Origin of the sequence: Streptomyces sp. NPDC058880 (genome assembly GCF_042742535.1) — a bacterium.
Taxonomy (GTDB): domain Bacteria; phylum Actinomycetota; class Actinomycetes; order Streptomycetales; family Streptomycetaceae; genus Streptomyces.
The window spans coordinates 1-57,671 of sequence record NZ_JBHYMC010000035.1 but is presented as its reverse complement, the minus strand read 5'-3'; the positions used below and the strand labels follow the sequence as shown (position 1 = coordinate 57,671).

The window sequence follows — 57,671 nt, the reverse complement described above, 5'->3', positions numbered from 1 at the left end:
GCCGTGTCTTGAACCGGTCGGTCCTGCGTTCCACACGTCCCTCACTCTCTCCCCAGGTCCAGCAAGCGGCAGACGCTGCCGTGCCACCACCGGGGACGGCCGGCCGGGTGACGGCCGGCCGGGAGAGCGGGGACCGGACGTCAGCCGACCGGCTCCGGCTCCGGCTCCGCCACCGGCACCGGGGCCGGCTCCTCGGCGCCTTCGTGCTTGCCGTACCAGGCCACCGCCACCGCGCCGGTCACGGCCATGACGAAACCGACCACCGCCAGCCAGGCCAGGCCCGGGCGCGAGGCGTCACCGAGCCAGAGCACGCCGATCGCCCCGGGCAGGACCGTCTCGCCCACGACGAGGGCGGCGGTGGCTCCGTTCACCGAGCCGATCTGCAGCGCGACGGTGTGCAGGTACATGCCGCCGACGCCGGCCAGCAGGATGGCGTAGAGGGCCGGGTCGGTGAGGAGGGTGCCGAGGTCGAACGGGTCGACGCCGTCGAGGATGCGGACGCCGACGCCGAGCGCGCCGAATCCCAGCCCCGACAGCAGGCCCGCCAGGATCGCGGCCCCGCCGCCCAACAGGCGGACGGCCACCGTGCCGCCCACCATCAGCAGTGCGGTGATCCCCAGCAGCCACCAGTGCGTGGACATGGGCGCGTGGTGGCCGCCCTCGTGGCCGGCCGCCGTCGCCAGCAGCACCAGCGCGGTGCACACGACACCGATGGAGGCCCATTCCCGGCGGGTCAGCCGGATGCCGAGCATCTTCACGCTCAGGACGGCCGTGATGACCAGGTTGGCACTGATCACGGTCTGGGAGAGGAAGAGCGGAAGGAGGCGGGCGGCCAGGGCACCGAGCCCGAAGCCGACGAAGTCCAGGATGGTTCCGACGATGAACTCCCAGGTCATCGCCGCCTTCGCGGTGGACGAGAGATTCGGGCCGCCGTGGGCGGTCACCCCGGCGGCGGCCGGGGACGTCCGGGCGGCACGGCGCGATCCGATGGCTTGCAGCACGGATCCCGTGCCGTAGCAGATGGATGCCGCGACAGCGGTCAGCAAGCCTATGAGCACCGATGGCTCCGTTCACGTCTGGCAGGTTTTGCGGTACCTCTGCCAGACGTGGGAACGGGCCCGGAAGTTGCCTGTGGAGCTCAGCTCATCGAAGCGAGCACGTCGGGGACCTCGTCCACCGAGTCGACGAGCGCGATCCGCGACTCCATCGCCCGGCCCCGGGCCAGCGCCGTCAGCAGGGGCCAGGCCGGCAGATGCTCGGTCCAGTGGCTGCGGCCGACCAGGACCATCGGTGCCGGCTCGCCACGGGATCCGTAGTAGTTCGGCGTCGCGTCGTCGAATATCTCCTGGACGGTGCCGGCCGCGCCGGGCAGGAACACCACGCCCGCCGTGGACCGGGCCAGCAGCCCGTCCTCCCGGGTGGCGTTCGCGAAGTACTTGGCGATGTGCGCCGCGAAGGCGTTCGGCGGCTCGTGTCCGTAGAACCAGGTGGGGATGCCCACCGAGTCGCCGCCGCCGGGCCAGCGCTCCCGTACGGAGAAGGCCGCGCGCGCCCAGTCGGACACCGACGGCTCGAAGGACGGAGCCTTGGCCAGCAGTTCCAGGGACTCCGCGAGGGCCTCGTCCGGGGCCGGTGCCAGGTAGGCGCCCAGGTTGGCGGCCTCCATCGCGCCGGGGCCGCCGCCCGTGGCCACGGTCAGCCCGGACCGGGTCAGGGTCCGGCCGAGTTCCGCGGCGTCGCGGTAGTCCGCACTGCCCCGGGACATGGCGTGGCCGCCCATCACACCCACCACACGGGCGGCGGCGAGGTGTTCGTCGAGGGCGTCGGAGACCGCGTCGTCGTGGACGGAGCGCAGCATCGAGGAGAAGACGTCACGGTCGGCCGCGGTCTCCTGGAACCATGCGTACGTCGTGGCGTCCGGGGTCGCCTCGTAGCCGTCCGGCAGCCCCTCGAAGAGCTCCTCCGGCGTGTAGAGCAGGCTCCGGTACGGGTTGAAGGGCAGGTCGGGAACGGGCGGGAAGACCAGGGCGCCGTCCGCGCGCACCTTGGCCGAGGCATCGGGCTCCATCGCGCAGCCCAGGAAGACGGCCGCCGAGGTGTCGGCGGCCAGCAGGGCGAACGTCCGGTCCAGCAGGCTGACCGACTGGATCCGGTAGCCGCTGAGCGAGCCGCCTGCCACGACCTGGTCGAATTCGGCGAGCGTCTCGATCTCGATGTCTGCGTTGACCATTCGGCCCACCCTAAGGGCTGGATCCCTCAGCGGGTCAGCGCCAGCGACGTCAGCTGCGCCACACCCCAGGTGAGCGGTACGCACACGGCCACCAGCGCGGCGGCCCGCAGCCCCGCCGCGGTACGCAGGACCCGTGCGGGGGCTGCCGGATCGGGCATCGCCCCGCGTCCGGCGGACTCGGTCCGGCGGCTTTCCACGGCGGATGTGAGAAGGGTCGCTGCGGCGCACAGCGCCACCAAGGCGGCGGCCGGCCAGGCCAGCGGACCGAGCGGCACGTGGAGTCCGCCCCGGTCCCGCAGGGCGAGGGCCGTCAGGGCCCCGGCGGCCACGGAGCACAGCACGCCCAGCGGCGGCCCGATGCGGGAGGCCTGTCGTTGCAGGGACCGTCCGGCCAGCAGCCGGAGCGCGCCCGGGCGGACGGCCTGCACCAGGCTTCCGCAGGCGTAGGCCAGACCGGGTCCCGCGAGGGCGAGCCCGGCGGCGGTCAGCGTCCAGCCCGCGAGGACCCCGCCGCCGTTCCGGCCGGCGTAGGCCTCGGTGGCGAGCCCGCAGGCGGTGAGCGCGATGCCCCAGGGCAGGGCGGTCTGCGGAGCCAGCTGCCGGTGCGGACGCAGCGCGAGGACGGTGGCGGCCGACGCGGTCAGCGGGACGAGGGCCAGCAGCGTCAGGGCGGACGCGACGGGCAGCGGCTGCTCGGCGTGCAGGAGCAGGGCGCCGGAGCCGTCGAACGGCAGGCCGGAGAGGTCCCCGCGCAGGTGCAGGAAGAGGGCCAGGGCCAGGGCGCTGCCCAGGGCGCAGGCGACGGCCGTGGAGATCGCGGCGGTCAGGGCCAGGCGTACGGGTCCCAGTCCGGCGGCGTCCAGTCCCTCGCGGGGCCGGGTGGCCGGGTCGGCCCGGGCGACGGCGACGGCGAAGTGAACCGTCGCGGCCAGCGGGACCAGCGCCCACAGCAGGCGGGGGAACGATCCGGCGGGCCGGGCCATGGCTCCGGCGAGTACGTAGAGCAGCAGGAACCCGGTCCCGGCCGAGGCGGTGGCGACGAGCAGCCGCCGCAGCTGGACGAGGGGCCGGGAGCCGCGGGCTAGGCGGAGAGCGAGCACGCTGCCTGGCCCTCCGGAGTGTCGGGGAGCGGGGACGCGGAGGTGTCCACCGTGAGGTGGCCGTCGACCAGGGGCAGGCGGCGGTCCGCGACGGCCGCCGTGGCCTCGTCGCCGGTGGCCAGCAGCACGGTGATCCCGTGGGAGCGGGCCGCGGTGGTGAGCGCCCGCAGGAGCAGGGCCCGGTCGGCCCGGTGCAGCGGGGCCGTGGGCTCGTCCGCGTAGATCACCGAGGGCACGTGGACCAGGGCCCGGGCCAGGGCGACCCGCTGGCACTCGGCCCGGGTCAGGGCCGCCGGACGCTTGCGAGCGAGGGCACCGATGTCGAGCCGGTCGAGCCAGGCGCAGGCGGCGTGCTTGGCGCTGCGGTGGGAGGCCCCGGCGAGCAGCAGCGGCAGGGCGGCGTTCTCCCAGATCTTCAGCTCGGGCAACAGCCCCGGTTCGGGACCGAGCCAGCCGAAGCGGTCGCGCCGCAGGCGCTCGCGGGACAGCTCTCCCAGGGTGTGCACGGGGACGCTGTTGAACCAGACCTCGCCCTCGGAGGGGAGCAGCTGCCCGGACAGGCAGCGCAGCAGCGTGGTCTTGCCGCTGCCGCGGGGTCCGGTCAGGGCCACGATCTCGCCCTGGCGGACTCCGAGGGAGACACTGACGAGAGCGGGCGCACCGTCGTGCGCGTAGTGAAGGGACCGAGCCCAGAGCACGTCGTTGTCCGGCGGGGCATTCTCCGGTGGGGCCACCATGGCGTACACCTCCGTCCGAGGGAACGAAACGGAGCCCTTCCGGTCACTGGCGCCGCAATGAGATGTAAAGAGATGAACCGCTTGAATGCTGACAGCACGCGGCCCGGACCCCCGCGTTCTCACTCGAACGGAGGATCCGGGCCGGGTGTTCGGACGGTCGCGCCCCGGGCTGGCCGACGGTCGTGCCCGAGGGCTGTCTAGGGACCGGTCAGAGCTTGGTCCAGGCCTCGGTGAGCACCGAGCGCAGGATGCCCTCGATCTCGTCGAAGGTGCCCTGGTCCGCCGTCAGCGGCGGCGCCAGCTGGATGACCGGGTCGCCGCGGTCGTCGGCCCGGCAGTACAGGCCGTTCTCGAAGAGCGCCTTGGAGAGGAAGCCGTAGAGCACGCGCTCGGTCTCCTCGTCCGTGAAGGACTCCTTCGTGACCTTGTCCTTGACGAGCTCGATGCCGTAGAAGTAGCCGTTGCCGCGGACGTCGCCGACGATCGGCAGGTCGTGCAGCTTCTGCAGCGTCTGCAGGAAGGCGCTCTCGTTGTCCAGCACGTGCTGGTTGAGGCCTTCCTTGTCGAAGATGTCGAGGTTGGCGAGGGCCACGGCGGAGGACACCGGGTGTCCGCCGAAGGTGTAGCCGTGCAGGAAGGTGTTCTCGCCCTTGTAGAACGGCTCGGCGATGCGGTCCGAGACGATGCAGGCGCCGATCGGGGAGTAGCCCGAGGTCATGCCCTTGGCGCAGGTGATCATGTCCGGCACGTAGCCGAACTTGTCGCAGGCGAACATCGTGCCGAGGCGGCCGAAGGCGCAGATCGTCTCGTCGGAGACGAGGAGCACGTCGTACTCGTCGCAGATCTCGCGGACCCGCTGGAAGTAGCCGGGCGGCGGCGGGAAGCAGCCGCCGGCGTTCTGGACCGGCTCCAGGAAGACGGCGGCGACGGTGTCGGCGCCCTCGAAGAGGATCTGCTGCTCGATCTGGTCGGCGCACCAGCGGCCGAAGGCCTCGGGGTCGTCGCCGTAGATCGGGGCGCGGTAGATGTTGGTGTTGGGCACCTTGTGCGCGCCGGGCACCAGCGGCTCGAACGGAGCCTTGAGGGCCGGCAGACCCGTGATCGACAGGGCGCCCTGCGGGGTGCCGTGGTAAGCGACCGCGCGCGAGATGACCTTGTACTTGGTGGGCTTGCCCTGCAGCTTGTAGAACTGCTTGGCGAGCTTCCAGGCGGTCTCGACGGCCTCGCCGCCGCCGGTGGTGAAGAAGACCTTGTTCAGGTCGCCCGGGGCGTAGTTGGCCAGGCGCTCGGCGAGCTCGACGGCCATGGGGTGGGCGTAGGACCACACGGGGAAGAAGGCCAGTTCCTGCGCCTGCTTGTAGGCGACCTCGGCCAGTTCCTTGCGGCCGTGACCGGCGTTGACCACGAACAGGCCGGCGAGACCGTCGAGGTAGCGCTTGCCCTTGTCGTCGAAGATGTAGGTGCCCTCACCACGGACGATGGTCGGGACGGGGGAGTTCTCGTAGGACGACATGCGGGTGAAGTGCATCCACAAGTGGTCGTACGCGGTCTTGGACAGGTCCTGGGTCACGGTTATCGGGTTCCCCACATGTAGGTCTGCTTCTTCAGCTTCAGGTAAACGAAGCTTTCGGTAGACCGCACGCCGGGGAGCGTGCGGATCTTCTTGTTGATCGTTTCCAGCAGGTGGTCGTCGTCCTCGCAGACGATCTCCACCATCAGGTCGAACGAGCCGGCGGTCATCACCACGTACTCGCACTCGGCCATCGCGGTCAGCGCGTCGGCCACCGGGTCGAGGTCGCCCTCGACGTTGATGCCGACCATCGCCTGGCGCCGCAGGCCCACGGTGAGCGGGTCGGTGACGGCGACGATCTGCATGACGCCCTGGTCGAGCAGCTTCTGCACGCGCTGGCGTACGGCCGCCTCGGAGAGGCCGACGGCCTTGCCGATCGATGCATAGGGACGGCGACCGTCCTCCTGCAGTTGCTCGATGATCGCCAGGGACACAGCATCGACCGAAGGGGACGGTTGTCTGTTCCTGGAATCTGCGCTTCGACTGACCACGACCTCACTGTGCACGAGGGTCGTCTGTTCCGCAAGACGGAATCGATGAAATTCGTTGTCTGCCGACTCTGATCTCACTGATTTCGTAGGTGGTGGCGTCCGGGTCTGTCGAAAGCCTCCGCCAAGGGGCTAGGCTTTGGTAAACGTCTCAATCGTTGGACATGTGATCAGGAGTGTGGCTGTAGTGACCACCGAACTGCGTCGTCTGCGCAACTACATCGGCGGGGAGTTCAAGGACGCCGCCGACGGGCGGACCACCGAGGTGGTCAACCCGGCCACCGGCGAGGTGTACGCCACCGCCCCGCTCTCGGGCCAGGCCGATGTCGACGCCGCCATGGCCGCGGCCGCGGCCGCGTTTCCCGGCTGGCGCGACACGACCCCCGCCGAGCGCCAGAAGGCCCTGCTGAAGATCGCGGACGCCTTCGAGGCGCGCGCCGACGAGCTGGTCGCCGCCGAGTCGGAGAACACCGGCAAGCCGCTGGGCCTCACGGCCAGCGAGGAGCTGCCGCCGATGGTGGACCAGATCCGCTTCTTCGCGGGTGCGGCCCGTCTGCTGGAGGGTCGCTCGGCCGGCGAGTACATGGACGGGATGACCTCGATCATCCGCCGCGAGCCGGTCGGCGTCTGTGCCCAGGTCGCGCCGTGGAACTACCCGATGATGATGGCCGTGTGGAAGTTCGCCCCGGCCATCGCGGCGGGCAACACGGTCGTGCTCAAGCCGTCCGACACCACTCCGGCCTCCACCGTCCTGATGGCGGAGATCATCGACTCGGTCCTGCCCAAGGGCGTCTTCAACGTCATCTGCGGCGACCGTGAGACCGGTCGGGCCATGGTCGAGCACGCGACCCCGGCGATGGCCTCCATCACCGGATCGGTGCGCGCCGGCATGCAGGTCGCCGAGAGCGCCTCCAAGGACGTCAAGCGCGTCCACCTGGAGCTCGGCGGCAAGGCGCCGGTCGTCGTCTTCGAGGACGCCGACATCCCCAAGGCCGTCGAGGACATCGCGGTCGCCGGTTACTTCAACGCCGGCCAGGACTGCACCGCGGCCACCCGCGTGCTCGTGCACGAGTCGATCCACGACGAGTTCGTGGCCGCGCTGGCCAAGGCCGCCGCTGACACGAAGACCGGCGCGCCGGACGACGAGGACGTGCTGTACGGCCCGCTGAACAACCCGAACCAGCTCCAGCAGGTCGCGGGCTTCATCGAGCGGCTCCCGGCCCACGCCAAGGTCGAGGCGGGCGGCCACCAGGTCGGCGAGAAGGGCTACTTCTACGCCCCGACCGTGGTCTCCGGCCTCAAGCAGGACGACGAGATCATCCAGAACGAGGTCTTCGGCCCCGTCATCACCGTCCAGTCCTTCACGGACGAGTCCCAGGCCCTGGAGTACGCGAACGGCGTCGAGTTCGCCCTCGCCTCCTCCGTGTGGACCAAGGACCACGGCCGCGCGATGCGGATGTCCAAGAACCTCGACTTCGGCTGCGTGTGGATCAACACCCACATTCCGCTGGTCGCCGAGATGCCGCACGGCGGTTTCAAGAAGTCCGGATACGGCAAGGACCTGTCCGCCTACGGCTTCGAGGACTACACCCGCATCAAGCACGTGATGACCTCGCTCGACGGCTGATCGGCAGCATCGATCACAGCAGGGCGTCGAAGGGGCGGGCAGTAGACAACATGTCTATTGCCCGCCCCTTCGGCGTTCGCTGAGGCTGTGCCCATGCCTCGACTCGCCTTCTCCCGCCGTGCCGCGCTCTCCGGAATCGGTGCCGCGGGCCTGTCGGCCGCCCTCGCCGGATGCGGTGTTCCCCCCGCCTACGTGCCCGAGGGAGGGCGCGTGGGCCCCGACCGCTCGGAGAGCGACCGCAGCGTCGCCTTCTCCAACTGGCCGCTCTACATCGACACCGACGAGGAGGACGGGGAGCGCCGCCCCACGCTGGAGGCCTTCTCGGAGCGGACCGGCATCGAGGTCCGCTACACCGAGGAGATCAACGACAACGACGAGTACTTCGGCAAGGTCAGCCCGGCCCTGATGAACCGCCAGGAGACCGGCCGCGACCTGGTCGTGGTCAGCGACTGGATGGCCGCCCGCTTCGTCCGTCTGGGCTGGGCCCAGAAGATGGACCGTTCGGCGCAGCCCAACGTCGTCGGCCACCTCGACCCGCAGCTGCGTTCCCCCGCCTTCGACGAGGGCCGGCTGCACACCGTGCCCTGGCAGTCGGGGATCACCGGCATCGCCTACAACCGCCGTGCTCTGGGGCGGGAGATCAGATCCGTCCAGGACCTGTGGCGCCCCGACCTGGCGGGCAGGGTCACGCTCTTCTCCGGGCTCGACGAATCCTTCGCCCTGCTGATGCAGGGCAACGGGGCCGACATCACGCGCTGGACCGAATCCGACTTCCACCGGGTGTGCGACCACGTGGAGGCTCTGGTGAGGAAGAAGCACATCCGCCGCTTCACCGGCAACGACTACACCTCCGACCTCAGCAAGGGAGACGTCCTGGCCTGCCAGGCGTACTCGGGCGATGCCATCCAACTCCAGGCCGACAACCCGGACATCGCATTCGTCGTCCCCGAGGAGGGCGGTGAGCTCTGGGCTGAGAGCCTCCTCGTGCCCAACCTCGCCCGACACAAGGCCAATGCCGAGGCGCTGGTCGACCACTACTACGACCCGGAGGTGGCCGCGCAGCTCGCCGCTTCCGTCAACTACGTCTGCCCCGTGCCGGCGGCCCGGGACGTCCTGGCCGCTTCCGGCGACCGGGAGACCGCCGAACTCGCCGAGAACCCGCTGATCTTCCCCGACGACGACCTGCGGGCGCGGCTCGCCGTCGCCCGGGACATCTCCTCGGCCGAGCGCCGTTCCCTCGCCCGGCGGTGGAACGCGATCGTCGGACTCTGAGCCGCGGTCGTCACGGTCCTGTCACTGATTGAACGGGTTCAACGCATGGGCTGAACGTGTTCAAAAATGGGCGTAGGCTTCCTTCCATGAGCGAGAAAAGCGCCCTTGAGCGGCGGATCCGTGCCTGGCTGATCCTCTTCGTCGTCTGCCTCGTCCTCAGCGGGATCACGGCCTTCCCCTTGGTCAGCGAAGTCCGCTGGGGCAACGCACTGGTCGACAACTCCTGGCTGCGACGGGTGGGCGAGGGGCTGGACCGGGCCGATGCCGACTACCCCTTCCTGCTGTACGGGAACGACTGGCTCGCCTTCGCCCATCTCGTCATCGCGGTCTTCTTCTACGGCGTGTACCGAGACCCCGTCCGCAACATCTGGATCGTCGAGGCCGGCATGATCGCCTGCGCCGGAGTGATTCCGCTCGCCCTGATCTGCGGGCCCATCCGGGGCATCCCCTTCTGGTGGAGCGTCATTGACATGTCGTTCGGCGTCTTCGGGGTGATCCCCCTCCTGGTCCTGCGCCGCATGATCAAGCGCCTGGAGGCCACAGCTACGTCGTGAAGGCCGCCACGGCGACGGTCTTGCCCCGGGCCACCGTGTCGTCCGCCAGGACGATCGCCGGCCCAGGGCTCCCGTGGCGGCACGAACGGCACGGTGACGGCCGGCGGGGCCGGCACGGTCAGGCCCGGGTCCACGACCCGCACGGGGCGCTGCGCAGCCGCCGGGCCCACCGGCCCGGCGCGGCCCTCACCGGCCGAACCGGGCCCGCACGGCCGTCAGCGCGTCCACCCGGTTCGTAGTGATCGCATCGACCCCCGCGGCAATCAGCCGCTTCATCGTCCGCTTGGTATCGGCGGTCCAGGCCGACACCAGCAGGCCGTCCCGGTGCAGGGCGTCGGCCAGCTCCCGGTTCACCAGCCCGAAGCGGTAGTTGAGCCAGCGCGGGGCCACCGCGTCGATCAGGACCCGGCGGGGCGGCGACAGCGTGGTCCAGGTCAGCGCGATCTCCGCGCCCGGGTCGGCGGCGCGGAGCGCCAGCATCGAGTCCGGTCCCGCGCAGTAGAACGTACGCTCGCGGGCGCCGCACTCCCGGACCAGACCCACGACGGTGCGGACCGCCTCCGGCGTGGCGCCGGGGAGGTCGAGCATCAGCCGGCCCGCCCCGGTGTCCTCCAGTGCGTCGCGCAGCATCGGAACGGCGCCCTCCGTCATGTCCGCCAGCTGCGCCGCGGAGATCTCGTCGAGGCGCACGTCGTGGTTCCACAACCGCCGGAGCGACTCGTCGTGGAGCAGGACCGGCACCCCGTCACGGGTCAGCCGTACGTCGACCTCGACCGCGTCCGCCCCGCGGGCGAAGGCGGAGCGGATCGAAGGCAGGGTGTTCTCACGGACACGGTAGGGATCGCCGCGGTGGCCGACGGCAGTCAGGGTGCGCATGGCCCCATTCTCGTGGGGACTTCAGCGCGCGAGCCATCGCGTCGTGTACGTGTCGATCTCCGCGTCGAGCTTCGCCTTGCCCTCCGCATCGAGGAAGGAGGCCTCGACGGCGTTCTTCGCGAGCTGCGCGAGCCCGCGCTCGTCGAGGTCGAGGAGCCGGGCGGCCACCGCGTACTCGTTGTTGAGGTCGGAGCCGAACATCGGCGGGTCGTCGCTGTTGATGGTGACGAGCACACCCGCCGCGACCATCTCCTTGACCGGGTGCCGGTCGAGGTCGGTCACCGCGCGGGTGGCGATGTTCGAGGTCGGGCAGACCTCCAGCGCGATCCGGTGCTCGGCCAGGTACGCGAGCAATTCCGGGTCCTTGACGGAACTCGTGCCGTGGCCGATGCGCTCGGCACCCAGCTCGCGGATGGCGTCCCAGACGGTCTCCGGGCCGGTGGTCTCGCCCGCGTGCGGCACGCTGTGCAGGCCGGCCGCCCGGGCCGCGTCGAAGTACGGCTTGAACTGCGGGCGCGGGACGCCGATCTCGGGGCCGCCCAGGCCGAAGGAGACGAGCCCCTCGGGGCGCAGGTCGACGGCGAGCCGGGCGGTCTCGGCGGCGGCCTCCAGGCCGGCCTCGCCGGGGATGTCGAAGCACCAGCGCAGGATCACACCGAGTTCCTTCTCGGCGGCCTTGCGGGCGTCCTCGATGGCCTCCATGAAGGCCTTCTCCTCGATGCCGCGGCGGGTGGAGGAGTACGGGGTGATGGTCAGCTCGGCGTAGCGGATGTTCTGCCGTGCCATGTCGCGGGCGACCTCGAAGGTCAGCAGCCGGACGTCTTCCGGGGTGCGCACGAGGTCGACGACCGACAGGTAGACCTCGATGAAGTGGGCGAAGTCCGTGAAGGTGAAGTAGTCGGCGAGGGCCTCCGGGTCCGTGGGCACCTTGGAGTCGGGGTGCCGGGAGGCGAGTTCGGCCACGATGCGCGGGGAGGCGGAGCCGACATGGTGGACGTGCAGTTCGGCCTTGGGCAGCCCCGCGATGAAGGGGTGCAGGTCGGTCATGGGGGGTGCCTCCGGAGGGCGGGGTGCGGGCAGGTCGCCCTCATCGTAGGCACGGCCGTGACTGTCCGTGGCAGCGCTTAGCATGGCTGTACGAGAGAGGGGGGCTCCGTATGAACGACAGCAGTCCCGAGCCGCGGGATCCTTGGGCGCCGCCGGAGCGGCCGGCGGTGGACCTGGGCACGTCGAAGGCCGGCCACGGCGCGCCGGGCGCGTCCGGCCCGCAGCCCGTGCCGGACCGGCCGACGCCCGGCGGGCATCCCGGCGAGCGGACGGCCGCTGCCGCGCCGGGCAACGCGGCGCCCCCGACCCCGCCGGCGGGCGGGCCGCCCCCGGCCGCCTACGGCTATCCGGTCGCCCCGCCCGGCTACGGATACCCCGGCGACGCGGGCTATCCCGGGTACCCCGCCGCCCAGCAGGGATACCCGTACTCCGCCCATCAGACGGGATACCCGTACCCCGGCGCGTACCCGCCCTACGGGCACCGGCCCAGCAACGGCTTCGGCGTCACCGCGCTGGTCCTGGGGATCCTCGCGGTCGTCGGCTGCGTCACCAGCTTTCTGGCGGTGGCGCTCGGGATCGGGGCCGTCGTCTTCGGCGCCCTGGGCAAGGGCAAGGCCAACCGGGGCGAGGCCGACAACGGCGGGGTGGCGCTGGCCGGCATCATCTTGGGCGCGATCGGCATAGTCCTGGGCCTGCTGATGCTGTTCGCCCTGTTCGCCCCGGCCTTCGACGACGAGTGGGGCGACAGCCCGAAACGCGAGACCCCCTCATCGGATTCGCGGCTTCGCGAACGGGTCTGAGGCCGGGGCCGGTCGGCGGCCCGTCCGGCTGCATCCGCGTCAGACCTCGGCGGCCATCAGCAGCGTCGGCACCATGGCCGTGCCCTCGGCGGTTCCGCGCGCCAGCGGGACCCAGATCAGCCCGACCATCCGGGGGCAGTCGCACTCCAGGTCCGCGTCGATGCCGAGGACCGGATCGCCGGGTGCGACCTCCACGCGGAAGCAGGAGGTCCAGCCGGAGGGGTAGGGGGCTGCGTAGGCGAACCGCACCGCCAGGGCGCGCAGCCCCACCTCCTCGGCGACCTCCCGGCGCACCGCGTCCTCGGGCTCCTCGCCCTCCTCCAGACCGCCGCCCGGCAGCGTCCAGTACTCGGCCCCGTCATGGCGCCCCCCGGGCCCCAGGGCGTGCTCGCGCACCATGAGCACGCAGCCGTCCCGGACGATCACGGCGGCGACCCGGCGACGCTCCGTCACGCGCTGCCTTCGCGCAGCTGCTTCCGGGCCTCCATCAGGGCGAAGCCCAGCAGGTTCAGCCCGCGCCAGCGGGCCGGGTCCAGAGCGCGCTCGTCGTCGGCCGCCAGCCCGATGCCCCAGATCCGGTCCACGGGGCTCGCCTCCACCAGCACGCGGTCCCCGGTGCCCAGCAGGTAGCCGCGCAGGGCCGGGTCGGAGCCGAACTTGTGGACGCTGCCCTCCACGACCAGGGCGAACCGCTCCCGCTCCCATACGGCGTCGTCGAAGCCGCGCACGAGGCGACCGACCTTCTTCGCCTCGGCCGGGCTCTTGGCCCGCACCGCGGCGCGCTCGGACTCGGGGTCCGCGAACAGCCGGGCCTTGCCGGCCATCATCCAGTGCTCGGCCGTCGCATAACGGACGTCACCGACAGTGAAGGCAGACGGCCACCACTGACTCAGACAGCTCGGACCGAGCGTGCCGTCGGGCCGCGGCCGGTGCCCCCAGAACGGCAGGTACTTCACCCTCTCACCACGGCTGACCTGCTTGATCAGGTCGTCGATCATCTCCATGCACGCGAGTCTGGCACCCGCCACTGACACTTCGTACGGGATTTCCGGCGTGCCTGGACACATGGTCGACCGATTCCGTCGCGTAATCAAATGGCAACAACGGAATCACTTGGCCGAGGGCATCACCTCTGCCAGGATCGGCACTCAATTCGAGCTCTAGCTCGAACTGTAGCTACGGAGAGCGTGAGAGCGTGATGGGCAACCGCTTCCAGGTCAAGGACCGCTTCGCAGACGGCGCGCAGTACATCGACGGACGGCTCCGGGCCGGAACCTCCGGACGGTCACACACCGTCGTCGACCCGGCCACCGGCGAGGAGGTCCTGACCTACGAGCTGGCGAGTACCGCGGACGTCGACGAGGCCGTCGCCGCGGCCCAGCGCGCCTTCCCGGCCTGGGCCGGTGCCACCCCCGGCGAGCGGTCGGACGCCCTGCACCGGCTGGCGACCGTACTGGCCGGACAGGCCGAGGACTTCGCCCGCGCGGAGTCGCTCCAGTGCGGCAAACCGATCAAGCTGTCGACCGAGTTCGACGTCCCCGGGACCATCGACAACACCGCCTTCTTCGCGGGCGCCGCCCGGCACCTCCAGGGGCAGGCCGCCGCCGAGTACTCGGGCGACCACACCTCGTACGTACGCCGCGAGGCCATCGGCGTCATCGGCTCCATCGCCCCCTGGAACTATCCGCTCCAGATGGCTGCCTGGAAGATCCTGCCAGCGATCGCGGCGGGCAACACCATCGTGCTCAAGCCCGCCGAGCTCACCCCGCTGACCTCCCTGATGTTCGCCCAGGCGGCCAAGGAGGCGGGCCTGCCCGACGGCGTGATCAACATCGTGACCGGCGCCGGCCGTGACGCGGGGGAGCACCTGGTGGGCCACCCCGATGTCGTGATGACCTCGTTCACCGGCTCCACCGCCGTCGGCAAGCGGGTCGCGCAGATCGCCACCGCCACCGTGAAGCGCCTGCACCTGGAGCTCGGCGGCAAGGCCCCCTTCCTGGTCTTCGACGACGCCGACCTGGAGGCCGCCGCGCACGGCGCCGTCGCCGCCTCCCTGATCAACACCGGCCAGGACTGCACGGCGGCGACCCGCGCCTACGTGCAGCGCCCCCTGCACGACGCCTTCGTCGCGCGGGTCGCCGAGCTGATGGAAACCGTCCGCCTCGGTGACCCCTTCGCACCCGGTACCGACCTCGGCCCGCTGGTCTCGCACGCCCAGCGCGACCGCGTCGCCGGCTTCGTCGAGCGCGCCCGCGGCTACGCCACCGTCGTCACCGGGGGCGAGATCCCCGGTGGCGAGCTCGCCGACGGCGCGTACTACCGGCCCACCCTCATCATCGGGGCCGCCCAGGACAGCGAGGTGGTGCAGTCGGAGATCTTCGGCCCCGTCCTCGTGGTCCTGCCCTTCGACAGCGACGACGAGGGCATCGCGCTCGCCAACGACACCCCGTACGGACTCGCCGCCTCCGCCTGGAGCCGCGACCTCTACCGGGCCGGCCGTGCCACCCGCGAGATCAAGGCGGGCTGCGTGTGGGTCAACGACCACATTCCGATCATCAGCGAGATGCCCCACGGGGGCTACAAGGCCAGCGGCTTCGGAAAGGACATGTCCGCCTACTCCTTCGAGGAGTACACGCAGGTCAAGCACGTGATGTACGACAACACCGCGGTGGCCGCGAAGGACTGGCACCGCACGATCTTCGGGGACCGACAGCCGACCACCGCCTGACCAGCGGTACACCTCCCGAAAGGCCTCAGCGCATGGAGCAGTTCGAACCCGACCGCCTCTCCGAGGCGCAGCTCGCCGCGATGCGGCGCAGCCTCACCAGTGGGCGCGGCGCCCTCACCCGCCGCTCGCTGCTGCGCGCATCCGGAGTCGGAGCGCTCACCCTCGGCGGCCTGGCCACCCTCGCCGGGTGCGGCATCCCGCCCGCCAAGCGGGAGGGGGACGCAGCCCTGGCGTCCGACGACCACTCGGACCGGGAAAAGGAGATCAACTTCTCCAACTGGACCGAGTACATGGACACCAGTGAGGACGAGAAGTCCCGCCCCACACTGGAGGAGTTCACCAAGCGGACCGGGATCAAGGTCAAGTACACCGAGGACATCAACGACAACGTCGAGTTCTTCGGCAAGATCAAACCTCAGCTCGCGGCCGGCCAGGACACCGGCCGCGACCTGATCGTCGTCACCGACTGGCTCGCCGCGCGCATCATCCGCCTCGGCTGGGCCCAGAAGCTCGACCCCTCGCACCTGCCGCATGCCTACGCCAACCTGTCCCCGCAGTTCCGCAGCCCCGACTGGGACCCGGGGCGCGCGTACAGCTACCCCTGGACCGGCATATCCACCGTCATCGCCTACAACGAGAAGGCGACCGGCGGCAAGAAGGTGGACTCCGTCACCCAGATGCTCGACGACCCCTCCCTCAAGGGTCGCGTCGGCTTCCTGACGGAGATGCGCGACAGCGTCGGCATGACCATGCTCGACCAGGGCAAGAATCCCTCCTCCTTCACGGACGCGGACTTCGACGAGGCGGTGGGCCGGCTCCAGAAGGGCGTCGACAAGAAGCAGATCCGGCGCTTCACGGGCAACGACTACACCTCCGACCTCGACAAGGGCGACCTCGCGGCCTGCCTCGCCTGGGCGGGCGACGTCATCCAGCTCCAGGCCGGCAACCCGGACATCAAGTTCGCGATCCCCGCCGCCGGCTACATCACCTCCAGCGACAACCTGCTGGTCCCCGTCAGGGCCCGGCACAAGGCCAACGCGGAGCGTCTGATCGACCACTACTACGAGCTTCCGGTCGCCGCGCAGCTCGCCGCGTACATCAGCTACGTCTGCCCCGTCGAGGGCGTGGGCGAGGAGCTCGCCAAGATCGATCCCGAGCTCGCAGAGAACACCCTGATCGTCCCGGACAAGGCGATGACCGCCAAGTCCCATGCCTTCCGCTCCCTCACCAGCGAGGAAGAGACGGCCTACGAGGAGAAGTTCGCCAAGCTCATCGGCGCCTAGCGGCTGCCCGCCGCGCCCGCGAGCCGCGGCCCGCCCCGCCTTCTCCTCCTGACCTCTTCGCCCACCCAACCCCGGGACCTCTCCATGACTGACACGACCGAAGGCGGCGACGTCCGCCTCTCCGGGATCAGCAAGCACTACGGCACCTTCACCGCCGTGCACCCGCTGGACCTCACCGTTCCCCAGGGCTCCTTCTTCGCCCTGCTCGGCGCCTCCGGCTGCGGCAAGACCACCACCCTGCGCATGGTCGCGGGCCTGGAGGAGCCCTCCACGGGCACGGTCCACCTCGGCGACCGCGAGGTCACCCACCTGCCGCCCTACAAGCGCCCGGTCAACACGGTCTTCCAGAGCTACGCGCTCTTCCCGCACCTGAGCATCTTCGAGAACGTCGCCTTCGGCCTGCGCCGCCGCGGCATCACGTCCGTCAAGAAGCAGGTCGAGGAGATGCTGGAGCTGGTCCAGCTCGGCCAGTTCGCCCAGCGCAAGCCCCACCAGCTCTCCGGCGGCCAGCAGCAGCGCGTCGCCGTTGCCCGCGCCCTGATCAACCACCCCCAGGTGCTGCTCCTCGACGAGCCCCTGGGCGCCCTCGACCTCAAGCTGCGCCGCCAGATGCAGCTGGAGCTCAAGCGGATCCAGACCGAGGTCGGCATCACCTTCGTGCACGTCACGCACGACCAGGAGGAGGCCATGACCATGGCCGACACGGTCGCGGTCATGAACGGCGGCCGCGTCGAGCAGCTCGGCGCCCCCGCCGACCTCTACGAGAACCCGCGGACCACCTTCGTCGCCAACTTCCTGGGCACCTCCAACCTCATCGAGGCCGCCGTGGAGTCCGCCGGGTCCGATGTCGTCGTCTCGGCCTCCGGCACCACCCTGCGGCTGCCCGCCGCCCGATGCTCGACCACGCCCAGCGCCGGCGGGAAGCTGCTGGTCGGGGTGCGCCCGGAGAAGGTGTCCCTGGTCCCGGCCGAGGAGGAGAACGCCGTCGCGCCGGGCCGGAACAAGATCACCGGCCGGATAGCCGCCTCCTCCTTCATCGGGGTCTCCACGCAGTTCGTCGTCGACAGCCCCGTCTGCCCCGAGCTCGAGGTCTACGTCCAAAACGTCGAGCGCGACAGCCGCCTGGTGCCGGGCGCCGAGGTGGTCCTGCACTGGAACCCGGAGCACACCTTCGGACTCGACGCGGCCCAGTCCATGCTCGCGGGGACGATGGGCGACGCGGGCATCGAGACCGTCGAGGAGAGCGCGTGACCGCCACCGCCGCGCCGCCCCAGGCGCCCGCCCCCGCCGGACCCCCGGTCCACAAGCCGGCCGTGCGCAAGCGGCTGGTCCCGTACTGGCTGCTGCTGCCCGGCATCCTGTGGCTGCTGGTTTTCTTCGTGCTGCCGATGATCTACCAGGCCTCCACCTCGGTGCAGACCGGCTCCCTCGAAGAGGGCTTCGAGGTCACCTGGCACTTCCGGACGTACTGGGACGCCTTCACCGAGTACCTGCCGCAGTTCCTGCGCTCCCTGCTCTACGCGGGCACCGCCACCGCTCTGTGCCTGCTGCTCGGGTACCCGCTGGCCTACTTGATCGCCTTCAAGGCGGGCCGCTGGCGCAACCTGCTGCTGGTCCTGGTCATCGCCCCGTTCTTCACCAGCTTCCTGATCCGCACACTGGCCTGGAAGACGATCCTCGCCGACGGCGGTCCGGTGGTCGCGGGCCTCAACGCGGTCGGCTTCCTCGACGTCACCAGCTGGCTCGGCATGACCGAGGGGGAGCGGGTGCTGGCCACGCCGCTCGCGGTCGTCTGCGGCCTGACCTACAACTTCCTCCCCTTCATGATCCTGCCGCTGTACTCCTCGCTGGAGCGCATCGACACCCGCCTCCACGAGGCGGCCGGGGACCTGTACGCCCGCCCCGTCACGGTCTTCCGGAAGGTGACCTTCCCGCTCTCCATGCCCGGCGTGGTCTCCGGGACCCTGCTCACCTTCATCCCGGCGAGCGGCGACTACGTGAACGCCGAGCTGCTCGGCTCCACAGACACCCGGATGATCGGCAGCGTCATCCAGTCGCAGTACCTGCGGATCCTCGACTACCCGACGGCGGCCGCGCTGTCCTTCATTCTCATGGCGACCGTGCTGATCATGGTCACCATCTACATCCGCCGAGCGGGGACGGAGGACCTGGTCTGATGCGCACACCCCTCGCCTGGCTGCGGCGCAATCTGGTCGTGATCGCCGGACTCGGCACGCTCGCGTACATGATCCTGCCGAACGTCGTGGTCACCGTCTTCTCCTTCAACAACCCCTCCGGGCGTTTCAACTACGCCTGGCAGGAGTTCTCGCTCGACGCGTGGAAGGACCCCTGCGGCGTCGCCGACATGTGCGGCTCCCTCGGGCTCTCACTGCAGATCGCCCTGTGGTCCACGCTCGTGGCGACCGCCCTGGGCACGGCCATGGCCTTCGCGCTCGTGCGCTACCGGTTCCGGGCGCGCGGCGCGGTCAACTCGCTGATCTTCCTGCCCATGGCGATGCCGGAGATCGTGATGGCGGCCTCGCTGCTCGCGCTGTTCCTCAACATGGGCATCCAGCTGGGCTTCTGGACGATCCTGATCGCCCACATCATGTTCTGTCTCAGCTTCGTCGTCGCCGCCGTCAAGGCCCGCGTCCTGTCCATGGACCCGCGGCTGGAGGAGGCCGCCCGGGACCTCTACGCGGGGCCGGTGCAGACCTTCCTGCGGGTGACCCTGCCCATCGCGGCACCGGGCATCGCGGCGGGCGCGCTGCTCTCCTTCGCGCTCTCCTTCGACGACTTCATCATCACCAACTTCAACTCGGGCAACACCGTCACCTTCCCCATGTTCGTGTGGGGATCGGCGCAGCGCGGTACCCCCGTGCAGATCAACGTCATCGGCACGGCGATGTTCGTCATCGCGGTGTTGGTGGTCCTCGTCGGCCAGACGGTCGGCAACCGCCGCAAGAAGGCACAACCGAAGTAATTCGGAAGAGCATGTCATCAGTTCCGTAGGGAGTTGGAAGCCATGGCCCCAGTCGCCATGCGTAGTGTTGCGAAATCCCTTTCCGAAGCGAAGCCGGTCTCGTACTGGCTGGACGACCCCGGCAAGCCCGCCCCGCAGCCGGCGCTCACCTCCGACGAGCGCTGCGACCTGCTGGTCATCGGCGGCGGCTACAGCGGACTGTGGACCGCGCTGCTCGCCAAGGAGCGCGACCCCGAGCGGGACGTCGTACTGATCGAGAGCAAGGAGGCGGGCTGGGCCGCCTCCGGCCGCAACGGCGGCTTCTGCGCCGCCTCCCTCACCCATGGCCTGGGCAACGGCATCGCCCGCTGGCCCGGCGAGCTGGCGAAGCTGGAGGAGCTGGGCGCGCGCAACCTCGACGCCATCGAGGAGGCGGTCGCCCGCTACGGCATCGCATGCGACTTCGAGCGGACCGGCGAGATCGACGTCGCCACCGAGCCGCACCAGGTCGAGGAGCTGCGCGAACTGCACGAGGAGGCGCTCCGGCTGGGCCTGGCGGGCGGCTCCGAATGGCTCGACCGGGACGCCGTGCGCGCCGAGGTGGACTCCCCGACCTTCCTCGCCGGCCTCTGGGACCGCGACGGCGTCGCCATGCTCAACCCGGCGAAGCTGGCCTGGGGCCTCAAGCAGGCGTGCCTGGACCTCGGGGTGCGGGTCTACGAGAACACGCGCGGCCTGAAGCTCGCCGCGGCCGGGCGCGGGATGACCGTGCAGACCCCCTACGGCACGATCCTCGCCCGCCGGGTCGCCCTGGGGACCAACATCTTCCCGTCGCTGGTCCGCCGGATCCGCCCCTTCACCGTCCCGGTCTACGACTACGCCCTGATGAGCGAGCCGCTGGACGAGGCCCAGCTGGCCTCCGTCGGCTGGAAGAACCGCCAGGGCCTGGGTGACAGCGCCAACCAGTTCCACTACTTCCGGATCACCAAGGACAACCGGATCCTGTGGGGCGGCTACGACGCGATCTACCCGTACCGCGGCAAGCTCGACTCCGAGTACGACCACCGCCCGGAGACCTACCTCCGGCTGGCGGAGCACTTCTTCACCGCCTTCCCCCAACTGGAGGGGCTCAAGTTCAGCCACGCCTGGGGCGGTGCGATCGACACCTGCTCGCGCTTCTCCGCCTTCTTCGGGACGGCGCACTCCGGCAAGGTGGCGTACGCGGCCGGCTACACCGGCCTCGGGGTGGGCGCCACCCGCTTCGGGGCGGAGGTCATGCTCGACCTGCTCGACGGGCTCTCCACCGAGCGCACCCGGCTGGAGATGGTCCGGTCCAAGCCGATGCCGTTCCCGCCCGAACCGTTCGCCTGGACCGGCATCGCGCTCACCAAGTGGTCGCTGGCCCGGGCGGACGCCCGCGGCGGGCACCGGAACCTGTGGCTGAAGGCGATGGACAAGCTCGGCCTCGGTTTCGACAGCTGAGCCGCCCCGGTCGGAGCGCCCGGAGCGCACCGCCGCCGGCCGTGTGACCCGGTTCACCACCACGGGGTGGGGAAACCCGCGTCATCGCCGGCCCCGGCCCCGCTCTCTGTGGGTGAGGACACCTCACCCACACGGAACGGAGGCCGGGCGATGACGACCCCGGGGGAGAAGGCAGCGGTGGCATGGCTGGCGTCGGCGGCGCCGGATCCCGACGCCAGCCGAAGGGCATGGGAGCGCAACCCCCTCGGGGTCGCACTGCTGCCCGCGGGACGGCTCTGGGACGTACTGATCCTGCCGGGGGAGCTGGGGCGGGCCACCCTCGGCGTACTCGATCCGGCGGCCGGACGGCCCGGCCCGGTGCTCGCCGACTTCGGCGCATCGCGGCTGGGCTTCTTCGTGCCCCCGGGCACCGCCTCCCACTGGATCGGTACGGGCGTACGGGGAGTCGGGCACGGGGCGTGGATCGTGGTCCCCCACCCGGGCCGGGCGACCGGGGGAGTGCGCTGGGCGGTGCCCCCGGACGGCCGGGGGACCCTCACGGACCCGGTCCTGCTGGAGCTCGCCATGCACGAGGCGGCCGCACGCGGGAGGGAGAAAGCCCGGAACCGTTGACAACGGGATTGGTCTGGACCAGGTTGGGTGCCGCTGTTCCCGTTCGCAGCAGCCTGGCTCCATCCCCCCATGTTCTGGAGGCAGTTGTGCGCAGAGCCTGGTCCTTCCTCACGGCCGCCGCCCTCGCGGCGGCCGGTTTCCTCGCCGCGGGCCCGCCGGCCGCGGCCTCGGACGCCGACCTCGTCCGCAACGGCGGCTTCGAAGCCGGACTCGACGGCTGGAACTGCTCGGCCGGCAGCGGCACGGCCGTCAGCACCCCCGTCCACGGCGGCACCTCCGCCCTCCGGGCCACCCCGACGGGGCAGGACAACGCCCGCTGCTCCCAGACCGTCACCGTCAAGCCGGACTCCACGTACACGCTCGGCGCCTGGCTGCAGGGCGCGTACGTCTACCTCGGCGCGACCGGGACCGGCACCACCGACGTATCGACCTGGACGCAGAGCCCCGGCGCCTGGAAGCAGCTGACGGCCACCTTCCGCACCGGCCCGTCCACCACCTCGGTGACCGTCCACACCCACGGCTGGTACGGCCAGCCCGCCCATGTCACCGACGACGTCACCCTGGTCGGACCCGATCCCGGAGGCCCCGGCCAGCCCCTGCCACCGGCCGCCCCCACCGGCCTGACCGCCTCGGCGACCTCGGCGACCTCGGTCCGGCTGTCCTGGGCGGCGGTGGCCGGCGCCACCTCGTACACCGTCCACCGGGACGGTGCCGCGCCCCTCCCGGCAGCCGCCGCCACGGCGGCGGTGACCGGCCTCGCCGCCTCCACCACCTACACCTTCCGGGTCCGCGCGGTGAACGCGTCGGGGGAGTCCCCGCTCAGCGCGCCCGTCTCCGTGACGACGGGCAGCGGCGGAGGCGGGGGCGGCGAGCTCCCCGAGCACGCGCTCGTCGGCTACCTGCACACGAGCTTCGCCAACGGCGCCGGCCATGTCCGCATGGCCGACGTGCCCTCCTCCTGGGACGTCATCAACCTCGCCTTCGGAGAACCGACCTCGGTGACCTCCGGCGACATCCGCTTCCGCCTCTGCCCGGTCGCGGAATGCCCGAACGTCGAATCCCCGGAGGAGTTCAAGGCGGCGGTCAGGGCCAAGCAAGCCGCGGGCAAGAAGGTGCTGATCTCCATCGGCGGGCAGGACGGCCAGGTCCAGCTCCCGACCGTCGCCGCCCGCGACACCTTCGTCTCCTCCGTCGGCAAGATCATCGACGAGTACGGGCTCGACGGGCTGGACATCGACTTCGAGGGCCACTCCCTCTCCCTGGCCTCCGGCGACACGGACTTCCGCAACCCCACCACCCCGGGGATCGTCCACCTGATCTCCGCCGTCAAGGCCCTGAAGGCCCGCTACGGCCCCGGCTTCGTCCTCACCATGGCCCCGGAGACCTTCTTCGTTCAGCTCGGCTACCAGTTCTACGGCTCGGGCCCCTGGGGCGGCCAGGACCCGCGCGCCGGCGCCTACCTGCCGGTCATCCACGCCCTGCGCGACGACCTCACCCTGCTCCACGTCCAGGACTACAACTCCGGCCCGATCATGGGCCTCGACAACCAGTACCACTCCATGGGCGGCGCGGACTTCCACATCGCCATGACCGACATGCTGCTCACCGGCTTCCCGGTCGCCGGCGACGCCTCCCGCTTCTTCCCCGCCCTGCGCCCCGACCAGGTCGCCATCGGACTGCCCGCCACCACCCACGCGGGCAACGGCCACACCCCGCCGGCCGAGGTGGCCAAGGCGCTGAACTGCCTGACCAAGAAGACCGACTGCGGGACCTACCCGACCCACGGCACCTGGCCCGGCCTGCGCGGCCTGATGACCTGGTCGGTCAACTGGGACCGCTTCGGGGGCTGGGAGTTCAGCCGGAACTTCGACGCGTACTACGGCAGGACCGGCTGACCGCCAGCAGCAACGGCGTGCAGAGCAGCAGGCTGGCCGCGACGTCCAGCGGCCAGTGGAACCCCCGCAGCACCAGCCCGGTGGCCGTCGCCCCCGTCAGCACGAGGGCGGCGGCCGCCGGCCACCGCCGACGCGTGTACGGCCGCAGGAGCAGGGCCGCGCCCGCGTACGCCACGAAGGCCGTCGCGGTGTGCCCGGAGGGGAAGTAGCCGGCGGCCCACGGCTCCAGGGGCCCGGGTCGGGCGGTCCACTCCTTCAGCGGGACGACGAGCGCCGGCACCAGGGCCATCGCCGCCACCGCGGCCGCGGCGCCGCGGCGGTTCCCGCGCCGGGCGGCGTACCCGGCGGCGAGGAGCAGTACCGGCAGCGCGACCGGAATGTTCCCCAGGTCGGAGAGTGCTTCGGTGACCGGATCGGGGACGGTGCGCACGAGCGCGCCGCTGAGGCGGGCGTCCCAGGACAGCAGGGGGCCCCGCACCAGGACCTGCCAGGTGACCAGGGCGAGGAGGAGCGCGCAGAGCGCGGAGGCGGCGAGTACGCCGAGAAGGGTGGCCGGCCGTCCCGGAACAGGGGGGATGGTTCCGGGACGGCCGCCCGGACCGGGTTGCCGCACGCCCCGGGGGGTTTGGGGCGGTCGGCCGTCCGATCGGCGAGGAGTGTGCGCGAACGCATGCCCGGTACGGCGCTGGGGAAGCCCGGTACCGGAATCGCCCCCGGTCTCCCGGGAGCGGGCTGTCTCACTCATCTGCAGAAACCGTACGGCAGTGGAAGGGGGACCGACAGCGGGAACGCGCTCCCGCCATCGGCCCCCCACAGCTTCTTCACAGCGTCCGCCCGTTACCGTCGGTATTCGGGCGTGCGCCGCGCTCGTACGTTCCCCACGTTCGAGTGGGGCGGTCCGCAGGCCGCGTCTCGACCGTGGCTCAGATGTCCGTGCCGATGGCCGCGAACGCGGCCTCGATCAGGTCCAGGCCCTCGTTCAGCAGGTCCTCGCCGATGACGAGCGGCGGGAGGAAGCGGAGCACGTTGCCGTAGGTGCCGCAGGTGAGGACGAGCAGGCCCTCGGCGTGGCAGGCCTTGGCGAGCGCGCCGGCCGCCTCCGGGAACGGGGTCTTGGAGACCGGGTCCTTGACCAGCTCGATGGCGATCATGGCGCCGCGGCCGCGGATGTCGCCGATGATCTCGTACTTCTCCTGCATGGCCGACAGGCGGGCCTTCATGACAGACTCGATCTTCTTCGCCTTGGCGTTGAGGTCGAGCTCCTTCATGGTTTCGATGGAGCCGAGCGCACCGGCGCATGCCACCGGGTTGCCGCCGTAGGTGCCGCCCAGGCCGCCCGCGTGGGCGGCGTCCATGATCTCGGCGCGGCCGGTCACGGCGGCGAGCGGCAGGCCGCCCGCGATGCCCTTGGCGGTGGTGATCAGGTCCGGGACGATGCCCTCGTCCTCGCACGCGAACCACTGACCGGTGCGGCAGAAGCCGGACTGGATCTCGTCGGCGACGAAGACGATGCCGTTCTCGTTGGCGAACTTCACGATCGCCGGCAGGAAGCCCTTGGCCGGCTCGATGAAGCCGCCCTCGCCGAGGACCGGCTCGATGATGATCGCGGCGACGTTCTCGGCGCCGATCTGCTTGGTGATCTGGTCGATCGCCTGGGCGGCGGCCTCGGGGCCGCAGTTCTCGGCACCGGTGGGCCAGCGGTAGCCGTAGGCGACCGGGACGCGGTAGACCTCGGGGGCGAACGGGCCGAAACCGTGCTTGTACGGCATGTTCTTCGCGGTCAGCGCCATGGTGAGGTTCGTCCGGCCGTGGTAGCCGTGGTCGAAGACGACGACGGCCTGGCGCTTGGTGTACGAACGGGCGATCTTGACGGCGTTCTCGACGGCCTCGGCGCCGGAGTTGAACAGGGCCGACTTCTTGGCGTGGTCGCCCGGGGTCAGCTCGGCGAGGGCCTCGCAGACCTCGACGTAGCCTTCGTAGGGCGTGACCATGAAGCAGGTGTGGGTGAAGTCGGCGAGCTGCGCGGAGGCGCGGCGCACGACGGCCTCGGCGGACGCGCCGACCGAGGTCACGGCGATGCCGGAGCCGAAGTCGATCAGCTGGTTGCCGTCGACGTCCTGGATGATGCCGCCACCCGCGCGGGCCGTGAAGACGGGCAGCACGGAGCCCACGCCGCCGGCCACCGTCTGCAGGCGGCGGGCCTGCAGCTCCTGCGACTTGGGGCCGGGGATCGCGGTGACGATCTTGCGCTCCTGCGGGACAGCGGTCATAGAGGGCTCCTGGGGGTGTTTTCGGACGCACTTGTGTCTTTGTCCGCAGGCTAGGCCCGGGGGCGGGGGTCCTGCATGCTCCGTTCGGTAGTGATCTCGGCGTGTCCTTGTCCGCGACGGACATAGAGCTCGGTGGCCCCCTCGCCCGGCCGGCCCGCGCGAGGGGACCCGGCCCGTACACCGGGCCGGCGGCTCTTGACCTCGGCCGGTTCCGTACGTCACCTGGCTGATCGTCCCACCCTCGGCAGCCTTCATGCCTGTCGCGGTTTCGACTGCGTGTCATGACCACCGGTGCGAAGACGACCTGGGTCCACCCGCGGGGCGCCGACGGCCACTACATTGAGCGACGCAGCAGCGCAGGGACGGTCAGGGGGCAGGGGTTTCATGGACACCGACGGCACGCACGGGACGCGCCCGAACCGCACCGGCCACATCCCGAGACCGGCCGCTCCGCCGAAGCCTTTGCACGCACCGACGGCCGGGCCGACCCTGGGGGAGTGGCTGCGGGTAGTCCGCACTTCGGACGGGCCGGGTGTATGGACGTACGGGCACGTGGCGCGTGCTGCCGAGGAACCCGAGGTCACCCCCACCCGCCAGCTGGTCAGCGGAGCCCTGATCTCTCTGTTGGCCGGCCTGCTGCTGTGGTCGCTGCTGTGGAACGGCTACCTGGGCAGGTTCTGGCTCTGGCCGCTCTACATGTTCACGCCCGACTCCTGGGCCAATAACTTCCTGTCCGTGGTGGCCTCGTACAGCTGGTACGCCATCGTCGCGATCATCCTGATCGTCGGATTCGGGCGGCTCGGCAGATGGCCGGAGCTGCTGCGCAGGTTGCTTCGCAGCCGGGCTGCACAGCCCCTGCACTCCGCCGACCCCGCCCCCCGGCCCGGCGGGGAGGACGATCCCGTGCGATGGCCGCAGCTGCGGGCCGCCGGGCTGGCGGAGGCGGCCGACCGGCTTGAGGGGGAGGCCGGGGGCGGGCGGATGAACGACGTGGACTACGCCCGCATCCGCCGGGCCTGGGACTCCGTGCGGGTCGATCCTTCCCGCATGCGGGCCTTCGCCGACTCCGTCCGCGACAAGGGCGCCGGGGCCTGCGTGCACCCCTCCGGCGACCGGGACCTGCCCGTGCGGGCCGCCCGGCACGACCTGCTGGCCCGGCAGGTGTTGCTCGGCACCGTGGAGGACGGGGTCCGCAACCCGTACGCCCGCCGCGGCACCTCCCTGGCGCTCGACCCGGACGTGCTCGGCACCTCCCTGCTCGCCGTCGGCCCGTCCGGCACCGGCAAGACCCGGCACCTGGTGCGGCCCGTCGTGGAGTCCCTCGCGCTCCAGGCGCTGGCCGGCCAGGCCGCCGTCGTCGCCGTCGGCGCGGCCGGCGCCCAGCTCGGGCCCGACGACGCCTACGACGTCGTCGTCCGGGTCGGCGACCCCGCCTCGGTGTACGACCTCGACCTCTACGGCGGCGCCACCGATCCCGACGAGGCCGCCACCCTGCTCGCCGAGGCGTTCGTCGGGGACGTCCCCGGGATCGACGTACGCCGGGCCGCGACCGCCCTCGCCCAGCTGCTCGGGCCGTTCCGCGCGGCGTACGACCGCTTCCCGACGGTGCCCGAACTGCGCGAGCTGCTCGACCAGGTCCCGGCTGCCTTCGACGCGCTGCGCCGCGAGCTCGCCGCCGACGGCGCGGCCCGGCACACCATGCTGCGCGAGCTCGACGCCCGCGCCCGCCAGCACGGGGCGCACGGGGACCCCGGTCCGGCCCTCGCCGACCGGGTGGCGCTGCTGGACCGGCCCGCCTTCGCCGGCTTCTTCGACACCACGGGCCACGGCCGGCCGTTCTCGCTGCGCGCCCTGGAACACCCGATCCGGGTCCGCGTGGATCTGCCCGAACGCGGGCATGCCGACGCCTCCCGGATGCTGGCCAGGCTGCTGCTCGCCCAGTTCAACGCCGCCGCGGCCGCCCGCGCCGACCGCTCCCTCTTCGCGTTCCTCGCCTTCGACGACGCCTCGCACACGTTGACCGCCGAGACCGTGCGCGGCGTGCAGCGGCTGCGCTCGGCGCACGCGGGCGTCCTGCTCACCCTGCGCTCGCTGGACGACGTACCGGAGCCGCTGCGCACCCCCCTGCTCGGGGCGGTCGGCTGCCGGATGGCCTTCTCCGGGGTCACCACCTGGGACGGCAAGCGCTTCGCCGAGGCCTGGGGCACCGAGTGGGTGGAGACGCGCGACGTCACCCACCGCACGGTCTTCGCCGACCAGCCGCTGACCCGGGCCATCCACGCCTTCCGCAAGCTCGTCACCGGCAAGGCGGTCACCACGGACGCGGTGACCGTGCGGCAGGTGGAACGGGAGCGGTGGTCGGCCTCGGACCTGGCGCACGCCGTGCCACCGGGACACGCGGTGCTCTCGCTCACCTCCGTACAGGGGGAGCGGGCGGCCCCGCTGCTGGTCCGGCTGTCCGGAACGGCCTGACCCGCGCCCCGACCCGTACGAGGTGGCAGAATCGAGGGGAGTCGTTCGTACGACACGGCGAAAAGGCGTCGACGGCTCCCGCGTTCCCGCCGTCCCCTCCCGCTAAGGCTCCTGGTAACCGATGCCGCTGACCCTCGCCTCCCTCGTCCAGCACTCGGCGCTCAAGCTCGGCGTCCGGGCGGGGGAGAACCGCCTGGACACCCCCGTGCGCTGGGCCCACGTCAGCGAACTCGCCGATCCCGTCCCCTATATGGAGGGCGGCGAACTGCTCCTGATCACGGCGATGAAGCTGGACGCCGACGACCCGCACGAGATGCGGGCCTACGTGCGCCGCCTCGCCGCGGCCGGAGTGGTCGGCATCGGCTTCGCGATCGGCGTCAACTACGAGGCGGTCCCCCAGGCGCTGGTCGAAGCGGCGCGGGCCGAGGACATGCCGCTGCTGGAGGTGCCGCGCCGGACGCCGTTCCTCGCCATCAGCAAGGCCGTCTCCGCGGCGCTCGCGGCCGACCAGTACCGGGCGGTGACCGCCGGTTTCGAGGCGCAGCGCGAACTGACCCGCGCCGCGCTCTCCGTCGACGGCCCCGCCGAACTGCTCGCGAAGCTCGCCGCGCACGTGCACGGCTGGGCGGCCCTCTACGACGCCTCCGGAGCGGTCGTGGCGGCCGCCCCCGACTGGGCGGCGCGCCGCGCCGCCCGGCTGACCCCGGACGTGGAGCGGCTGCGGGAACGCCCCGCACCCGCGAGCGCCGTGGTGGGAGGCTCCGAGGACCGCGTCGAGCTCCAGTCCCTGGGCACCGGCCGGCGGGCCCGGGGCGCGCTCGCCGTCGGCACGGGGGCCCCGCTGGGCACGGCCGAGAGGTACGCCGTCCACTCCGCGGTCGCGCTGCTGACGCTCACCACCGAGCGCTCACGCTCGCTGCACGACGCCGAGTCCCGGCTGGGGGCGGCGGTGCTGCGGATGCTGCTGGCCGACGAGCCGGACCACGCCCGGGCGGTGGCGGGCGACCTGTACGGGTCGCTGCTGGACGCGCCGTTCCGGCTGGTCGTGGCCGAGCCCGCGCTGGGGGGCACGGCGCGGCCGGAGGGCCTGGCGCTGCTGGCCGACGCGGTGGAGTCCGCCGCCGCCCGCACCGGGGAGGCGCTGCTGGTGGTACCGGAGCCCGGGCGGCTGGTGGTCCTCGCCGCCGACGCCGGCGCGGCCGTACGGGCGTGCACCGTCCACGCGGAGGCCCTGGAGGCCCGGCGCGGCCGCGACGCGGCCGGACCGGAGCCGGACGAACTGGTGGTCGGGCTTTCCGCACCCGCCGGGCCGGGCAGCGTCGCGGCCGCCCTGAAGCAGGCCGACCAGGCCCTCGCGGTGGCCCGTCGGCGCGGCCGCCCGCTGGTGGAGCACGAGGACATGGCGACGGGCTCGGTCCTGCCGCTACTGGCCGACGACGCCGTGCGGGCCTTCGCGGACGGCACCCTGCGTGCGCTGCGGGAGCACGACGCGACGGGCCGCGGGGACCTGGTGGCCTCCCTGCAGGCCTGGCTTTCCCGCCACGGCCAGTGGGACGCGGCCGCGGCCGACCTCGGCGTGCACCGGCACACCCTGCGCTACCGGATGAAGCGGGTCGAGGAGATCCTCGGCCGTTCCCTGGAGGACCCGGACGTCCGCATGGAACTGTGGCTCGCCCTCAAGGCCACCTCCACCCCGAGCTAAGGACCCGCACGGAGCCCGGCCGGGTGCGACAGTGACAAACCGGCGCGACCCCGGCGACCGGTACTACACGCCGGACAAACGCCGAATCCCCCGCGGAGTCCTACGGTGGAGGGGTCAGGACCCACCGCACACTTCCGAAGGGCCGGGATTCGCATGACTTCCACCCACGCCTTCTGGCTCGCCGGCCGCCAGGCCACCGGCGAGGACAGCTTCGACGTCCACTCCCCGTGGGACGGTCGACTGGTCGCCGCCGTCAGCGTGCCCACCGACGAGCAGGTCGAGGAGGCCGTGGCCGCGGCGTACGCCGTGACGGCGGAGTTCTCCGCAACCCCCGCCCACGTACGGGCCGCCGCCCTGGACCACGTCTCCAAGCGGCTCATCGAGCGCACCGAGGAGATCGCCCAGCTGATCTCCGCCGAGAACGGCAAGCCCGTCAAGTGGGCCCGCGGCGAGGTCGGCCGTGCGGTGTCCGTGTTCCGTTTCGCCGCGGAGGAGGCCCGCCGCTTCAACGGCGGCGAGGCCCAGCGCCTGGACACCGACGCCGGCGGTGTCGGTCGCCTCGCGCTGACCCGCCGCTTCGTCAAGGGCCCAGTCCTCGGCATCGCGCCGTTCAACTTCCCGCTGAACCTGTGCGCCCACAAGGTCGCCCCGGCCATCGCCGTCGGCGCGCCGATCATCCTCAAGCCGGCCCCGGCCACGCCGCTGTCCGGCCTGATCCTGGGCGAGCTGCTCGCCGAGACCGACCTCCCGGCCGGCTCCTGGTCGGTCCTGCCGGTCGCGAACGACAAGATGCCCGCCCTGGTGAAGGACGAGCGCCTCCCCGTCATCTCCTTCACCGGTTCCGACACCGTCGGGTACGCCATCCAGCAGTCGGTGCCCCACAAGCACTGCACCCTGGAGCTCGGCGGCAACGCCGCGGCCGTGGTCCTGGACGACTGGTCCTCCGAGGCCGACCTCGACTGGGCCGCGACCCGTATCGCGACCTTCTCGAACTACCAGGCCGGCCAGTCCTGCATCTCCGTACAGCGGGTCATCGCCGACGCCTCCGTCTACGACCGCCTCGTCGAGAAGGTCGTTGCGAAGGTCCAGGCCCAGGTCACCGGCGACCCCGGCGACGACGCCACCGACGTCGGCCCGCTCGTCTCCGAGGCCGCGGCCCAGCGCGTCGAGTCCTGGGTCGACGAGGCCGTCTCGGCCGGTGCCAAGCTGCTCACCGGCGGCAAGCGCGAAGGCGCCTCCTACGAGCCCACCGTCCTCGCGAACGTCCCCGACGGCGTCAAGCTCGCCACCGAGGAGGTCTTCGGCCCGGTCCTGACCCTGCTGCGGGTCGAGAACACCGACGAGGCCTTCGCCGCGGTGAATGACTCGAAGTTCGGTCTGCAGGCCGGTGTCTTCACGCACGACGTCCAGACCGCGTTCCGCGCTCACCGCGAGCTCGAGGTCGGCGGCGTGATCATCGGCGACGCGCCGTCCTACCGCGCCGACCAGATGCCGTACGGCGGCGTCAAGCAGTCCGGTGTGGGCCGCGAGGGCGTCCGCTATGCGATGGACGACTACACGTACGAGCGAGTCCTGGTCCTGACCGGCCTCGACATCTGATCTCGTACCGCCGAAAAGCCGACGGCCGGAGCCTACTGTGCGGGGGCTCCGGCCGTCCCCCTTTTCCATTCCGCGCACTTTGGGTACGACTCACAGGCAGCACCGGCCAGGAGGCCGGTACCCCCGACTCCAGCGGCGAGGTGAGTCCCCTCATGTCCGCAACACAGCCCGTACAGCCCAGCGGCACCCAGCCCAAGGTGACCGAGCGCGAGGCACGACAGGTCGCGGAAGCGGCCCGGGAGCAGGATTGGCGCAAACCCAGTTTCGCCAAGGAGCTCTTCCTGGGACGGTTCCGGCTCGACCTGATCCATCCCCACCCGCTCCCCGCCGAAGAGGACGTCCGCCGGGGCGAGGCCTTTCTCGCCCGGCTGCGCGAGTTCTGCGAGACCCGTGTCGACGGCGCGCTCATCGAGCGCGAGGCGAAGATCCCGGACGAGACCGTGCGAGGGCTCAAGGAGCTCGGCGCCCTCGGGATGAAGATCGACCCCAAGTACGGGGGGCTCGGCCTCACCCAGGTGTACTACAACAAGGCGCTCGCTCTGGTCGGCTCGGTCAGCCCGGCCATCGGGGCCCTGCTCTCCGCTCACCAGTCGATCGGCGTGCCCCAGCCCCTGAAGATGTTCGGCACGCAGGCGCAGAAGGACGCCTACCTGCCGCGCTGCGCCACCACCGCCATCAGCGCCTTCCTGCTCACCGAGCCCGACGTGGGTTCCGACCCGGCGCGCCTGGCCACCACCGCGGTCCCGGACGGCGACGACTACGTCCTCGACGGGGTGAAGCTGTGGACCACCAACGGGGTCGTCGCGGACCTGCTCGTGGTCATGGCCCGGGTGCCGAAGTCGGAGAACCACCGCGGCGGGATCACCGCCTTCGTCGTCGAGGCGGACTCGCCCGGCATCACCGTCGAGCATCGCAACGCCTTCATGGGCCTGCGCGGCCTGGAGAACGGCGTCACCCGCTTCCACCGGGTACGTGTCCCCGCCGACCAGCGCATCGGCGCCGAGGGCGCCGGGCTCAAGATCGCCCTCACCACGCTCAACACCGGCCGGCTCTCCCTGCCCGCCATGTGCGTCGGCGCAGGCAAGTGGTGCCTGAAGATCGCCCGTGAATGGTCCGGCGTACGCGAGCAATGGGGCCGGCCGGTCGCCCGGCACGAGGCGGTCGGCGCCAAGATCTCCTTCATCGCCGCCACCACCTTCGCCCTCGAAGCGGTCGTCGACCTCGCCTCCCAGATGGCCGACGAGGACCGCAACGACATCCGCATCGAAGCCGCCCTCGCCAAGCTCTACGGTTCCGAGATGGCCTGCCTGATGGCCGACGAGCTGGTCCAGATCCGCGGCGGACGCGGCTTCGAGACGGCCGAGTCCCTGGCCGCCCGGGGCGAGCGTGCCGTCCCCGCCGAGCAGCTGCTCCGCGACCTGCGCATCAACCGGATCTTCGAGGGCTCGACGGAGATCATGCACCTGCTGATCGCCCGCGAGGCCGTCGACGCCCACCTGTCGGTGGCCGGCGACCTCATCGACCCCGAGAAGGCACTCGGCGACAAGGCCAGGGCCGGTGCCCGCGCCGCCGGCTTCTACGCCCGCTGGCTGCCCCGGCTGGCCACCGGACCCGGCCACGTCCCCGGCACCTACCGGGCCTTCCACCCCGCGGGCCACCCCGACCTCTCCACCCACCTGCGCCACGTGGAGCGCAGCGCCCGCAAACTCGCCCGGTCCACCTTCTACGCCATGTCCCGCTGGCAGGGCCGCATGGAGACCAAGCAGGGCTTCCTCGGCCGGATCGTCGACATCGGAGCCGAGCTCTTCGCGATGAGCGCGGCCTGCGTCCGCGCCGAGCACCTGCGCGCCTCGGGCGAGCACGGCCGCGAGGCGTACCAGCTCGCCGACGCCTTCTGCGAGCAGTCCCGGCTGCGCGTCGAGGAGCTCTTCGGGCGGCTCTGGTCCAACACCGACGACCTCGACCGCAAGGTGGTCGCCGGAGTCCTGTCCGGGACCTACGCCTGGCTGGAGGAGGGCGTCCTCGATCCCTCGGACGACGGCCCCTGGATCGCGGACGCCGCCCCCGGACCCTCGAACCGGAAAAACGTGCACCGCCCCATCCGCTGACCTGCGATCATCGCCGCACGTCGGACAGACGTACGAGGATGGGTACGCGTGCGGATCCGGCACGCGTACGCGCACAGCACAGGGCGGACGAGAACGATGCCGACGGCCGAGCAGGACCGCACCAGCCGGCGGCTGGCCTGGTGCGTGGCGCACCTCCTGCGCCACGCACCGGACCACGTCGTTGTCGACATGATCCGCCGCCTCGACCGGCCGACCCTGAAGTACCTCTGCCGCGACGCATGGCTGGCGGGTTCCACCGTCACCCTGCTGTTGCGTCACGGCGGCGCGGACGACCGCGGCCACATCGCCCGCAACCCGCGGGTCCTGGGCCGGCCGCTGCCCGGCCTGCCCGGGCCGGCCCGCTACGCTCGCCGCCGCACGCCGCCGGAACTCCTGCCCGTCCTGCGCGCCGAGCTCGGCCGGGACCCCGCTGCAGGGCCCCTCGCCACCGCCGAGCTGACCGGCCTGCTGCGCCGGCACGGCAGGCGCGGGCCGCGGGTCCCGCTGGACATCCTGGCGCTGCCCCACGCGACCGATCCCGGGCTGCTCCTCGCCGAGCACACCCGCCGGCCGCTGACCGTGGGCTCCGTCGAGGCCCTGCTGCTCGTGGCCGACCTGCCCCGGGAGACCGTTCTCGGGCTGCTCGCCACCGCCGCGGAGACACCCGCGGACCGCGGCTCCTGGCACCGGCCCGCCGTCCGCGCCGTACGGATGGGCCGGCTCACCCACCAGGAACTCGTCGCCCACGTCGCCCCCGCGCGCCACACCCTGCTCCTCGGCCACCTCCCCGAACGCCGCTCCCTGCGCTGGACCCTGCCCGAACAGGCAGGCATGCAGACCGCCGTGATGCGGGCCCTGCGCCCGCTGGGGGACGACCCGCGGCTGTGGGCGGAGCTGCTGCGGTACGCCCCCGGGTACCGCGGACCGCTGCCCGCCCTGGTGGCGGGCGTCGCCGATGGGACCCTGCCCGGACCGGCCGGCACGGGAGAGCCGGACCCGGGGCTGGACCGGGCCGTGCGCCACCTGGCCCCGACGGCCGCCGAGCCCTCCGGGGACGTGGAGCGCGAACTGGCCCTCGCGAGCCTGGCCGTGCCCATGGAGAGCGCCGAGGAGGACATCCGCTGGGTGCGCGACTGCCTCGACCGCGGCCTGCTCACCGGTACCGACGTGATCCGGCACAAGCTGCCGGCCTGCTGGGCCCTCGACGAGGACCACTGGCTCGGCGAGGTGGACCGCCCCGACCGGCACGACCACCCGGAGGCCGTCCTCGCCGCGCACGCGGAGGCGTACCGGCTGCTCACCGCCGCCCTCGGCGAGGACCCGGAGGCCTGGTGGCGCACCGCCCGCACGCTCCCCGACTTCGCCGGAACGCTCCCGCACCTCCTCCTGCGCGTCACAGAAGGGGGCTCCGTGTCGGGCCGCCCCTGACGTGCCGCGACAATGGGGGGCATGAGCGACCGTCCAGCCCCCCTCGCCGACCCGCACCTCCTCTTCGACCCCGCGGCCGGCCGCCGGGACATCGTGATCCTCGGGTCCACCGGCTCCATCGGCACCCAGGCCATCGACCTCGCCCTGCGCAACCCGGACCGGTTCCGGGTCACCGCCCTGTCCGCCGCCGGCGGCCGGGTGGCGCTGCTGGCCGAGCAGGCCCGGCTGCTGCGGGTGGAGAAGGTGGCCGTCGCCCGCGAAGACGCCGTACCGGCCCTGAAGGAGGCGCTGAGCGCCCAGTACGGCCCGGGCGAGACACTGCCCGAGATCCTGGCCGGGCCGGACGCGGCGACCGAGCTCGCCGCCTCCGAGTGCCACACCGTCCTCAACGGCATCACCGGCTCCATCGGCCTCGCGCCGACCCTCGCCGCCCTGCGGGCCGGCCGCACCCTGGCGCTGGCCAACAAGGAGTCGCTGATCGTCGGCGGCCCGCTGGTCAAGGCCCTGGCCGGGCCCGGCCAGATCATCCCCGTGGACTCCGAGCACGCGGCCCTTTTCCAGGCGCTGGCCGCCGGCACCCGCGCGGACGTGCGCAAGCTCGTGGTGACCGCCTCCGGCGGCCCCTTCCGCGGCCGCACCCGCGCCGAGCTGGCGGAGGTGACCGTCGAGGACGCGCTCGCCCACCCCACGTGGGCCATGGGCCCGGTGATCACCGTCAACTCGGCGACCCTGGTCAACAAGGGGCTGGAGGTCATCGAGGCGCACCTGCTCTACGACATCCCGTTCGAGCAGATCGAGGTCGTGGTCCACCCGCAGTCGTACGTGCACTCGATGGTGGAGTTCACCGACGGCTCCACACTCGCCCAGGCCACCCCGCCGGACATGCGCGGCCCCATCGCGATCGGCCTCGGCTGGCCCCAGCGGATCCCGGATGCCGCCCCCGCCTTCGACTGGACCAAGGCCTCCGCCTGGGAGTTCTTCCCGCTGGACACCGAGGCCTTCCCCGCCGTGGGCATCGCCCGGCACGTGGGCGCCCTCGGCGGTACCGCCCCGGCCGTCTTCAACGCGGCGAACGAGGAGTGCGTCGAGGCATTCTTGGCCGGTCGGCTGCCGTTCACAGCAATCATGGATACGGTCTCTGCCGTGGTCGACGAGCACGGGACACCGCAGTCGGGAACCTCCCTGACCGTGCGGGACGTCCTTGAAGCAGAGGCCTGGGCCAGGGCCCGGGCGCGGGAGATGGCGGCTCGGGCCGCCGCGGAGGCGCGCGCATGACACTTCTGATGACGGTGCTCGGAATCGTGATCTTCGCGGTCGGCCTGCTGGTCTCCATCGCGTGGCACGAGCTGGGGCACCTCTCCACGGCCAAGATGTTCGGCATTCGGGTGCCGCAGTACATGGTGGGCTTCGGGCCGACCGTCTGGTCGCGGAGGAAGGGCGAGACCGAGTACGGGATCAAGGCCATCCCCATGGGCGGCTACATCCGCATGATCGGGATGTTCCCGCCCGGCGAGGACGGCAGGGTCACCGCCCGGTCCACCTCGCCGTTCCGGTCGATGATCGAGGACGCGCGCTCGGCGGCGTACGAGGAGCTCCAGCCCGGCGACGAGACCCGGCTCTTCTACACGCGCAAGCCGTGGAAGCGCGTGATCGTGATGTTCGCCGGCCCGTTCATGAACCTGGTCCTGGCCGTGGCGATCTTCCTCACCACCCTGATGACCTTCGGGCTGAACACCCAGACCACCTCGGTCGCCACCGTCTCGGACTGCGTCATCCAGCAGAGCGAGAAGCGGGACACCTGCCGGCCCGGCGACCCGGCCGCCCCCGCCAAGGCCGCGGGCCTCCAGGCCGGCGACAAGATCGTCGCCTTCAACGGCCGCGCGGTCGACGACTGGTCGGCCCTGCAGAAGGACATCCGCGCCACCGTGGGGCCTGCCACCATCACCGTCGTGCGCGCGGGGGAGCGCCTTGACCTCACCGCGAACCTGATCGAGAACAAGGTCGCCAAGACCGACGGCAGCGGCAGGTACGTCAAGGACGAGTACGTCACCGCCGGGTTCCTCGGATTCGCACCCGCCTCCGGCTACGTACCGCAGTCCTTCGGCCAGTCCGCCGAGCGCATGGGCGAGATGATGGAGGCCGGTGTGCAGTCGCTGGTCGCCCTGCCGTCCAAGGTCCCGGACTTGTGGAACGCCGCCTTCAACGGGGGCGAGCGCAAGCAGGACAGCCCGATGGGCGTCGTCGGTGCGGCGCGCGTCAGCGGCGAGATCTTCGCCCTCGACATCCCCGCACAGCACCAGCTGGTGTTCTTCCTGAACCTGCTGGCCGGCTTCAACCTCTCGCTGTTCCTCTTCAACATGCTGCCGCTGCTCCCGCTCGACGGCGGGCACATCGCCGGCGCGCTGTGGGAGTCCGTCCGGCGGGGCGTGGCGCGGATCTTCCGCCGCCCCGACCCCGGCCCGTTCGACGTGGCGACGCTGATGCCCGTCGCCTACGTGGTCGCGGGCCTGTTCATCTGCTTCACCCTGCTGGTGATGGTCGCGGACGTGGTGAACCCCATCAAGATCACCTAGCCCTCACGGCACACCGCGACGGGCCGTCGGGGGCCGGGCACACATCGGGCCCGGCCCCCGACGTTCGGGCCGTGCGCCCCCTCGGATGCACGGGGCGTGCCGTGGTTGGCGTAATCTCGAAGCCTGGAGCCCGCCGATATCGGGACCTCGATCCACACCTTGGGGTTGCACAGCAGATGACTGCCATCTCTCTCGGAATGCCGTCCGTGCCGACGAAGCTTGCCGACCGCAGGGTCAGCCGCAAGATCCAGGTCGGTTCCGTGGCCGTCGGAGGCGACGCACCCATCTCGGTGCAGTCGATGACCACGACCCGCACCTCCGACATCGGCGCCACGCTCCAGCAGATCGCCGAGCTCACCGCTTCCGGCTGCAACATCGTCCGCGTCGCCTGCCCGACCCAGGACGACGCCGACGCCCTCGCGGTGATCGCCAAGAAGTCGCAGATCCCGGTGATCGCCGACATCCACTTCCAGCCGAAGTACGTGTTCGCCGCGATCGACGCCGGCTGCGCCGCGGTCCGCGTGAACCCCGGCAACATCAAGCAGTTCGACGACAAGGTCAAGGAGATCGCGAAGGCCGCGAACGACGCGGGTACCCCGATCCGCATCGGCGTCAACGCCGGCTCCCTCGACGCCCGCCTGCTGAAGAAGTACGGCAAGGCCACCCCCGAGGCGCTCGTCGAGTCCGCGCTGTGGGAGGCGTCGCTCTTCGAGGAGCACGGCTTCAGCGACATCAAGATCTCGGTCAAGCACAACGACCCGGTCGTCATGGTCAACGCCTACCGCCAGCTGGCGGCCGCCTGTGACTACCCGCTGCACCTGGGCGTCACGGAGGCCGGCCCCGCCTTCCAGGGCACCATCAAGTCCGCGGTCGCCTTCGGCGCCCTGCTCTCCGAGGGCATCGGCGACACCATCCGCGTCTCCCTCTCCGCCCCGCCGGCGGAGGAGGTCAAGGTCGGCATCCAGATCCTGGAGTCGCTGAACCTCAAGCCGCGCCGCCTGGAGATCGTCTCCTGCCCGTCCTGCGGCCGCGCCCAGGTCGACGTCTACAAGCTGGCCGAGGAGGTCACGGCGGGCCTGGAGGGCATGGAGGTCCCGCTGCGCGTCGCCGTCATGGGCTGCGTCGTCAACGGCCCGGGCGAGGCCCGCGAGGCCGACCTCGGCGTCGCCTCCGGCAACGGCAAGGGCCAGATCTTCGTGAAGGGCGAGGTCATCAAGACCGTGCCGGAGTCGAAGATCGTCGAGACCCTCATCGAAGAGGCGATGAAGATCGCGGCGCAGATGGAGGCCGACGGCGTCGCCAGCGGCGAGCCGACCGTCGCCATCGGCGTCTGAACCACCGGTCCGGCGCACCGCCCGCGGTGTCCGGCGAGGGCGCCGCAGTCGTCCGGCCCCGGCCCCGTTCCCGCAGTTCGGGAGCGGGGCCGGGGCCTTTTCGTGACCCGTGGACGCGGCACGGTCCGGTGCCGCCGGGTACAGTGCGGAGATCAGCAGACTTGCATGGTGAGGCCCCAGTGTTGACGCAGACCACCACCCGGGTCCTTGAACCCAGTGATCTCGACGCCGCGCTCGACGTCCTCGGACGCGAGCCGGTGGAGAACGCTTTCGTCACCTCCAGGGTCCAGGTCGCCGGACTCGACCCCTGGCGTCTGGGAGGCGAGATGTGGGGCTGGTACGCCGACGGCGAGCTCCGCTCGCTCTGCTACGCCGGAGCCAACCTCGTCCCCGTCTGCGCCGAGCCCGACGCGGTACGCGCCTTCGCCGACCGGGCCCGCCGCACCGGCCGCCGCTGCTCCTCGATCGTCGGCCCCGCCGCGCCCACCCGGCTGCTGTGGCAGCTCCTGGAGCCCAGCTGGGGGCCGGCCCGCGAGGTCCGCGCCCACCAGCCCCTCATGGTCATCGAGCACCCGTCCACCACGGTCGAGCCGGATCCGCAGGTCCGCCGGATCCGCAAGAACGAGATGGACCTGATCATGCCCGCCTGCGTGGCGATGTTCACCGAGGAGGTCGGCGTCTCGCCGATGGCCGGTGACGGCGGCCTGCTGTACCAGGCCCGCGTCGCCGAGCTCGTCGCCGGCGGCCGATCCTTCGCCCGCGTCGAGGACGACAAGATCGTCTTCAAGGCGGAGATCGGCGCCGCCACCTCCCGCGCCTGCCAGATCCAGGGCGTCTGGGTCGCCCCCGAGTTCCGCGGCCGGGGCCATTCCGAGACCGGAATGGCTGCCGTCGTCGCGTACGCGCTGCGCGACGTGGCGCCCGTGGTCAGCCTCTACGTCAACGACTTCAACACCGCGGCGCGGGCCGCGTACCACCGGGTGGGCTTCCGCGAGGTCGGTGCGTTCATGAGCGTGCTGTTCTGAACCGGGAGGAGACCGGGGGCGGGGCATTCCGGCACACCCTTACCGCGAAGTAAGGTCACCGCATGCTGCCTTCCGGAGTCCGTATCGGCCCCCTCGACCTCGCCGCCCGCGTGGACGAGGCCCTGCGCGTGCAGGCCGTCGCCTTCGGCCTGAGCGAGGAGGAGGTCGGCATCCGGCGCTACATCGTCCAGCGCCACATGACCTGCAAGGGGGCCCGCGCGCTCGGGGCCTTCGCCGAGGACGGCGCGCTCACCGGATTCGTCTACGGGATGCCCAACGACCGCACGCACTGGTGGTCCACCGTCGTCGAGCCCTACCTGCGGGCCGGAGGCCACGAGGAATGGCTCGACGGCTCCTTCGTCATCACCGAGCTGCACGTCCACCCCGGCTTCCAGGGCCACGGCATCGGCCGCTCACTGATCACCGCCCTCACCGACGACGCCGCCGAACCCCGCTCGATCCTCTCCGCCATCGACACCGAGAGTCCCGCCCGCGGCCTCTACCGGTCCCTCGGCTATGTCGACCTCGCCCGCCGGGTGCACTTCCCGAGCGCGAGCCTCCCGTACGCGGTCATGGGTGCCACCCTGCCGCTGACCAGGCCCTGAAACGGCTTATCGGGCTCCACCGCGACCCCGGTACGCTCCGGGGATGTCCACACATCACGTACAGCGCATGTCCCGCCTCATGGCCAAGACCCTCCGAGAGGACCCGGCCGACGCCGAGACCCTCAGCCACCGGCTCCTGGTCCGCGCCGGATACGTCCGGCGCAGCTCGGCCGGGGTGTGGACGTGGCTCCCGCTCGGCAAGCGGGTCCTGGACAACGTCAGCCGCATCGTCCGCGAGGAGATGGACGCCATCGGCGCCCAGGAGGTGCTGCTGCCGGCCCTGCTGCCCCGGGAGCCGTACGAGGTGAGCGGCCGCTGGTCGGAGTACGGCGACCTGCTGTTCCGGCTCAGGGACCGCAAGGGTGCGGACTACCTGCTCGGCCCCACCCACGAGGAGATCTTCACCCTGGTGGTGAAGGACCAGTGCACCTCCTACAAGGACCTCCCGGTCATGCTGTACCAGATCCAGACCAAGTACCGCGACGAGGCGCGGCCCCGGTCGGGCGTGCTGCGCGGCCGTGAGTTCCAGATGAAGGACTCCTACTCCTTCGACGTGTCCGACGAGGCACTGGAGGAGTCCTACCGGCTCCACCGCGAGGCCTACGTCCGCATCTTCGAGCGGCTGGGCCTGGACCACCGGATCGTGTCGGCGGTGTCGGGGGCGATGGGCGGCTCCGCGTCCGAGGAGTTCCTGGCCCCGGCCGAGGCGGGCGAGGACACCTTCGTGGACTGCCCCTCCTGCGCCTACGCGGCCAACACGGAGGCCGTGACCTTCGCGCTGACCCCCGCCTCCGGGGAGCACCCGGCGCCGGAGGAGGTGGACACCCCCGACACCCCGACGATCGAGACCCTCGCCGCGCACCTGGGGGTCCCCGCCTCGGCGACCCTGAAGAACCTCCTGGTGAAGGTCGACGGCGAGATCATGGCCGTGGGCGTGCCCGGGGACCGGGAGGTGGACCTCGGCAAGCTGGGCGAACACCTGGCCCCCGCGGTCGTGGAGCTCGTCACGGCAGAGGACTTCGCGGACCGGCCCGACCTCGTGCGCGGGTACGTGGGCCCGCAGGGCCTGGAGAAGGTCCGCTATCTGGCCGACCCGCGGGTCGCGCCGGGCACGGCCTGGGTGACGGGCGCCAACAAGCCCGACACCCACGCCCGCAACGTGGTCTGCGGACGTGACTTCGAGGTGGACCAGTACCTGGACGTGGCGGTCGTGGAGCCGGGCGACCCCTGCCCCTCCTGCGGAGCCGGCCTCCGCCTGGACCGTGCCATCGAGATCGGCCACATCTTCCAGCTCGGCCGCAAGTACGCGGACGCCTTCGGGCTGGACGTGCTGGGCCGCGAGGGCAAGCCGGTGCGGGTCACGATGGGCTCCTACGGCATCGGCGTCTCCCGAGCGGTGGCGGCCCTGGCCGAACAAACCGCGGACGAGCGCGGACTGTGCTGGCCGGCGGCGGTCGCCCCGGCCGACGTCCACGTGGTGGCGGCGGGCAAGGCGGTGCAGCTCGCGCTGGCCGAGCAGGCGGCGACGGCCCTGGCGGGATCGGGCCTGCGGGTCCTGCTGGACGACCGTCCGGGCCTCTCCCCGGGCGTGAAGCTCACCGACGCGGAGCTGATCGGCGTGCCCTGGATCCTGGTGGCGGGCCGCCGATCCGGTGACGGGGTCGTCGAGCTCCAGGACCGTGCGTCGGGCACCCGGGAAGAGCTCCCCCTGGCGGATGCCCTCGCCCGGCTGGCGGCCACGGCCTGACCCCGGCGCCGGGCACCAGCCGTCCGCTCCGGCGAACACGCGGGCGCACAAACGGGCCTGACGCCCGGTCGGGCGGCGCCGGACCGCGGCCGGACCGCGGCCGGGCCGACGGCACAGCGGAGGCTGCACGGAGGCCGGGACGCCCGGCCCCACCGCCCCGCACCGCGGCAGCGCCCTCTCCGGGCGCCTGCCGGGGCACGCGGGGCGAACGCCTTCCTCCCCTTCCCCGTTCCTCGCGAGGGCCGGAGGGCCTCAGGCGGCGCCCTCGCGGGGGCCGCCCCGCCGGACGGCCGCCTCTTGCCGCGGCGGCTCGTCCCGTTGCGCCGGTCGTGCCGGTCGTGCGGGTGGTGCGGGTCGCGCCGGTCCAAGGGCCGGACTCTCCGCCGCCGGGTCGACGGCCGGCGGGTCCTCGGCCTCCGGAGTGTCGACCTCGGCCGGCCCGGGGCCTTCGGAAGCCGGGCCGGCCGAGGCCGGTTCCGCCCGCGCCGGAGCCGCCACGGCAGGCGGGGCGGCGCGCTCCAGGAAGCGCAGCAGCTCCACCGGGAACGGCAGGACCAGCGTGGAGTTCTTCTCGGCGGCGACCGCGACGACCGTGTGCAGCAGGCGCAGCTGGAGCGCCGCCGGCTGCTCCGACATCACCTCCGCTGCCTCGGCGAGCTTGTGCGAGGCCTGCAGTTCGGCGTCCGCGTTGATCACGCGGGCCCGGCGCTCACGGTCGGCCTCCGCCTGCCGCGCCATCGACCGCTTCATCGTCTCCGGCAGCGACACGTCCTTGATCTCGACCCGGTCGATCTGCACCCCCCAGCCCACCGCCGGGCTGTCGATCATCAGCTCCAGGCCCTGGTTGAGCATCTCCCGGTTGGAGAGCAGGTCGTCCAGGTCGGACTTTCCGATGATCGACCGCAGTGAGGTCTGGGCCATCTGGGACACGGCGAAGCGGTAGTCCTCCACCGTCACGACCGCGCTCGCCGGGTCCACGACCTTGAAGTACACGACCGCGTCCACCCGCACGGTGACGTTGTCCCGGGTGATGCCCTCCTGTGCGGGCACCGGCAGCGTCACGATCTGCATGTTCACCTTGCGGAGCCGGTCGATCACGGGAACGATCACCGTGAAGCCGGGAGGTCGTACCTGCTCCCGTAGCCGGCCGAAGCGGAACACCAGGCCCCGCTCGTACTGCTTCACCACGCGGGCCGCCGCACCCAGGTAGACGGCGGCGCCCACGCCTGCGGCGACCACCGCTGTCAGCAGTTCCTCGACCATGACGGCCCCCTGCCGGACATATCGCTCTCTTTACGGTATGCCCAAAGAGGTCTCCGGCTACAACCAGGCGGCGAACTCCAGCAGCAGTTCCGCGTCCCGGCGCCGTCCGGCGGCCAGGGCGCGGTGGCCCGATTCCACGGCCCGGAAGAGCGTCCAGCCCCGCAGCCGGTCCCGGTCCACGTCCAGCGCGTCCGCCAGCTTGTTCACCCGGCGCCGGGCTCCCGCTGCTCCGGCGGAGGAGGCGACCTGGTCCTCCAGCCGGTCCCTGACCAGCCGCGCCAGGTCGTACGCCCGCTCGCCGACCAGCGGGTCGGGGCCCACCGCCAGCCACGGCGCCCGCTCGCCCGCCAGGACCTTGCCCTGCCGGAAGTTCCCGTGCAGCAGCAGTTCCTCCGGCGGGGCCGCCACCAGCTCCTCCCGCAGGGCCAGGGCGGCGTCGGCGAGTGCGCGGGCCTCCGCCGGGGCCTCCCGCAGGGCCTGCGACTGCCGCGCGGTGCGTTCGGCCACCGACTCCCAGCCGTGCCCGGCGGGCGGCGCCACCCACAGCCGGCGCAGCGTGCCGGTCGCCTCCAGCTGGGCCTTCGCCTCCGGCAGGGACCGCAGCGACACCTCCGCGTGCAGCCGCTCCAGCAGCAGGGCCCCGTCGTCCTGGTGGTGGCGGGTGTCGAGGACGCGTACGGCGCCGAAACCGCCCCAGTGCGCCAGCGCGGCCAGCTCCCGGTCGGGCCGGGCGTGCGGGGGCGCCAGCTTCAGGGCGGCCGGGGTCCCGTCCGGGTAGGCGACGAGGACGACCAGACTGCTGCGGCCGCCCGGGGCCTGCACCCGCTGGGCCCGTACCCCCCGCCGGGAGAGCGCGGCCTCGGTGAGCCCGGGCAGCCGCCCCAGCCAGTCCGTGTCCTGCGCCGTCTCCGGCGTCTCGCCGAGCGCCCGTACAAGCCGCTGCGGCGGTTCGAAAGCCATGCGTGCGGGGTCCCTTTCAGCTGGTGAGGGCTCGCTCTGCGCGTTCCGCGAGCCCAGGGAAGGCTACGCCGACACCGCGCCAGCGTGCCGCGCGGACCGCCGCGCCGCTCAACGCGTCGGCCGCCTCGCGGCGCAGCGGGCCTTCCGCAGCCCGCACCAGATCGGAGTACGCGCCGGCCACCCGGTCCTCGATCACCGCGGCCAGCCGCTCGGCGTCGGCGGGATCGCGCACCTCGAACGGTAGGGCGTACGCGGCCTCCGAGGGTCGGGGCGCACCGCCCAGCTCGCGCACGGTCCGGGCCAGCGCGTCACGCCGCGCGAGGTGGTCGCCGTACGCCTCCCGGGCCTCCGTGGCCCGGGCGCCGGCGGTCCGCGCGCCGATCACCCCATAGCCGTACGCGGCCGCGTGCTCGGCGGCGAGGGCCGCCTGGGCGGCCTCCAGGGCGGGTCCGGTGGGGGAGGGTCCGGTGGGGGAGGGTCCGTGCTTCACGGTGTGGCTCCGGGGTCCGAGGTCAGCAGGTGGACGTGCACGGCGCCGCAGGCGGCCACCGAGGCCAGCAGCCGGGCCAGCTCGCCGGGCGCCCCGGCCAGGTCGATGGTCCGTGTCTCGGACAGGCTCCGCTCGGTGTCGGCGAGCGCGGTCAGGGCCTCGGCGGGCTTCGCGGGCACCGGCCCACCCCCTGCCGCGGGCGCGGCGGCCCCCGTACCGCCGGACGGCGACGCAGAGGGGGACGGCGATCCCGCCCCTGCGGGGGAGAGGGCGGACGCGTGCGCGGCGACGGCGGCGCGCAGCGGAGCGAGCCGCGCGGTCAGGTCCGGATGGACGGCGGCGGTGGCGTCGTAACGTTCCAGCAACCGGGCGCTGTCACGAACGGCCGCCTCCCGCATCCGCCGCTCGAGTGAAACGGCGGGATCGGCGACCGCCGGGCGGCCGTCGGTGCACCCGGTCAGCAGCGCGGCACCCGCCGCGCCGGCGGCACCGGCGAGCAGGCTCCTGCGCGAAGGTCTGGAATGCGGAGTCCAGGGCACGGCGACGTCCTCGTGGTGTGGGGCGGGGCAGGGTGTGATCACGGTACCCGGGGCCCTCCGCACAGGGCGGACGGCAACACCCTCCGACACCGGATACCCTTTGACCTGACACACGACGGAAACCACAACAGCACACGCGGCCGAGGAGTCACCCGGATGAGCACCACCCAGAGCGACAGGCTGCGCGGACTGCTGGAGCCGCTCGTCGCCGCCAAGGGCCTGGACCTCGAAGAGATCGAGCTGTCGCGCGCGGGCAGGCGCCGGATGCTGCGGATCATCGTGGACTCCGACGAGGGCGTGGAGCTGGACGCGTGTGCCGAGCTGAGCCGTGAGGTCTCCGACAGTCTCGACGCATCCGACGTGATGGGCGAGGACGAGTACGTCCTCGAGGTGAGCTCCCCGGGCGCGGACCGTCCCCTGACCGAGCACCGCCACTACGTACGGGCCATCGGCCGCCTCGTGAAGTTCCAGCTGTCCGCCGAGGACGGCAAGGGCGCCGGCGAACTGGTCGCCCGGATCCTCGACGTCGACGACGAGGGCATGGACCTCGAAGTACCGGGCGTGAAGGGCCGCAAGGCGACCGCCCGCCGCATTGCTTTCACCGACATCGCCAGGGCGCGTGTCGAGATCGAGTTCAACCGCAAGGACAAGAAGGAAGAGGAGGCGTAGCCGTGGACATCGACATGAGTGCCCTGCGGGGTCTGGTCCGGGAGAAGGAGATCTCCTTCGACCTGCTCGTCGAGGCGATCGAGTCGGCCCTCCTCATCGCGTACCACCGCACCGAGGGGAGCTTCCGCCGCGCCCGCGTCGTGCTGGACCGCACCAACGGTCACGTGGTCGTGTGGGCGACGGAAGACCCGAGGGACCTCGAAGAGGGGCAGGAACCCAAGGAGTTCGACGACACGCCGTCGGACTTCGGCCGCATCGCCGCGACGACCGCGAAGCAGGTGATCCTCCAGCGTCTGCGCGACGCCGAGGACGACCTGACCTTCGGCGAGTTCGCCGGCCGTGAGGGCGACGTCATCACCGGCGTCGTGCAGCAGGGCAAGGACCCCAAGAACGTCCTCGTCGACATCGGCAAGCTGGAGGCCATCCTGCCGGTGCAGGAGCAGGTCCCCGGTGAGGAGTACCCGCACGGTCTGCGCCTGAAGGCGTACGTCGTGCGCGTGGCGAAGGGTGTCCGCGGTCCGTCCGTGACCCTCTCGCGCACCCACCCGAACCTGGTGAAGAAGCTGTTCTCGCTGGAGGTCCCGGAGATCGCCGACGGCAGCGTCGAGATCTCGGCGATCGCCCGTGAGGCCGGTCACCGCACCAAGATCGCCGTCCGGTCCACCCGTTCGGGCCTGAATCCCAAGGGTGCCTGCATCGGCCCGATGGGCAGCCGCGTGCGCAACGTGATGGCCGAACTGCACGGCGAGAAGATCGACATCGTCGACTGGTCGGACGACCCGGCGGAGATGGTCGCCAACGCGCTGTCACCCGCCCGGGTGAGCAAGGTCGAGGTCGTCGACTGGGACTCCCGCTCCGCCCGGGTGACCGTGCCCGATTACCAGCTGTCCCTGGCCATCGGCAAGGAGGGCCAGAACGCCCGCCTCGCCGCGCGGCTCACCGGCTGGCGCATCGACATCCGTCCCGACACCGAGGCGTCCCCGGATGCGGAGCGGGACCGGAGCGGGGAATAAACCGTTACCGGCCGGGGCTGTCCCGACGGTAGACAGGGTTCACACGGCCGCTGCCCGGGCAGCGGATCAGGACAACACAACGTCCGTTCGGTCTCTCCTCCGATACTTGTCGGGGGAGAGGTCGGTGCGGGGAGGTAGACTTAGGCGTGTCTGGCCGGACGCAAGCCCGCGCATGCCCCGAACGCACCTGTGTGGGGTGTCGGGAGCGAGCGGCCAAGAGCGATCTGCTGCGGATCGTGGCGATCGAGGACGAATGCGTCCCCGATCCTCGCGGTACGCTGCCCGGCCGGGGTGCGTACGTGCACCCTGCCGTGGTCTGTCTCGACCAGGCGGTCCGCCGACGCGCGTTCCCCCGGGCCCTCCGGTCCGCCGGAGCGCTCGACACGGCGAACCTGCGCAATGCCGTGGCCGGGAAAGCCGGGACCACAGCGTAGAGAAGTAGTACGGCACGGATACCCCGTGCGGTCAGGTACCTCGCGAGTTGGAAGTAGGTCGAGATTGCGATGAGCACTCGATGAGTACGCGATGAGTACGCCCATGAAGTAGCGACGGTCCGGCGTAACCCGGACCTAAAAGGAGCGAAGTGGCTAAGGTCCGGGTATACGAACTCGCCAAGGAGTTCGGGGTGGAGAGCAAGGTCGTCATGGCCAAGCTCCAAGAACTCGGTGAATTCGTCCGTTCGGCGTCCTCGACGATCGAGGCGCCGGTTGTACGCAAGTTGACTGACGCACTGCAGGGGCCCGGCGGCAACGCCGGCAAGTCCGCTGCGAAGCCCGGCGCGCCCCGCAAGGCCGCGCCCGCCAAGCCCGCAGCGCCGTCCCCGGCCGCTGCGGCACGTCCCGCTGCCCCGAAGCCCGGCGCACCGGCCCCCAAGCCGGCCGCTGCCGAGGCCCCGGCCGCAGCCCCCGTGACGCCCGCCTCCCCCGGCCCGCGTCCCGGCCCGAAGGCTCCGGCCGCCCCGAAGCCCGCTCCGGCGGCGCCCGTGGCGACCGAGTTCTCCGCGCCTCCGGCGGCTCCGGCCGCCCCGGCGCGTCCCGCCGCGGCCCCCGGTCCCCGTCCGGCGCAGCAGCGTCCGGCGGCCCCGGGTCAGGGCGGTGCCCGTCCCGGTGCCCCGCGCCCGTCCGGTGCCACCCCCGGTGCCCCGCGCCCCGGCGCGACCCCCGGCGGCCAGGCCCCGCGTCCGCAGGGCGCCCGTCCGGCCGGTCCCCGTCCGGGCAACAACCCGTTCACCTCTGGTGGCTCCACCGGTATGGCGCGCCCGCAGGCGCCCCGTCCGGCCGGCGGCCCGCGTCCCGGCGCCCCCGGCGCCGGCGGCCAGGGTGCTCCCCGTCCGCAGGGCGGCCCCGGCGGCGCTCCGCGTCCGCAGGGTCCCGGCGGCGCCCGTCCGACCCCGGGCGGCATGCCCCGCCCGCAGGGCGGCGCTCCGCGTCCGGCCCCCGGCGGCAACCGTCCGAACCCGGGCATGATGCCGCAGCGTCCCGCTGCCGGTGGTCCCGGTCCCCGTCCCGGCGGCGGCCCCGGTGGCCGTGGTCCCGGTGCGGGCGGTCCCCGTCCCGGCGGCGCCGGTCGTCCCGGCGGCGGCTTCGCCGGCCGTCCGGCCGGTCCCGGCTCGCGTCCCGCGGGCGGCGGCTTCGGCGGTCCCCGTCCGGGCGGCGGCTTCGGCGGTGGCCCGGCCGGCGCCGGCGGCGGCGGTCGTCCCGGCTTCGGCGGTCGTCCCGGCGGTCCCGGTGCCCGTGGCGGCACGCAGGGTGCCTTCGGCCGTCCCGGTGGTCCGGCCCGTCGAGGCCGCAAGTCGAAGCGTCAGAGGCGCCAGGAGTACGAGGCCATGCAGGCCCCGTCCGTGGGCGGCGTGATGCTGCCCCGCGGCAACGGCGAGACCGTTCGCCTGTCGCGCGGTGCGTCCCTGACCGACTTCGCGGAGAAGATCAACGCCAACCCGGCGTCGCTGGTCGCGGTCATGATGAACCTCGGCGAGATGGTCACTGCCACGCAGTCCGTCTCCGACGAGACCCTCCAGCTCCTCGCGGGCGAGATGAACTACGAGGTTCAGATCGTCAGCCCGGAGGAGGAGGACCGCGAGCTCCTGGAGACCTTCGACATCGAGTTCGGCGAGGACGAGGGCGGCGAGGAGTACCTGCTGCCGCGTCCGCCGGTCGTGACCGTCATGGGTCACGTCGACCACGGTAAGACCCGACTGCTCGACGCCATCCGCAAGACGAACGTCGTCGCGGGCGAGGCCGGCGGCATCACGCAGCACATCGGTGCGTACCAGGTCACCACCCAGGTCAACGACGAAGACCGCAAGATCACCTTCATCGACACCCCGGGTCACGAGGCGTTCACCGCCATGCGTGCCCGTGGTGCCAAGTCGACCGACATCGCGATCCTCGTGGTCGCGGCCAACGACGGCGTCATGCCGCAGACGATCGAGGCGCTCAACCACGCCAAGGCCGCCGGCGTCCCGATCGTGGTCGCGGTCAACAAGATCGACGTCGAGGGTGCCGACCCGACCAAGGTCCGCGGTCAGCTCACCGAGTTCGGTCTGGTCGCCGAGGAGTACGGCGGCGACACGATGTTCGTCGACATCTCCGCCAAGCAGGGTCTGCACATCGACTCCCTGCTGGAGGCCGTCGTCCTCACCGCCGACGCCTCGCTCGACCTGCGCGCCAACCCGGAGCAGGACGCTCAGGGTATTGCGATCGAGTCCCACCTCGACCGCGGCCGCGGTGCCGTCGCCACCGTCCTCGTCCAGCGCGGTACCCTCCGCGTCGGCGACACGATGGTCGTGGGCGACGCCTACGGCCGTGTGCGCGCCATGCTCGACGACAAGGGCAACAACGTCGAGGAAGCGGGTCCCTCGACCCCCGTCCTGGTCCTGGGTCTCACCAACGTCCCCGGCGCCGGCGACAACTTCCTCGTCGTCGACGAGGACCGCACGGCCCGCCAGATCGCCGAGAAGCGTGCTGCGCGCGAGCGCAACGCCAACTTCGCCAAGCGCGTGCGCCGTGTGTCCCTCGAGGACCTCGACTCCGTACTCAAGGCCGGTCTGGTCCAGGAACTCAACCTCATCATCAAGGGCGACGCGTCCGGTGCGGTCGAGGCCCTCGAGTCCTCGCTGCTCCAGCTCGACGTCGGTGAAGAGGTCGACATCCGGGTCCTGCACCGCGGTGTGGGTGCGGTCACCGAGTCCGACATCGCCCTGGCGATGGGCTCCGACGCCATCGTCATCGGCTACAACGTCCGTGCTGCCGGCCGCGCCGCGCAGATGGCGGACCGCGAGGGCGTCGACGTCCGCTACTACTCGGTGATCTACCAGGCCATCGAGGAGATCGAGGCGGCCCTGAAGGGTCTCCTCAAGCCGGAGTACGAAGAGGTCGAGCTCGGTACGGCGGAGGTCCGCGAGATCTTCCGCTCGTCCAAGCTGGGCAACATCGCCGGTGTCCTCATCCGGTCCGGCGAGGTCAAGCGCAACACCAAGGCGCGCCTGCTGCGCGATGGCAAGGTCATCGCGGAGAACCTCACCATCTCCGGTCTGCGCCGCTTCAAGGACGACGTCACCGAGATCCGCGAAGGCTTCGAGGGCGGTATCAACCTCGGCTCCTTCAACGACATCAAGGTCGACGACGTCATCGCGACGTACGAGATGCGCGAGAAGCCCCGCGCGTAAGCGCGAGGCGGTTCGCACCGTGTCGTAACGCGTAACACCGGGGCCGGTCGGCGGAATATCCGTCGATCGGCCCCGGCCGTTGCGTGTACGGTTCTGGTGACCCGGCCGCACGAGCGCCGGGTGATCCTGCCGGGCGACGGCCCGGCAGGCCATCGAACCCGCACCGGCGGGACATCCGGAACTGCATGTACGTGGGGACTCTGTCCTTCGACCTGCTCCTCGGCGACGTCCACTCGCTGAAGGAGAAACGCTCCGTCGTCCGGCCCATCGTCGCTGAGCTCCAGCGGAAGTTCTCCGTGAGCGCGGCAGAGGTGGGCGACCAGGATCTGCACCGCAGGACCCGCATAGGGGTCGCGCTGGTGAGTGGGGACGCGGGGTTCCTCTCGGACGTACTGGACCGCTGCGAGCGGCTGGTCGCGGCACGTCCCGAAGTGGAGCTGCTGTCCGTGCGACGGCGCCTCCACGGTGATGAAGACTGATTGCTTGTCTGCAAGAAAAGAAGGAGACGGACCAGTGGCCGACAATGCGCGGGCGAAGAAGCTGGCGGACCTCATCCGGGAGGTGGTGGCGGAGAAGCTGCAGCGCGGTGTCAAGGACCCCCGCCTCGGTACGCACGTGACCATCACGGACACCAGGGTCACCGGCGACCTGCGGGAGGCCACGGTCTTCTACACGGTCTACGGCGACGACGAGGACCGCGCCAGTGCGGCGGCGGGCCTGGAGAGCGCCAAGGGCGTTCTGCGCTCCGCGGTGGGCCGGGCGGCGGGGACCAAGTTCACGCCCACCCTGACCTTCGTGGCGGACGCCCTCCCGGAGAACGCCCGCACCATCGAGGACCTCCTCGACAAGGCGCGCGCCTCCGACGCCCAGGTGCGGGAGGTGTCCTCCGGCGCCCAGTACGCCGGCGACGCCGACCCGTACAAGAAGCCCGGCGAGGACGACGAGGACGCAGCCGCGGAATGAGCACCAATGCAGGGAAGACGCCTGGCGGTCCCTCCCGGCCCGAGGCCGGGGGCGGACTCGTCATCGTCGACAAGCCCGCAGGCTTCACCTCGCACGACGTGGTCGCCAAGATGCGCGGGATCGCCAAGACCCGCCGCGTCGGCCACGCCGGCACCCTCGACCCGATGGCGACCGGCGTCCTGGTCCTCGGCGTGGAGAAGGCCACCAAGCTCCTCGGCCACCTCGCGCTCACGGAGAAGGAGTACGTCGGCACCATCCGCCTGGGACAGAACACCCTGACGGACGACGCCGAGGGCGAGATCACCACCTCCACGGACGCCACCGCGGTCACCCGGGACGCCGTGGACGCGGGCGTCGCCAAGCTCTCGGGCGAGATCATGCAGGTCCCGTCCAAGGTCAGCGCCATCAAGATCAAGGGCGTGCGCTCCTACAAGCGCGCCCGCGACGGCGAGGACTTCGAGATCCCGGCCAGGCCGGTGACCATCTCGTCGTTCCAGGTGTACGACATGCGGGAGGCGGAGGCCGAGGACGGCACCAAGGTCGTCGACCTCGTCGTCTCCGTGGTCTGCTCCAGCGGGACGTACATCCGGGCCCTCGCCCGAGACCTCGGCGCCGACCTCGGGGTCGGCGGACACCTGACCGCGCTGCGCCGCACGCGGGTGGGCCCGTACAAGCTCGACCGCGCCCGGACCCTGGACCAGCTCCAGGAGGAGCTGACCGTCATGCCGATCGGGGAGGCGGCCGCGGCGGCCTTCCCGCGCTGGGACCTGGACACCCGGCGGGCGTCGCTGCTCGCCAACGGAGTGCGGATCGACATGCCGGAGGAGTACGGGGACGGCCGTACCGTCGCGGTCTTCGGACCGCAGGGGCAGCTCCTCGGGCTCGTCGAGAGCAAGAACGGGAAGGCGAAGTCCCTCGCGGTCTTCGTCTGATCCGTTGACGTGGAGCGGTGAGCGCACGTGCCGTGCCGCTCACCGCTCCACGACCCCCCTCGGGTAGGTCTCTATCCACCCGGACACCGCTATTCACCCGTCCGAGCAGGCGCTCGGAGTGAATGGAGGGAGCGTAAGGGGGCGCGTTCGCCGCACGTGCTTTCCTGCCGATCTTGACCTGCCTACCGTCGTGAGCACGGGGTGCAGCGGGGGAGCGGTGCGGGGAGTGGTGCGGCCATGGCGGAACTCGTCACGATCTGCGATCCGGCGGGGCGCGAACGAGGCAGCGGGTTCGTCGCGGACGACCGCGGGACGGTCGTCACCAGCCACGAGGCCGTCGACGGCCTGTCCCGGGTCATGGTGCGGGCCTCGGGGCGGACCTGGCTGGCCGACGCGGCCGACGTGACCGAACTGCCCGGCGTCGCCCTGGCCCTCATCCGCACGGACGGACTCGGGGTGCGGCCGCTGCCGGTGGCGCAGCGCGAGGCGATCGATCCGGGGATCTACGTACGGGTGCCGGCGCAAGGCTGGCGGCAGGCGCGGGTACTGGGCGGCGCTCAGGTCACCTACCCGGCGGCCGGCGGGCTGCGGGTGTACGCGGTGCCCCCCGGAGCGGCGGTGGAGCTGGCGATCGGCACCGACGGCCGCGACGCGCTCGCACAGGGCGGGGAGGCCTGCGGGGCGCCGGTCCTGGACGCCGTCACCGGGGCGGTGCTCGCGGTACTGGGCACCGCTCTGCGCGCGGAGCACCGCCGCGGAGGCTTCGCGGTGGCGCTGCGGGCCGCGGCCGGCACCGACCCGCGGGGCCCGTTGGCCGCGCTGCTGGAACGCAACGCGGCGGCCGTGCCGGGCCGCGGCGCCGACCTGAACCTCGCCGGGGCGCTGGAACTGACCGCGACCACCATGCGCTCCGCTCTCCTGCCCGACCCGCTGGTGGAGCGGCCCGGCATTGCCGCCGAACTGGAGGCCTTCACGACGGGGGACCGCCGGGTGCTGGGCCTCGTCGGGCACCCCGGCACGGGCCGCACCACGGAGCTGGCGGCGCTGGCCGCCCGCCGGGCGCGCGGCCCCCGACCCGCGCCCACGCTGTGGCTGCGCGGGGCGGACCTGCACCCCGACGACACCTCCCTGGCGGATGCGGCGGCACGCGCCCTCACGGCGGCGTCGCACGTCGCCGCCGAGGGTCCCGTCGACCGGGCCCCGGCCGCACCGGAGGGCGACGGCCCCGGGGCCCGGTACGAACGGTCCCGGTCGGGCGAGTGGCGCAGCCGGGCGGCGCCCGACCCGGTCGGGTCCACACCGGGCGAGTCCGGGGGCCGGCCGGTGCCCGGCCCCCGGGGATCCCCGCCCGACGGGTGGCACGGACGGCCGGTGTCCGGCTCCGGCGGGACCTCGGCCAACCGGTGGCAACCGGACTCCGGCCGCGCGGACACGGCGGGAGACGGCGCGGGTCCGGCGGGTCCGGACACCGGAGGGGAGAACGGGGACCCCGAGGGAGTCGCCGTGCGGCTCGCCGGGGTCGTCGCCCGCGCCGGTCGGCCCCTGCTCGTCGTGCTGGACGCGCCCGAGGAGATGCCGCACGGGCTCGCCCACCGGCTCGGGTCGTGGACCGAGGCCACCGACGCGTGGCTGAGCGGAACCGGGGCCCGCCTGGTCGTCGCCGCCCGCCCCGAGTACTGGGAGCGGGCCGGCGCCCTCCACCGGCCCGAGTCGCTGCACGTCCCGGCCCGGGCGGCCCGCCGACTGCCGCCCGCCCTCCTTCTCGGCGACCTCACCACCGCCGAGGCGGAGACCGCCCTGGCCCGCCTCGGCATCCCCGCCGACGCCGTCGGCGAGGCCGACGCCCGGCATCCGCTCACCCTGCACCTGCTCGCCGGGATTCGCGCCGCCGAGGTCACCGCTGGCCGCCCCGGCCGCGACGAGGTGTTCGCCGCCCACCTGGACCTGCTGTGCCTGCGCAGCGCGGTCCGCATCGCCGCCGCAGGCACCGACGCCGGGGGCGCCCGCGTGCACGGGCCCGGTGTCAGAAGGCTCGCCGCCCGCGTCGCCGGCCGTGTGCACGAAGCCGCCCGCCGCTGCCTGGGACCCGGGCGGGGGCAACTGGACCGCGACTCCTTCGAGGAACTGTTCCCGTGGCGCACCGGCTGGGCCTGCGCCGTCCTCGCCGAGGGCCTGCTGGAGCCCGCCGGGTCCGGCTACCGCTTCGCCCACGAGGAACTGTCCGACTGGATCCAGGCCTGCCACCTCGACGTCGCCACAGCGCTCGGTACCCTCGTCCACGGCCCCGCCCGGCCCGGGCCGGCCGTGCCCCGGCACCGTATCGGGCCCGTCCTGGAAGCCCTGCTCCGCCTTCCCCCGGACCGGCTGGGCGAGGAACTCACCCGGCTGGTCCGTGCCCTGGGCGGCTGCACCGACGTCCCGGCCGACGTCCCGGCCGACGGCGCCCGCGACGGTGACGCCGACCGCGCCTGGTGGGCCGACCGGCTGCTGCGCGAGACCTTGCTGCGCCTCCCCGACGCGAACCCCCACCTCGCCGTTCTGCACGCCCTCGCCGAGCACGTGGCCCGGGCCGGCCCGGGCGAGTACGACGGCTGGTTCTGGAACCGGCTCCGGCTGGCCGAGCCGGTCCGTCTCGACCTGCTGCGCCGCCTGCTGCCCGCGGACCCCGCCGAGGCGGTCCCCGGCGACCGCTACCTCGACGCCGTGGCCCGCCGACTGGTCCGGGATCCCCGGCGGACCCAGCCGCTGCTCTGCGCCTGGTTCGCCGACGGCCGCCGGCTGCGCGGACGCCCGGGGGCCACCGTCGCCACCGCCGCGCAGGCCCTGCTGCACACCCACCGCCACCTCGCCCCGGACGACCTCACCGAAGCGCTCGTCACCGCCGCGCACCCGCGCGCCGACGAGTTGCTCGCCGTACTCGCCGAGGAGGAGCCCTCCGCGCTGTGCCGGGCGGTGGACCGCTGGGCACACGACGAACGGCCCTCGCGCAGGGTCGCCGCAGCCGCCTACGGCCTCGCCACCGCCCCGCACGTCCGCACCCCCGCCGACCGGGAGCTGCTGCGCCGCGCGGCCCGGGCGCTACTCGCCCGCCCCGGTGACGCCACCCTGCACGGCAGTGCGCTCGCCGTGCTGCTGCGCGACCCGCAGGTGCGGGCCCGCTACCTGCCCGACGCCCTCGCGTCGTTCCGCGACCCCGAGCCCGGCTCCCGGCTGCCCGCAGCCGCGCTGGTCGCGGCCCTGCCTGTGCTGCCGGACCAGGACGCGGTACTCGCCGCCCTGCGGGACCGCGCCGACGGCGAGGTGCTGCGGTCCCTGGCCGAGCTGAACACGCCGGGGCTGGCCCGGCGCGCGGCCGAGCTCGTGAGGGAGCACCTGGCCCGTAGCCCCGGGGACGCGCCGCACGCCGCGGCGTTCGTGAACCGGCGGCTGGAGCAGGGGCCTGCAGCCGGCCCCGCGCTGCGCCCGCTCGTGCTGGACCTGCTGCGGACCGCGCCGGCCGGGGTGCGCGCGGAGCTCGCCGTCGTGCTGGGCGCGCCGGGCGGGGAGCACTCGCACGCGCTGCGCGGCGATCTGACCGCCGTACTGCTGCGGGAGGAGAAGGACCCGCGGGTGCTGGACGCCTTCCTCGGTGCGGTCGCGGCCGGTGCCGCGGTACGCCCGGAGGAACGCACGCGGGAACTGCTGCGGCGCACCGGGCGGCAGCTGCTGGGGGTTCCCGGCGGTCCGGCCGTCTTCGAGCGGCGCACGGTGGAGCTGGCCCTGGCCCAGCCGACCTTCGGGGAGCTCGTGGCCCGCTGGCTGGCCCAGGCGGCCACGGAGGCGGCGGCCCTGCTGGGGCCGGGTGCCCGCCGGGCGGTGGAGACGCTCGGCCGGGCCGCCGCGGATGTGACATGAGGACGGTCCGGCGGCCCCGCCGGGCCCGTCCGGCCCGGATGCCGATGCGTGGCACCGGCCCCCGGCATGGCAGTCTTAGACCTGCAATCGGCAATCAGTTCAAGGACCAACCGGGTTCGGGCGAGGAGCGGTCACAGTGCAGCGGTGGCGTGGCTTGGAGGACATCCCCCAGGACTGGGGACGCAGCGTCGTCACCATCGGCTCCTACGACGGCGTGCACCGGGGACATCAGCTGATCATCGGACGGGCCGTGGCCGCTGCGCGCGAGCTCGGCGTCCCGTCCGTCGTCGTCACCTTCGACCCGCACCCGAGCGAGGTCGTCCGCCCCGGCAGCCACCCGCCGATCCTGGCCCCCTACGACCGCCGCGCCGAGCTGATGGCCGGACTGGGCGTGGACGCGCTGCTGATCCTGCCGTTCACCGCGGAGTTCTCGCAGCTGTCCCCGGCCGACTTCATCGTGAAGGTGCTCGTCGACAAGCTGCACGCCCTGGCCGTGATCGAGGGCCCGAACTTCCGCTTCGGCCACCGGGCCGCAGGGAACGTCGACTTCCTGCGCGAGCTGGGTTCCACGTACGACTACCGGGTCGAGGTCGTCGACCTCGTGGAGCGCGGCGAGGCGGGCGGCGGCGTGCCCTTCTCGTCGACGCTGGCGCGCCGGCTGGTCGCCGAGGGCGACATGGACGGTGCGGCCGAGGTCCTGGGGCGTCCGCACCGGGTCGAGGGCGTGGTGGTGCGCGGAGCGCAGCGCGGGCGGGAACTCGGCTACCCGACGGCGAACGTGGAGACGCAGCCGCACACCGCGATCCCGGCTGACGGGGTCTACGCGGGCTGGCTGACGGCGGACGGCGAGCGGATGCCCGCGGCGATCTCGGTGGGGACGAACGTGCAGTTCGACGCGACCGAGCGGACGGTCGAGGCGTACGCGATCGACCGGGTCGGGTTGGACCTGTACGGAAAGCACGTGGCCGTCGACTTCCTCGCGTACGTGCGGGGGATGGCGAAGTTCGAGTCGCTGGACGGGCTGCTGGAGGCGATCGCCGACGACGTCAAGCGGGCACGGGTGCTGACCGACGCGTACGACATCAAGCGCTGACGCGTTGACGCCGCTACGGGCGAGGGCCCGTACCGCCACCTGTCCCGGGGCGGTACGGGCCC

General features: G+C 72.3%; 49 protein-coding genes (1 of these 49 running past the window's edge). 32 read left to right on the top strand and 17 right to left on the bottom strand.

The window, feature by feature from the left end; all coding sequences use genetic code 11:
- From ACFW2G_RS20425 to ACFW2G_RS20395, 7 genes are all read right to left on the bottom strand, one after another.
- On the bottom strand, positions 1-34 hold the 5' end (the start) of the coding sequence (locus ACFW2G_RS20425; protein ID WP_037928404.1) for a hypothetical protein. The gene continues 617 nt to the left of window position 1, outside the view; 34 of the gene's 651 nt are visible here — the first part of the coding sequence; the start codon lies at positions 32-34; its stop codon lies beyond the left edge, outside the window.
- A 106-nt stretch (positions 35-140) separates the two neighbouring features.
- Positions 141-1,058: a hypothetical protein gene (locus ACFW2G_RS20420; RefSeq protein ID WP_384583280.1), complete on the bottom strand. Its 918-nt coding sequence runs from the start codon at positions 1,056-1,058 to the stop codon at positions 141-143.
- An 80-nt stretch (positions 1,059-1,138) separates the two neighbouring features.
- Complete coding sequence (locus tag ACFW2G_RS20415) at positions 1,139-2,230, bottom strand: LOG family protein (protein WP_384583283.1); 1,092 nt, start codon at positions 2,228-2,230, stop codon at positions 1,139-1,141.
- A gap of 26 nt (positions 2,231-2,256) precedes the next feature.
- Complete coding sequence (locus tag ACFW2G_RS20410; protein ID WP_384583286.1) at positions 2,257-3,330, bottom strand: hypothetical protein; 1,074 nt, start codon at positions 3,328-3,330, stop codon at positions 2,257-2,259.
- Positions 3,312-4,067, bottom strand: coding sequence for an ABC transporter ATP-binding protein (locus ACFW2G_RS20405; RefSeq protein WP_384583289.1), 756 nt, complete (start codon positions 4,065-4,067; stop codon positions 3,312-3,314). Before ACFW2G_RS20405 ends, ACFW2G_RS20410 begins: the two co-directional genes overlap by 19 nt.
- 208 nt (positions 4,068-4,275) lie before the next feature.
- Complete coding sequence (locus ACFW2G_RS20400; RefSeq protein ID WP_384449957.1) at positions 4,276-5,655, bottom strand: aspartate aminotransferase family protein; 1,380 nt, start codon at positions 5,653-5,655, stop codon at positions 4,276-4,278.
- Positions 5,640-6,143, bottom strand: a complete 504-nt coding sequence (locus ACFW2G_RS20395; RefSeq protein ID WP_007266859.1) for an Lrp/AsnC family transcriptional regulator — start codon at positions 6,141-6,143, stop codon at positions 5,640-5,642. The genes ACFW2G_RS20400 and ACFW2G_RS20395 overlap by 16 nt, the downstream gene beginning before the upstream one ends.
- 169 nt (positions 6,144-6,312) lie before the next feature.
- Here ACFW2G_RS20395 and ACFW2G_RS20390 point away from each other — a divergent pair, with 169 nt between their 5' ends.
- The 3 genes from ACFW2G_RS20390 (at position 6,313) to ACFW2G_RS20380 (ending at position 9,578) form a co-directional block, all read left to right on the top strand.
- Entirely contained in the window at positions 6,313-7,752 is a 1,440-nt protein-coding gene (locus tag ACFW2G_RS20390; protein ID WP_037928423.1) for a gamma-aminobutyraldehyde dehydrogenase, read from the top strand.
- A 93-nt stretch (positions 7,753-7,845) separates the two neighbouring features.
- A complete protein-coding gene (locus ACFW2G_RS20385) occupies positions 7,846-9,024 on the top strand; it encodes a spermidine/putrescine ABC transporter substrate-binding protein (RefSeq protein ID WP_384583292.1) in 1,179 nt (392 codons plus the stop codon).
- Between the two features lie 86 nt (positions 9,025-9,110).
- On the top strand, positions 9,111-9,578 hold the full coding sequence (locus ACFW2G_RS20380; protein WP_037928429.1) for a hypothetical protein: 468 nt from the start codon (positions 9,111-9,113) through the stop codon (positions 9,576-9,578).
- 186 nt (positions 9,579-9,764) lie between these two features.
- Here the strand turns inward: ACFW2G_RS20380 and ACFW2G_RS20375 are convergent, their stop codons facing one another.
- Together ACFW2G_RS20375 and ACFW2G_RS20370 are read right to left on the bottom strand one after the other, a co-directional pair.
- Positions 9,765-10,454: a glycerophosphodiester phosphodiesterase gene (locus tag ACFW2G_RS20375; RefSeq protein WP_037928432.1), complete on the bottom strand. Its 690-nt coding sequence runs from the start codon at positions 10,452-10,454 to the stop codon at positions 9,765-9,767.
- Between the two features lie 21 nt (positions 10,455-10,475).
- Positions 10,476-11,501 carry an adenosine deaminase gene (locus ACFW2G_RS20370; RefSeq protein WP_037928433.1) on the bottom strand — a complete coding sequence of 342 codons (1,026 nt, stop codon included), beginning with the start codon at positions 11,499-11,501 and terminating at the stop codon, positions 10,476-10,478.
- Between the two features lie 110 nt (positions 11,502-11,611).
- Here ACFW2G_RS20370 and ACFW2G_RS20365 point away from each other — a divergent pair, with 110 nt between their 5' ends.
- A complete protein-coding gene (locus ACFW2G_RS20365) occupies positions 11,612-12,301 on the top strand; it encodes a DUF4190 domain-containing protein (protein WP_384583296.1) in 690 nt (229 codons plus the stop codon).
- 39 nt (positions 12,302-12,340) lie between these two features.
- On the opposite strand, the gene ACFW2G_RS20360 is transcribed toward ACFW2G_RS20365, so the two are convergent.
- A complete protein-coding gene (locus tag ACFW2G_RS20360) occupies positions 12,341-12,754 on the bottom strand; it encodes an NUDIX domain-containing protein (RefSeq protein ID WP_037928436.1) in 414 nt (137 codons plus the stop codon).
- Positions 12,751-13,305, bottom strand: a complete 555-nt coding sequence (locus ACFW2G_RS20355; protein WP_052031271.1) for an NADAR family protein — start codon at positions 13,303-13,305, stop codon at positions 12,751-12,753. Before ACFW2G_RS20355 ends, ACFW2G_RS20360 begins: the two co-directional genes overlap by 4 nt.
- A 194-nt stretch (positions 13,306-13,499) precedes the next feature.
- On the opposite strand from ACFW2G_RS20355, the gene ACFW2G_RS20350 reads away from it, so the two are divergent.
- From ACFW2G_RS20350 to ACFW2G_RS20315, 8 genes are all read left to right on the top strand, one after another.
- On the top strand, positions 13,500-15,029 hold the full coding sequence (locus ACFW2G_RS20350) for a gamma-aminobutyraldehyde dehydrogenase (protein ID WP_037928439.1): 1,530 nt from the start codon (positions 13,500-13,502) through the stop codon (positions 15,027-15,029).
- 32 nt (positions 15,030-15,061) lie between these two features.
- Complete coding sequence (locus tag ACFW2G_RS20345; protein ID WP_037928442.1) at positions 15,062-16,312, top strand: spermidine/putrescine ABC transporter substrate-binding protein; 1,251 nt, start codon at positions 15,062-15,064, stop codon at positions 16,310-16,312.
- Positions 16,313-16,396: 84 nt separating this feature from the next.
- Positions 16,397-17,563, top strand: a complete 1,167-nt coding sequence (locus ACFW2G_RS20340) for an ABC transporter ATP-binding protein (RefSeq protein ID WP_384583301.1) — start codon at positions 16,397-16,399, stop codon at positions 17,561-17,563.
- The gene (locus tag ACFW2G_RS20335; protein ID WP_037928450.1) at positions 17,560-18,489 is read left to right on the top strand and encodes an ABC transporter permease; all 930 of its coding nucleotides are present in this window, start codon (positions 17,560-17,562) and stop codon (positions 18,487-18,489) included. The genes ACFW2G_RS20340 and ACFW2G_RS20335 overlap by 4 nt, the downstream gene beginning before the upstream one ends.
- The gene (locus ACFW2G_RS20330) at positions 18,489-19,295 is read left to right on the top strand and encodes an ABC transporter permease (RefSeq protein ID WP_384449927.1); all 807 of its coding nucleotides are present in this window, start codon (positions 18,489-18,491) and stop codon (positions 19,293-19,295) included. The genes ACFW2G_RS20335 and ACFW2G_RS20330 overlap by 1 nt, the downstream gene beginning before the upstream one ends.
- Positions 19,296-19,337: 42 nt before the next feature.
- Positions 19,338-20,756: an FAD-binding oxidoreductase gene (locus ACFW2G_RS20325; protein ID WP_037928456.1), complete on the top strand. Its 1,419-nt coding sequence runs from the start codon at positions 19,338-19,340 to the stop codon at positions 20,754-20,756.
- Positions 20,757-20,906: 150 nt separating this feature from the next.
- A complete protein-coding gene (locus ACFW2G_RS20320; protein WP_384449924.1) occupies positions 20,907-21,368 on the top strand; it encodes a bifunctional DNA primase/polymerase in 462 nt (153 codons plus the stop codon).
- Positions 21,369-21,454: 86 nt separating this feature from the next.
- Positions 21,455-23,263 carry a chitinase gene (locus ACFW2G_RS20315; RefSeq protein WP_384449921.1) on the top strand — a complete coding sequence of 603 codons (1,809 nt, stop codon included), beginning with the start codon at positions 21,455-21,457 and terminating at the stop codon, positions 23,261-23,263.
- Here ACFW2G_RS20315 and ACFW2G_RS20310 read toward each other — a convergent pair.
- Both ACFW2G_RS20310 and gabT read right to left on the bottom strand, forming a co-directional pair.
- The gene (locus ACFW2G_RS20310; protein WP_384449918.1) at positions 23,223-24,008 is read right to left on the bottom strand and encodes a phosphatase PAP2 family protein; all 786 of its coding nucleotides are present in this window, start codon (positions 24,006-24,008) and stop codon (positions 23,223-23,225) included. The genes ACFW2G_RS20315 and ACFW2G_RS20310 overlap by 41 nt on opposite strands.
- Positions 24,009-24,186: 178 nt before the next feature.
- A complete protein-coding gene (gabT, locus tag ACFW2G_RS20305; protein WP_037928469.1) occupies positions 24,187-25,533 on the bottom strand; it encodes a 4-aminobutyrate--2-oxoglutarate transaminase in 1,347 nt (448 codons plus the stop codon).
- 384 nt (positions 25,534-25,917) lie between these two features.
- Between gabT and ACFW2G_RS20300 the strand changes: the two genes are divergently transcribed.
- The 11 genes from ACFW2G_RS20300 (at position 25,918) to ACFW2G_RS20250 (ending at position 42,126) form a co-directional block, all read left to right on the top strand.
- On the top strand, positions 25,918-28,005 hold the full coding sequence (locus tag ACFW2G_RS20300) for a hypothetical protein (protein ID WP_037928472.1): 2,088 nt from the start codon (positions 25,918-25,920) through the stop codon (positions 28,003-28,005).
- Positions 28,006-28,126: 121 nt separating this feature from the next.
- Entirely contained in the window at positions 28,127-29,707 is a 1,581-nt protein-coding gene (locus ACFW2G_RS20295) for a PucR family transcriptional regulator (RefSeq protein ID WP_384583305.1), read from the top strand.
- Positions 29,708-29,860: 153 nt separating this feature from the next.
- The gene (locus ACFW2G_RS20290; RefSeq protein ID WP_037928478.1) at positions 29,861-31,306 is read left to right on the top strand and encodes an aldehyde dehydrogenase family protein; all 1,446 of its coding nucleotides are present in this window, start codon (positions 29,861-29,863) and stop codon (positions 31,304-31,306) included.
- A gap of 152 nt (positions 31,307-31,458) precedes the next feature.
- Positions 31,459-33,414 (top strand): acyl-CoA dehydrogenase family protein, encoded by a 1,956-nt coding sequence (locus ACFW2G_RS20285; protein WP_384449907.1) that lies wholly within the window; start codon positions 31,459-31,461, stop codon positions 33,412-33,414.
- Positions 33,415-33,510: 96 nt separating this feature from the next.
- Positions 33,511-34,842 carry a hypothetical protein gene (locus ACFW2G_RS20280; RefSeq protein ID WP_384583308.1) on the top strand — a complete coding sequence of 444 codons (1,332 nt, stop codon included), beginning with the start codon at positions 33,511-33,513 and terminating at the stop codon, positions 34,840-34,842.
- A 12-nt stretch (positions 34,843-34,854) separates the two neighbouring features.
- Positions 34,855-36,117 carry a 1-deoxy-D-xylulose-5-phosphate reductoisomerase gene (gene dxr / locus ACFW2G_RS20275; RefSeq protein WP_384449900.1) on the top strand — a complete coding sequence of 421 codons (1,263 nt, stop codon included), beginning with the start codon at positions 34,855-34,857 and terminating at the stop codon, positions 36,115-36,117.
- Positions 36,114-37,415: a M50 family metallopeptidase gene (locus ACFW2G_RS20270; protein WP_384449898.1), complete on the top strand. Its 1,302-nt coding sequence runs from the start codon at positions 36,114-36,116 to the stop codon at positions 37,413-37,415. The genes dxr and ACFW2G_RS20270 overlap by 4 nt, the downstream gene beginning before the upstream one ends.
- A 176-nt stretch (positions 37,416-37,591) precedes the next feature.
- The gene (gene ispG / locus ACFW2G_RS20265) at positions 37,592-38,749 is read left to right on the top strand and encodes a flavodoxin-dependent (E)-4-hydroxy-3-methylbut-2-enyl-diphosphate synthase (RefSeq protein ID WP_030767370.1); all 1,158 of its coding nucleotides are present in this window, start codon (positions 37,592-37,594) and stop codon (positions 38,747-38,749) included.
- A 179-nt stretch (positions 38,750-38,928) separates the two neighbouring features.
- The gene (locus tag ACFW2G_RS20260; RefSeq protein ID WP_172671404.1) at positions 38,929-39,774 is read left to right on the top strand and encodes a GNAT family N-acetyltransferase; all 846 of its coding nucleotides are present in this window, start codon (positions 38,929-38,931) and stop codon (positions 39,772-39,774) included.
- A gap of 62 nt (positions 39,775-39,836) precedes the next feature.
- Positions 39,837-40,379 (top strand): GNAT family N-acetyltransferase, encoded by a 543-nt coding sequence (locus tag ACFW2G_RS20255; RefSeq protein WP_384449893.1) that lies wholly within the window; start codon positions 39,837-39,839, stop codon positions 40,377-40,379.
- Between the two features lie 43 nt (positions 40,380-40,422).
- Positions 40,423-42,126 (top strand): proline--tRNA ligase, encoded by a 1,704-nt coding sequence (locus ACFW2G_RS20250; protein WP_384583311.1) that lies wholly within the window; start codon positions 40,423-40,425, stop codon positions 42,124-42,126.
- Between the two features lie 252 nt (positions 42,127-42,378).
- Here the strand turns inward: ACFW2G_RS20250 and ACFW2G_RS20245 are convergent, their stop codons facing one another.
- The 4 genes from ACFW2G_RS20245 to ACFW2G_RS20230 are packed head-to-tail and all read right to left on the bottom strand — an operon-like array spanning position 42,379 to position 45,378.
- Positions 42,379-43,389, bottom strand: coding sequence for a slipin family protein (locus ACFW2G_RS20245; protein WP_384583314.1), 1,011 nt, complete (start codon positions 43,387-43,389; stop codon positions 42,379-42,381).
- A 57-nt stretch (positions 43,390-43,446) separates the two neighbouring features.
- Complete coding sequence (locus ACFW2G_RS20240; protein ID WP_384449884.1) at positions 43,447-44,349, bottom strand: aminoglycoside phosphotransferase family protein; 903 nt, start codon at positions 44,347-44,349, stop codon at positions 43,447-43,449.
- A gap of 16 nt (positions 44,350-44,365) precedes the next feature.
- Positions 44,366-44,839 (bottom strand): ferritin-like domain-containing protein, encoded by a 474-nt coding sequence (locus ACFW2G_RS20235; RefSeq protein WP_384583317.1) that lies wholly within the window; start codon positions 44,837-44,839, stop codon positions 44,366-44,368.
- Complete coding sequence (locus tag ACFW2G_RS20230; protein WP_384583320.1) at positions 44,836-45,378, bottom strand: hypothetical protein; 543 nt, start codon at positions 45,376-45,378, stop codon at positions 44,836-44,838. Before ACFW2G_RS20230 ends, ACFW2G_RS20235 begins: the two co-directional genes overlap by 4 nt.
- Positions 45,379-45,534: 156 nt before the next feature.
- Between ACFW2G_RS20230 and rimP the strand changes: the two genes are divergently transcribed.
- The 9 genes from rimP (at position 45,535) to ACFW2G_RS20185 (ending at position 57,609) form a co-directional block, all read left to right on the top strand.
- Positions 45,535-46,047 (top strand): ribosome maturation factor RimP, encoded by a 513-nt coding sequence (gene rimP / locus ACFW2G_RS20225; RefSeq protein WP_037928507.1) that lies wholly within the window; start codon positions 45,535-45,537, stop codon positions 46,045-46,047.
- A 2-nt stretch (positions 46,048-46,049) separates the two neighbouring features.
- Positions 46,050-47,060 (top strand): transcription termination factor NusA, encoded by a 1,011-nt coding sequence (nusA, locus tag ACFW2G_RS20220; RefSeq protein WP_384449875.1) that lies wholly within the window; start codon positions 46,050-46,052, stop codon positions 47,058-47,060.
- Between the two features lie 146 nt (positions 47,061-47,206).
- On the top strand, positions 47,207-47,494 hold the full coding sequence (locus tag ACFW2G_RS20215) for a YlxR family protein (protein ID WP_030844383.1): 288 nt from the start codon (positions 47,207-47,209) through the stop codon (positions 47,492-47,494).
- A 149-nt stretch (positions 47,495-47,643) separates the two neighbouring features.
- Positions 47,644-50,727: a translation initiation factor IF-2 gene (infB, locus tag ACFW2G_RS20210; protein WP_384449871.1), complete on the top strand. Its 3,084-nt coding sequence runs from the start codon at positions 47,644-47,646 to the stop codon at positions 50,725-50,727.
- Between the two features lie 185 nt (positions 50,728-50,912).
- Complete coding sequence (locus ACFW2G_RS20205) at positions 50,913-51,206, top strand: DUF503 domain-containing protein (RefSeq protein ID WP_037928515.1); 294 nt, start codon at positions 50,913-50,915, stop codon at positions 51,204-51,206.
- 34 nt (positions 51,207-51,240) lie between these two features.
- A complete protein-coding gene (gene rbfA, locus ACFW2G_RS20200) occupies positions 51,241-51,690 on the top strand; it encodes a 30S ribosome-binding factor RbfA (protein ID WP_037928518.1) in 450 nt (149 codons plus the stop codon).
- Complete coding sequence (truB, locus tag ACFW2G_RS20195) at positions 51,687-52,622, top strand: tRNA pseudouridine(55) synthase TruB (RefSeq protein ID WP_384583323.1); 936 nt, start codon at positions 51,687-51,689, stop codon at positions 52,620-52,622. Before rbfA ends, truB begins: the two co-directional genes overlap by 4 nt.
- A 237-nt stretch (positions 52,623-52,859) precedes the next feature.
- The gene (locus tag ACFW2G_RS20190; protein WP_384583326.1) at positions 52,860-56,516 is read left to right on the top strand and encodes a serine protease; all 3,657 of its coding nucleotides are present in this window, start codon (positions 52,860-52,862) and stop codon (positions 56,514-56,516) included.
- A 136-nt stretch (positions 56,517-56,652) separates the two neighbouring features.
- Positions 56,653-57,609 carry a bifunctional riboflavin kinase/FAD synthetase gene (locus tag ACFW2G_RS20185; protein WP_078557022.1) on the top strand — a complete coding sequence of 319 codons (957 nt, stop codon included), beginning with the start codon at positions 56,653-56,655 and terminating at the stop codon, positions 57,607-57,609.
- Positions 57,610-57,671 lie beyond the last annotated feature (62 nt).

Coding starts and splice junctions, on each gene's coding strand:
- rimP (WP_037928507.1), top strand. CDS start 45,535: ATGAGCACCACCCAGAGCGACAGGCTGCGCGGACTGCTGGAGCCGCTC.
- truB (WP_384583323.1), top strand. CDS start 51,687: ATGAGCACCAATGCAGGGAAGACGCCTGGCGGTCCCTCCCGGCCCGAG.
- ACFW2G_RS20205 (WP_037928515.1), top strand. CDS start 50,913: ATGTACGTGGGGACTCTGTCCTTCGACCTGCTCCTCGGCGACGTCCAC.
- ACFW2G_RS20310 (WP_384449918.1), bottom strand. CDS start 24,008: ATGAGTGAGACAGCCCGCTCCCGGGAGACCGGGGGCGATTCCGGTACC.
- ACFW2G_RS20325 (WP_037928456.1), top strand. CDS start 19,338: ATGGCCCCAGTCGCCATGCGTAGTGTTGCGAAATCCCTTTCCGAAGCG.
- ACFW2G_RS20370 (WP_037928433.1), bottom strand. CDS start 11,501: ATGACCGACCTGCACCCCTTCATCGCGGGGCTGCCCAAGGCCGAACTG.
- ACFW2G_RS20355 (WP_052031271.1), bottom strand. CDS start 13,305: ATGGAGATGATCGACGACCTGATCAAGCAGGTCAGCCGTGGTGAGAGG.
- ACFW2G_RS20405 (WP_384583289.1), bottom strand. CDS start 4,067: ATGGTGGCCCCACCGGAGAATGCCCCGCCGGACAACGACGTGCTCTGG.
- ACFW2G_RS20255 (WP_384449893.1), top strand. CDS start 39,837: ATGCTGCCTTCCGGAGTCCGTATCGGCCCCCTCGACCTCGCCGCCCGC.
- ACFW2G_RS20300 (WP_037928472.1), top strand. CDS start 25,918: ATGGACACCGACGGCACGCACGGGACGCGCCCGAACCGCACCGGCCAC.
- ispG (WP_030767370.1), top strand. CDS start 37,592: ATGACTGCCATCTCTCTCGGAATGCCGTCCGTGCCGACGAAGCTTGCC.
- ACFW2G_RS20415 (WP_384583283.1), bottom strand. CDS start 2,230: ATGGTCAACGCAGACATCGAGATCGAGACGCTCGCCGAATTCGACCAG.
- ACFW2G_RS20385 (WP_384583292.1), top strand. CDS start 7,846: ATGCCTCGACTCGCCTTCTCCCGCCGTGCCGCGCTCTCCGGAATCGGT.
- ACFW2G_RS20250 (WP_384583311.1), top strand. CDS start 40,423: ATGTCCACACATCACGTACAGCGCATGTCCCGCCTCATGGCCAAGACC.
- ACFW2G_RS20340 (WP_384583301.1), top strand. CDS start 16,397: ATGACTGACACGACCGAAGGCGGCGACGTCCGCCTCTCCGGGATCAGC.
- ACFW2G_RS20320 (WP_384449924.1), top strand. CDS start 20,907: ATGACGACCCCGGGGGAGAAGGCAGCGGTGGCATGGCTGGCGTCGGCG.
- ACFW2G_RS20270 (WP_384449898.1), top strand. CDS start 36,114: ATGACACTTCTGATGACGGTGCTCGGAATCGTGATCTTCGCGGTCGGC.
- dxr (WP_384449900.1), top strand. CDS start 34,855: ATGGGGGGCATGAGCGACCGTCCAGCCCCCCTCGCCGACCCGCACCTC.
- ACFW2G_RS20290 (WP_037928478.1), top strand. CDS start 29,861: ATGACTTCCACCCACGCCTTCTGGCTCGCCGGCCGCCAGGCCACCGGC.
- ACFW2G_RS20240 (WP_384449884.1), bottom strand. CDS start 44,349: ATGGCTTTCGAACCGCCGCAGCGGCTTGTACGGGCGCTCGGCGAGACG.
- ACFW2G_RS20375 (WP_037928432.1), bottom strand. CDS start 10,454: ATGCGCACCCTGACTGCCGTCGGCCACCGCGGCGATCCCTACCGTGTC.
- ACFW2G_RS20345 (WP_037928442.1), top strand. CDS start 15,062: ATGGAGCAGTTCGAACCCGACCGCCTCTCCGAGGCGCAGCTCGCCGCG.
- ACFW2G_RS20380 (WP_037928429.1), top strand. CDS start 9,111: ATGAGCGAGAAAAGCGCCCTTGAGCGGCGGATCCGTGCCTGGCTGATC.
- ACFW2G_RS20350 (WP_037928439.1), top strand. CDS start 13,500: ATGGGCAACCGCTTCCAGGTCAAGGACCGCTTCGCAGACGGCGCGCAG.
- gabT (WP_037928469.1), bottom strand. CDS start 25,533: ATGACCGCTGTCCCGCAGGAGCGCAAGATCGTCACCGCGATCCCCGGC.
- ACFW2G_RS20245 (WP_384583314.1), bottom strand. CDS start 43,389: ATGGTCGAGGAACTGCTGACAGCGGTGGTCGCCGCAGGCGTGGGCGCC.
- ACFW2G_RS20280 (WP_384583308.1), top strand. CDS start 33,511: ATGCCGACGGCCGAGCAGGACCGCACCAGCCGGCGGCTGGCCTGGTGC.
- ACFW2G_RS20365 (WP_384583296.1), top strand. CDS start 11,612: ATGAACGACAGCAGTCCCGAGCCGCGGGATCCTTGGGCGCCGCCGGAG.
- ACFW2G_RS20190 (WP_384583326.1), top strand. CDS start 52,860: ATGGCGGAACTCGTCACGATCTGCGATCCGGCGGGGCGCGAACGAGGC.
- ACFW2G_RS20330 (WP_384449927.1), top strand. CDS start 18,489: ATGCGCACACCCCTCGCCTGGCTGCGGCGCAATCTGGTCGTGATCGCC.
- ACFW2G_RS20295 (WP_384583305.1), top strand. CDS start 28,127: ATGCCGCTGACCCTCGCCTCCCTCGTCCAGCACTCGGCGCTCAAGCTC.
- ACFW2G_RS20285 (WP_384449907.1), top strand. CDS start 31,459: ATGTCCGCAACACAGCCCGTACAGCCCAGCGGCACCCAGCCCAAGGTG.